The following is a 57671-nucleotide window of genomic DNA, read 5'->3' on the forward strand; positions in this document are numbered from 1 at the left end:
TTTTGGATCAAAGTCATCGCGTTGATTTGTCATTTAAAATCACTAACCTTAAAAGTTACTTAGCTTTTCTATACCACTTTACATTTATTGTATTCGAGGAAGATATAGAGTACTTGCTTGCAGCACTAATCTAATTTTTGCCTTGCCTGGTATAAGACGTCAGGAGGGCGGGGAGTGTTGTCCCCGTCCTCTAAATTTAATGTGATGCTACTTGTTTACAATTTGCATATATTGATCAACGCCTTGCGCTACGGTTTTAAATACCACATCACAGCCAGCTGCTCGAAGTTTCGTAAGATCAGCCTGAGTAAACTCTTGGTAAGCGCCTTTTAAATGCTCAGGGAAAGGAATCGTTTCGATTTCACCTTTACCGTGGTGCTTAATTACCGCTTTGGCAACTTCGTCAAAAGACTCAGCATTGCCGGTACCTAGGTTAAAGATGCCAGAAACACCATTTTCTAAAAACCACAGGTTTACTGCTGCAACATCACCGACATACACAAAATCACGCTGGAATGTTTCGCTACCTGCGAACAGTTTCGGGTTCTCACCGGCGTTCATTTGGTTGTTTAGGTGGAAAGCAACAGAGGCCATGCTGCCTTTGTGATCTTCACGTGGACCGTAAACATTGAAGTAACGGAAACCAGTAATTTGAGGTAACGTCTCGTTATGCGCTACAGCATCCGCGGTTAGGCGACGAACGTAGTTATCAAATTGTTGTTTAGAGTAACCGTAGACATTTAATGCGCCTTCATACTCTTTCTCTTCGATGAAAGTCTCTGTCTCACCGTAAGTGGCAGCTGAAGAGGCATATAGGAAGGGGATCTCACGCTCAACACAGTAGTGCAGTAACTCTTTTGAGTACTCATAGTTGTTAAGCATCATGTATTTACCATCCCATTCAGTCGTTGCTGAACAAGCACCTTCATGGAAAATAGCTTCAATAGGGCCGAAATCATCGCCAGCCATAACTTGAGTTAGGAAGTCGTCGCGATCCATGTAGTCAGTGATGTCTAGGTCTACAAGGTTCTTGAACTTTTTACCGTTCTTGAGGTTGTCGACAACTAGAATATCGTTGTGGCCTGCGTCATTGAGTGCTTTCACAATATTGCTGCCGATCATGCCAGCACCACCAGTTACGATAATCATATTTTTCCTACTCTTTTGAATATAAAACTACCGCGAGTATAGCAAGGAATGACAAAGACGGGCTAGTGGAATAATTCCTTAAGCGGAGTATGATATGAGCAGATTAGTCTTAGGTAAGTGCGCAGTAAGCACTCGAAATTATAGGTATTATCATGAAAATTGCAGTTGCGGGTACCGGTTATGTAGGTTTATCCAATGCGATGTTGTTAGCGCAGAATCATGATGTTGTTGCAGTTGATATCGTCGAAGAAAAAGTATCGATGTTGAACAACAAGCAATCGCCAATCATGGATGTAGAGATTGAAGAGTTTTTGGCTAATCGTGCTTTGAGTTTTCAAGCCACAACCGATAAGCAAGCGTATCAAGATGTAGATTTCGTTATTATCGCTACGCCAACCGACTATGACCCTAAAACGAACTACTTTAATACCAGTTCTGTAGAGTCGGTGATTAGTGACGTAATGATGGTTAACCCGAATGCCGTCATGGTGATCAAATCAACGGTACCTGTTGGTTATACTGAGCGCGTTAAGCAAGATTTGAACTGTGAAAACATTATGTTCTCGCCAGAATTTTTACGTGAAGGCAAAGCCCTGTACGACAACCTGCACCCATCACGAATCATTGTTGGTGAGTGTTCTGAGCGAGCTAAAGTGTTTGCAAACCTTCTTGTTGAAGGCGCAGAAAAAGAGAATATCGACGTACTATTTACTCACTCCACAGAAGCGGAAGCAGTAAAGCTCTTCTCAAATACCTACCTGGCGATGCGAGTTTCTTATTTCAATGAGCTTGATTCTTACGCGGAAGCGCATGGCTTGGATTCTCGTCAGATCATCGAAGGTGTTGGCTTAGACCCTCGTATCGGCAATCATTACAACAACCCTTCATTTGGTTACGGTGGTTACTGCTTACCAAAAGACACCAAGCAACTATTAGCAAACTATCAAGATGTACCAAACAACATTGTGGGTGCGATTGTTGATGCAAACCGTACCCGAAAAGACTTCATTGCGGATTCAATTATTAAGCGCTCGCCTAAAATTGTCGGTATTTATCGTTTGATCATGAAGGCGGGCTCTGACAATTTCCGTGCTTCTTCCATCCAAGGGATCATGAAGCGTTTGAAAGCTAAAGGTATTGAAGTGGTCGTATTCGAACCTGTGTTGGAAGAAGAGCATTTCTTTAACTCGAAGGTGTATTCTGATCTCGAAGAGTTTAAAGCCGTATCAGATGTGATTGTATCCAACAGAATGGTAGAAGAAATCGCAGACGTAGCAGATAAGGTGTACACACGAGACCTGTTTGGCAGTGATTGATTCCAGCAGCGATTAATTACAGCTGTGATTGATCAAAGGTGTGATGGATTGAAGGTGAATTTTAGCGTTTGCTAATTCGACCAGATGTTATCAGCTCGATCTATCCGCTTAGTGGCGATATACTGAACCACTAAACGGATAGGGATACTAGTAACTAATGAAAACACGTGACAAGATTGTTTACGCTGCTCTAGAGCTTTTTAATGAGCACGGCGAGCGTAGTATTACGACCAATCATATTGCTGAGCATATCGAGATTAGCCCTGGTAACCTCTACTACCACTTCCGTAACAAACAAGAAATTGTACGTGATATCTTCACCCTCTATTCAACAGAGTTGCTTGAAAGGTTCACGCCGATTCAAGGCCAGCAAGAAAGCCTGACGCTATTAAAGACCTACTTAGATTCTATCTTCACGCTAATGTGGAAGTACCGATTTTTCTATGCGAATCTGCCTGAAATATTATCACGTGATGAAAAACTCCACCTTGATTACATGGCTGTGCAAGAAAGATTGCAAACCAACCTTGTCGATATTATGAGAGCCTTTGTTGAGTTGAACTTGCTCAAAGCAACGGATGCGGAAATGAAGTCGATGGTCACTTCTCTTCACTTGATCGCATCGGGTTGGTTGGCGTATCAATCTGCGATGTCTCCAAAAGCTCAAATTACTGAGCAAGTTGTACATCAAGGAATGTTGCAGATGATCGCGACCGTTAAACCGATTGCGACAGCTCAAGGCTTTGAGCAGCTGACATTGTTGGAAGATGGTGTAAGGGCGTTGAACTCAAAGTAGAAAGATACGAGTAACGAAGAGCTTAAAAGCAGATGCGAGTAACCGAGATTCGAAGAGCGGTGGTTACTCATTAATACGATTACTGCACTCGCTTTTTAAAGCTCTTGGTTAACATGTTATTCGTATCGATGTCTTCTATCACGCATTGTAAATAGCGACGTCATTCCCTACAGCGAGGTACGAGCGTGATAGGGAATCTTTGTGTTGTGGTGAATTAAACATGACAAATAATATATGAGACTGAGATTCCAGATATTTCGTCCCTCAACTCTGGAATGACGAGGTTTTGTACGTGACTAGTTCAAGGCCTCTTAACTCTTTTGGGTTGCTCAAGATTAATTAGTACCTTTTCCTCGTACCTACTTTAACCCTTCTGTATCTGTATCTGGAGAATTCGCATTCGCATCTGCTTTTAAGCTCTTCGCATCTCGGTTACTCGCATCCTGCATCTGCTCTTTATCGAACTAACCAACTCTTCGGGTTCTGAGCTTGGCTGTTTCTGCGAATCTCAAAGTACAGTGATGGGCGCGTTTGGCCGCCAGTGTCACCTGCAAGCGCAATGGCCTCACCAGCTTTAACTTTATCACCTTCTTTTTTCAGTAGCGCTTGGTTAAAACCATAGAGCGTCATATCGCCTTTACCGTGGTCAAGTAGTACTACTAAACCATAGCCACGAAGATATTCTGCAAATACAACTGTACCTGAGTAAACCGATTTTACCTGCTGACCGTACTTGGCGTTGATCACCATGCCTTTCCAATTTACTTGGCCGGTTTGGCGTGAACCATAGTTATGTAGTACTTTGTCTTTGATTGGCCAAGGTAGTTTGCCTTTACGTTTTGCTAGGCCATCCATAGGGACGGCATTACGTCTCTCTCGAGCCGCTTTTTCTGCTTTTGCTATTTCAGCTTTCAGGCGAGTTTCATTTCGTTGAAGTTCAGCCAAGTAGTTTTTGTCGCCAGAAATATTCTTCTTAATACTGCCAACGGTTTTCTTACGTTGTGTTTGGGTTTTGGCTAAGGTATCGCGCTTGGTGGTTTGTTGTTTTAACAGTGTTGCTATCTGTTCTTGCTCAAGTTGACGCTGTTTATGGCTTTCTTCTAATTCAAGTTGCGTCTGTTCAATCGTTTTGATTGTTGCGGAGCGAGCTTTGGCGAGGTGCTGGTAATAGTGACTGATGCGATCTTCTTCCACACCAGTGTTGAGGATGTGAGAAGACGCTTTAGCTCGACTTGTCATATAGTAAGTCTGAATCAGTTGCTCTAACTTATCGGTATGGATTTTTTTCTGTGCTGTGAGCGCTTTAATCTTGGTGTCTAAGTTAGCAATATTAGCATTAGCGGTATTGAGTTGCTTTTTACTGTCTAGAATCGCCTTTTCAAGCGAAACAATGGATAGCTCTTGTTTCTTGAGGTTTGCCTGTAGGTTGTCGAGTTTTTTCTGCTGTGAGGAAAGGTTTTTTTGTTGGCGAGATATTTCGCTTGAGACGCCTTTCAGTTCCCCCTGAGAGGCGGCAAGTGACGATGTAGATAACAGAGCAGCGCAAAGGCTGGTAGATATCAGAAGAGTCCGGCTAATGGCTCGAATTTGTTTCATCATTATCGTCATTTAGTTGTATTCATCTGCTCTTAATTTTTCGAATTTCGCTAATCGAATCCCGCATCTGCTTTTAAGCTCTTCGTATCTCGGTTACTCGAATCTGCTCTTAAATCCCATCACCATGGATGAAGTTCTGAGAGCGACCATTGAACCCTTGGTCCATATCTAAAGATGGTTTGTCGGTTTTCGGTTTTCCTACAATTTTTGCAGGAACTCCAGCGACGGTCGTATGTGGTGGTACTGCCTGAAGAACCACAGAGCAAGAACCAATCTTCGCGCCTTCACCCACTTCAATGTTGCCGAGTATTTTAGCGCCAGCACCAATCATTACGCCTTCGCGGATTTTAGGGTGACGATCGCCACCTTCTTTACCGGTACCACCTAAAGTAACGTCTTGAAGGATAGATACATCATTTTCAACTACGGCTGTTTCGCCAATCACGATACCGGTGGCGTGGTCGAGCATGATCGCTTTACCGATACGAGCGGCTGGGTGAATATCCACTTGGCAAGCAACTGAAATTTGGTTCTGTAGGTAAGTAGCAAGTGCAATACGCCCTTGCTTCCATAGCCAGTTAGCCACTCGGTAACCTTGCAAAGCATGGTAGCCTTTCAGATAAAGCAGAGGCATCGAGTACATCTCGACCGCAGGATCTCGATTTACCGTCGCGCAGATATCACAAGCAGCCGCATCAATAATCGATTGATCTTGCTTAAATGCTTGTTCAACTACTTCACGCACCGCCATTGCGGGCATTGAAGCCGTCTTTAGCTTGTTAGCTAGGATATAACTTAATGCAGCGCCTAAGCTTTCGTGGTTGATAATGGTGGCATGGTAAAAACTCGCAAGCATAGGTTCTTGCTCTGACTGCTGTCGAGCTTCCTTCACAATGCATTGCCAAACCTTTTGCTGTTCACAGTGTTTCATTTTTCCATCCATTCATTTAAACCAGATACGTGTAGCGAGATAAGAGATTCGAAGAGCTATAAGAGCAGGTGCGAGTAACCGATATTCGAGATACGAAGAGCGAGATGTAAAGAACAGATTAGAGTCGTGAGATACTAGTAATGAAAAGCATTGTCATCGAACGTTTGAAGGCGCTCTTCATCTTTTCGCATCTCGATTACTCGAATCTCTCTACTGCTCTTGAGTTACCCGTATCCGCTCTTATTATCTTTCTGACTTCTTGTCTCGAGCAAGTAAGTCTTGCGCTGCTAAGTGTGCATCTTTTCCTTGATACAACACTTGATAAATTTGTTCAACAATTGGCATCTCAACGCCCATGCGTTCTGATAATAACCAAACTTCTTTGGTGTTGCGATAACCTTCAACGACTTGGCCAATTTCTTCTTGTGCGGTATCTACATCTTTGCCTGCGCCAAGTGCCAAACCAAAGCGACGGTTGCGTGATTGGTTATCAGTACAGGTTAGTACTAGATCGCCCAGCCCAGCCATACCCATAAAGGTTTCGGGTTGTGAACCCAGTGCAGCGCCTAAGCGACTCATTTCAGCTAAACCACGCGTGATCAGTGCAGTTCGAGCATTGGCACCAAAACCAATGCCATCCGACATGCCTGCGCCAATTGCGATAACATTTTTCACCGCGCCGCCAAGTTGCATGCCGATGAAATCTGAGTTTGCGTATACGCGGAATGTTTTACCGCAGTGGATCTTCTCTTGCAGCTCTTCTAAGAATACTTCATCTGGTGAAGCGACAGAGATAGCCGTTGGCATGCCCATCGCTAACTCTTTGGCAAAAGTAGGCCCTGATAGAACCGCTAGCGAGTACCCATCACCCAGCACATCGTGCGCGACATCTTTAAGTAAGCGGCCTGTTTCTGGCTCTAGGCCTTTGGTCGCCCAACAGATGCGAGAATCTGTACCTAAGTAAGGTTTCAGGCTGTTTAAAACAATACCAAACACGTGGCTAGGCACAACAACGAGAAGGTCACGACTTGCTGTTACTGCTTTCTCAAGATCGGATTCGATGATTAGGCTTTCTGGAAAGTCGATATTTGGCAGGAACTCATTATTAGCACGTTCAGATTGAAGACGAGCCATATGAACAGGGTCGTGTCCCCAAAGAACAACATTGGCACCGTTACGCGCTAGAGATATCGCTAAAGAGGTTCCGTAAGAACCGGCGCCTATCACTGTCATCGCAATGTCTTTACCGTAAGCGTCTGCCGTGTTAGTCGGGCGAGTTGTTTCTGTCATGCTTCCACCTAAAAATAATGAGGGAAATCGAAGAGTTCTTGAGATGTTTTCTAAATTAAGAAGAAAAAGCTCTCTATCAAAATACAGTGTAAATAAAAAATGCACATCGCAGAAGCTGCGATGTGCATTTAAAAGCTAAGCTTCTTATAACATAAGCTATTTAAGCGTTCGTTAGAGTTAAGTTCTACTGTGAGACTTAAGCCTGTTCGCCTTCAGCTTGTTGCGCTTGGTTCTGTAGGTAGTTCATGAACAAAGCATCAAAGTTTACTGGCGCTAAGTTCAGTTGTGGGAACGTACCTTTAACCACTAGGCTAGAAATCGTTTCACGAGCGTATGGGAATAAGATGTTAGGGCAGAAAGCACCTAAGCAATGTGCTAGTTGACCAGCTTCCATTTCGCTTGCAGAGAAGATACCACCTTGTTGAACTTCACAAAGGAATGCAGTGTCATCTGCGTTCTTAACCGTAACGGTTAGACGTAGGATTACTTCGAACACGCCTTCGCCAAGTTCACGGCTTTGAGTGTCTAGGTCCAGTTTTACATCTGGGTTCCACTCTTTTTGAAACATGTCTGGAGAGTTTGGCGCTTCAAAAGATACGTCTTTTAGGAAGATACGTTGAATTGAGAAGTTTTGTTGTGCGTCTTGTTGTGCTGCTTCAGCCATTTTCTTGTCCTTAAAAATTTATAATTAGGTTTTGTTCGTCATATCTACCGAACAAAACCTTAAAGTCATATTCGTGTAATTAGGTCAGCTTACTGCTTGTCGTTAACGGCTGTTTGTCTTTAAAAGTATTCACCTTTAACTACTTCTTGCCTTTAACCTATTTCTTACCTTTAACCAAAGGTAGGTTAGCTTCGCTCCAAGCCACTAAGCCGCTTTTCAGTACGCTTACGTTTTCGAAACCTGCTTTAACCAGCAAATTCGCGCTTTCTTGAGCGGTTTGACCTGTCTTGCATACTACGATGATTGGGTCAGCTTTGTGGCTTTCAAGGTTACCAAAGCTATTTGCCTTGATGTCTGACGGCAAAATGTGAACTGCGTCCGTAATATGGCCCTTTTTGAACTCATCTTTAGTGCGAATATCCACCACAACGCCGTTTTCACGGTTAATCAGATGTGTGGTTTGTGCTGCCGTGATCTCTTTGTAGGCAGCGTTTGATGTTTTGATAACGTTCGCAATGATGGCAACAACCAAGCCGATCCATACGATGGCTAAAATCATATTCTCTTGAACAAATGGAACTAACTCTTGCATATCTTGAACTCTTATTCGTTATTGGGCGAAAAACTATAGGTCAGGAGTATAGCGAGTTTTGGGGTTTGGTGTACATAGAGTTAGCTTACCCGCGCACATAACTGCATTTTTTTTTGATTATATCCACTGATACATAGATAATAGAGGAATTTACATTTTAAATGTTTGAATGCGTAGTGTGGTTTTCGCTTTGTGACCAAAGGGCGGTAGCATGCCTGATGGAGATTGCTCGTACGTGTTAGTTTTTTTATTTTAAAGCTATATTTTAGGAGTTTTTGTGAAGATATTAGTCACCGGTGGCGCTGGTTTTATCGGCTCAGCAGTTATACGTCACATTATAAATAATACAACGGACAGTGTGGTAAACGTTGATAAGCTAACTTATGCAGGTAACTTAGAATCTCTTATAGAAGTGGATTCGAATGAACGTTACTCGTTCGAGCAAGTGGATATCTGTAATCGTTCAGAGCTTGATCGAGTGTTCGTTGAGCACAAACCGGATGCTGTCATGCACCTAGCGGCCGAATCACATGTTGACCGTTCTATTACTGGCCCCGCGGCATTTATTGAAACAAATATAGTTGGCACATATACGTTATTAGAAGCGACTCGCGAATACTGGAATTCGCTTGAAGAGTGTGCAAAAGCAGAATTTCGTTTTCACCATATCTCTACTGATGAAGTGTATGGTGATCTTCCACATCCAGACGAAGTGCCTGAAGGCTCTGAGCTGCCGATGTTCTTAGAGACAACTTCGTATGAGCCATCAAGCCCATACTCGGCGTCAAAAGCATCGAGCGATCACCTTGTGCGAGCCTGGTTACGCACTTACGGCCTTCCAACGATGGTAACGAATTGTTCAAATAACTACGGCCCTTATCATTTTCCTGAAAAGTTGATCCCATTGGTCATCTTGAATGCCTTGGAAGGAAAAAACCTCCCTATCTACGGTAAAGGCGACCAAATCCGTGACTGGTTATTTGTCGAAGACCACGCGCGCGCGCTCTACAAAGTCGTGACTGAAGGTAAAGTGGGGGAGACATACAATATTGGCGGCCACAACGAGAAGAAAAACCTCGAAGTGGTGAACACGATTTGTGGCATCTTAGATACGTTGGTACCGAAAGAGTCAGCGTATGCAGAGCAAATCACCTATGTTCAAGACCGTCCTGGTCATGACCGTCGCTACGCCATTGACTCATCTAAAATGCAGCGTGAGCTAGGTTGGACACCTGAGGAGACGTTTGAAACAGGGCTAAAGAAAACGGTGCAATGGTATTTAGATAATTCTACGTGGTGTCAAAATGTACAAGATGGTAGCTATCAACGTGAACGTTTAGGTGTAGAAACAACTGAATCAAAGGGAAGTAAATAATGAAAGGTATTGTTTTAGCTGGTGGTTCTGGGACTCGTCTATACCCGTTGACTCGTGGAGTATCAAAGCAACTCTTGCCGATTTACGATAAACCAATGGTGTTTTACCCAATATCGACATTAATGCTCGCTGGCATTAAAGACATTTTGATTATTACCACACCAGAAGACAATGCAGGTTTTCAGCGTCTACTCGGCGATGGCTCTGATTTTGGTATTAATCTTGAATACGCGATTCAGCCAAGCCCAGATGGCTTAGCACAAGCATTTATTATCGGTGAAGAGTTCATTAGTGATGACAGCGTATGTTTGGTGCTTGGTGATAATATTTTTTATGGGCAGGCGTTTTCACAAACGTTACAGAATGCAGCTTCAAGAGAATCTGGCGCTACTGTTTTCGGTTATCAAGTCAAAGACCCAGAGCGTTTTGGTGTCGTTGAATTTGATGAAAATATGAAAGCAGTATCTATCGAAGAGAAGCCGGAAATACCAAAGTCTAATTATGCAGTTACAGGCTTGTATTTTTACGATAATCGAGTTGTAGAAATGGCAAAACAAGTGAAGCCGTCTCATCGTGGAGAGTTAGAAATTACAACCCTCAATGAAATGTACCTCAATGATGGCTCGCTGAACGTGGAGTTACTGGGCCGTGGTTTTGCATGGCTAGACACAGGCACCCACGAAAGTCTTCATGAAGCTTCATCTTTTGTACAAACCATTGAGCATGTACAAGGTTTAAAAGTGGCTTGCTTAGAGGAAATCTCATGGCGTAATGGTTGGTTGAGTGACGAACAAGTTCTGACTTTAGCTAAACCAATGATGAAAAATGAATACGGCCAGTACTTAACGCGTTTGGTTAATGAAGCAAAGAAAAAGGCTGAGGCTTAATGCGTGTACTAATTACCGGTTGCCATGGTCAAGTTGGTTCTTGCCTCACTGAGCAGTTAGCCAATAATGAGAATATAACAGTGTTAGCGCTTGATAGGGAGCATCTTGACATTACGAGTCAAGCTGCTGTCAATTCCGCCGTTGTCGGGTTTCAACCTACCATCATTATCAATGCCGCAGCGCATACTGCAGTGGATAAAGCTGAAGAGGAAGTTGAACTGTCTTATGCGATAAACCGTGACGGTCCAAAATACTTGGCCCAAGCGGCACAAAGTATTGACGCAGCTATTTTGCATATCTCGACGGATTATGTCTTTGAAGGCAATAAAGCTGGCGAGTATATGGAAACGGATACTACAAAGCCTCAAGGCGTATATGGTGAAAGTAAGCTCGCTGGTGAAATCGCTGTAGTACAAGCATGTAATAAACACGTTATCCTTCGCACTGCATGGGTATTTGGTGAGAATGGTAATAATTTCGTGAAAACCATGCTGCGTTTAGCTGAAAGTAGAGACGCCTTAAGCATTGTCGGTGACCAGTTTGGTGGGCCTACATTTGCAGGTGATATTGCAAATACATTGATTCAAATCGCGAAACGCATTACTCAGGGAAATGAGGTTGAATATGGTGTTTACCACTATTCAGGTCTACCTCATGTCAGTTGGTTTGATTTTGCTGACGCCATTTTTGATGTTGCTGTTCAACAAAAGGTTCTTGAGAGAAAGCCGACCCTAACAAGTATTACTACTGACCAATATCCAACACCGGCAAAGCGCCCAAGTAACTCTCGCTTAAGTAACGAGAAAATTATGGCAAGCTTCTCTATTGAACCGAGTGATTGGAAGGCCGCTTTAAATAATATTCAAGCGTATACCGGATAATAAAATGAAAGTAATCGATACTCGCATTTCAGATGTGAAAATTATAGAGTCAAGTGTGTTTGGTGATGAGCGTGGTTTCTTTATGGAAACCTGGAATCAAAAACAATTTGAAAAGTTAGTGACGGGTAAGTCGACACAATTTGTGCAAGATAACCACTCTAAATCAAAGAAAGGGATTTTACGAGGTTTGCATTATCAAACAGAAAACACTCAAGGCAAGCTAGTTCGAGTGGTGTCTGGTGAAGTGTTTGATGTTGCCGTTGATATTCGTCAAGGTTCGCCGACGTTTGGTCAATGGGTCGGGGAGTATTTATCTGCAGAGAACAAACGGCAGTTATGGATCCCTGAGGGGTTTGCGCATGGATTTTATGTGACTAGCGATGAAGCTGAGTTTGTTTATAAATGCACGGATTATTATAACCCTAACGCTGAGCATTGTTTGATCTGGAACGATCAAACTGTAAATGTTGATTGGCCGATTAGTGATTGCGTTACTCTATCTGAAAAAGATAGACAGGGTCAAACACTCCATGAAATATTGCCTATAGTTGATTTTTCGAAGTGAACTGTATTTATGAACTAAACATACTGTTAGATGAAATTATAAGGTAGCAAAATGTACAAATTACCATTTAAATTTATTCAGGGTATTTATGGTAGTCGAGAGTTATTAATTTCGATGGCTAAACGTGATATCCAGAATCGATACCTTGGTTCTCTATTCGGCGGTATTTGGGCTTTTGTTCAACCACTTGTTACGATTGTGATCATATGGTTTGTTTTTCAAGTTGGTTTTAAAGCACAACCTACATCTAATGGAGTACCATTTACCCTTTGGTTAGTATCTGCAATGATCCCATGGTTTTTTATTGCCGAAATGTTATCAAATGCAACTAATTCAATTGTAGAACAAGCCAGTATTGTAAAGAAGATCGTATTTAAAGTTAGTTTGCTGCCAATAGTGAAAATAATATCGGCTTTGATAATTCATTTGTTCTTTATTCTGATACTTTTTTCAATAGCCATTATATATGGTTATTACCCCAGTATGAATTGGTTGCAAATACCATATTACTTGTTTTGTTCACTATTATTGATGCTAGGTGTTTCATGGATCACTTCTTCTATTGTAATTTTCTTTAGAGATATTGGGCAATTTATCGCAGTACTTATACAGTTAGGTTTTTGGGGAACCCCTATTTTTTGGGATATCGCGATGATACCACAACAATACCAATGGGTGTTTAAGCTAAATCCAGTATTCTATATTACTGAAGGTTATAGAAACACACTAACAACCGAGATTTGGTTTTGGGAATCGATGAGTTGGACCGCTTATTTTTGGTTGATGACTTTGATCACTTTATCTCTCGGGATTGTTTGTTTTAAAAGATTGAAGCCGCACTTTGCGGACGTATTATAGAAGGTTTAAATGATGAGCGAACTTGCCATAAGTTGTAGAAATTTAACTAAAACTTATCCTATGTATCACAATCCAAAGGATCGTTTTAAAGAAGCTCTTCACCCATTCAGAAAAATCTATCACGAGGATTTTTATGCCCTTCGAGATGTAAGCTTTGATATACGAAAAGGTGAAACTGTAGGGATAATTGGTCAAAATGGTGCCGGAAAATCAACACTTCTTAAGATTATTACCGGAGTTTTAACTCCAACTTCAGGGGCTTCTCAAGTCAATGGCGTCGTTTCATCAATACTAGAACTGGGTACCGGGTTTAATAGTGAGTTAACGGGAATAGAAAATATCTACGTTAACAGCTCTTTGATGGGAGTATCTAAAGAAAATGTCGATAAGAAACTAGATCAAATTATTGCATTTGCAGACATAGGTGAACACATCAACCAACCTGTGCGTGGTTATTCTTCCGGGATGTTCGCGCGATTAGCATTTTCTATAGCTATTAGTATTGATCCCGACATACTTATTGTTGATGAAGCATTAGCCGTTGGTGATATGAACTTTCAAGCTAAATGCATGACAGCAATGAAGCGAATCCAAGATAATGGCACTACGATTCTGTTTGTCAGTCATGATATTAGTAGTGTTAAGAGCTTGTGTGAAAAAGCAATCTATATAAAATCCGGAACTGTACAGGCTGTTGGAGATGCTGGCGATATAGCAGATCTTTATATGAAAGAGATGAGAGAAAAATTAAACCAAAATATCTCTAATACTGAAGATACTATATCTACAGAAAATGAGTCAAAACTGGGATCAGCCAAAACTATTGAGTCTTTGATAGACTATGAAGGGAAGTTTGAAGATTCAGTTGGATTCGATGGAAGAGTCGAATTATTTAGGTATGGAACAGGAAAAGCTAAAATAACTAATGTAGAGCTTCTAGACCTCAATGACGTAGAAATTTCAGAAACAAAGTTTAACCAAGATGTAAAAATCAGAATATATCTAAAGAGTTTTATGGAAGGAAAGGTCAGCGTTAACTTCAAACTTTCTGATGATAAAAAAATTAATATTGTGAGTGGATCATTTATGCTTGCAGATAAGGCAATGATAAATTTGTCTCAAGAGAGCAAGCATATTGTTGAGTATCGTTTAAAGCTTCCACTTCAAAAAAATGCATATTCTTTGGAAGCTTCAATAACAGCAACTCAGGTTGAAAACGAACTTTATGAGTATATCGATGTAGTGCCTAACGCTGTTGTTTTTACAATGGGTGTAAGACCAAATGTTACTGTATGGGCAAAGGTGCATTTATTCCCAGAGTTATCTGTAACTAATGTATAAAATATAACATTACAATTATTTGCAACTTTATCGGTGTCAAAAATTAAATTTTCGTGTGAAATGCTTTAATAAAACTAAATTAAGCTAACGAATTTCTTGAGATTACCTCTATTAATAAAGTGATAAAAAGTATGACAATTACTGTAACAGAGCCATCATTACCACCTCTTGATAAATTTATTCCGCTATTAGAAAAAATATGGGATCGTAAGTGGCTAACAAATAATGGCCATTATCATCAAGAGTTAGAAAAAGCTCTTGCAAGGCATCTAGGGGTGAAATATGTTTCATTATTTTGCAATGGAACAGTTGCTCTTCAAGTTGGTCTGAAAGCCCTTGATTTAAAAGGTGAGGTTATTACAACACCATTTACTTTTGTTGCAACGACACATGCAATAAAATGGAACGGATGTACGCCTGTTTTTTGTGATATTGACCCTGATACGTTAAATATAGATCCTAATAAGATCGAAGAATTAATCACCGAAAACACACAAGCAATTATCCCCGTTCATGTATATGGCTCTCCATGTAACGTAGAAGCTTTAAAAAAAATTGCAGATAAGCACAATCTTAAATTATTCTATGATGCAGCTCATTCTTTTGGCGTCAAAAAAGATGAGGAATCTATTCTCAATTGTGGTGATTTATCTATGATGAGTTTTCATGCAACTAAAATCTTCAACACCATTGAGGGAGGGGCATTGATTACAAATGATTACCAAATGAAAGAAAAAATTGATTACCTTAAAAATTTTGGCTTTGAAGGTCCGGAAAAGGTTATCGGGTTGGGAATCAATGGAAAAATGAACGAAATACAAGCAGCATATGGTCTGCTTCAGTTAGAGTACGTCGATGAACAAATAGAGAAGTGTAAAAAAATTTCGCACCTCTATCGTTCCGCTTTATCTCAAATACCGGGAATTCAGCTCATTAAGGAATTTGAAGGTGTTAGTTATAATTATTCATATTTCCCAATTTTGATTGAAGAAGGTCTCTATGGTATGTCTCGTGATGAGCTTTTTCTCTACCTAGCAGAGAATGACATAATGACAAGAAAGTATTTTTACCCACTGGTGTCTAATTTTTTAGAGTATGAGGGTGTTCGTTCTGGTGCAAAGGTATTATTACCTGTAGCAAATTCAGCTAGTTCAAGAGTTATATGTCTTCCAATTTACGCTAACTTGTCTTTTTCAGATGTTGAAAGAATTATCAACTTGATAAAGAAGGCGGCTAAATGAAAATTGCAATAATGCAACCGTATTTTTTTCCTTACCTGGGATATTTTCAACTAATAGTGGAATCTGATATTTTTGTTTTATTCGATGATGTTAAGTATATACACAGAGGTTGGATTAACAGAAACAGAGTATTGAAGCCAAATGAAGGCTGGCAATATATAGGTGTTCCTTTAGAAAAACACTCAAGTTACTCTCTAATAAAAGATATTAAAATACACCCAACTTCTGATTGGAAATCAAAGATAATTTCCCAATTAGAGCACTACAAAAAAAAGGCACCGTATTATAAAGAAACAATAAGGCTGGTTGAAGAAATACTCCAATCTTATAAAGGGAGTAGTATTGTTGATTTAAATAAACATATTATAATTTCAATATTAAGTTATTTGGATATAAAAAAGAAAGTGTTAGTTTCATCTCAATATAGCTTTGACTATAGTGATGTGTCTGGGCCGGGAGACTGGGCTCTATCTATAACAAAGCAACTCAATGGACATGAATATATTAACCCTATTGCAGGGAAAGACTTGTTCGATGTTCTTAAATATACAAATTCAGGTATAAAACTAGATTTCCTTTCTACTGACAGTGTAGATTATAAACAGTTAAAGGCATTCGAACCTTCTCTATCAATTGTTGATGTTTTTATGTTTAATAACAAAGAACAAGTACTAGATCTTTTGACTAAATATAAGATAGAGGGCGAGGCATGAACTACTGGTTAAAACACTTTAATTCGAATGTATCTAAATTACCAGAAAATCTTCTGAAACAAGTAGGAAAAACTGTAAATGGTATAGAAGTAGATCAGAGTCAAATTACTTTGATTGTAGATACTATTTGTAGTGAACTTAATCTGAATGAGCAGTCGAGAGTTGTTGATCTGTGTTGTGGAAATGGATTACTGACTATTGAAGTGGCTAAACACTGTAATTTGGTTATAGGTGTGGATTATTCAAAAAACTTAATCAAAGTTGCAAACCATGTTAACAGCAGCGATAATATTACTTATGTTAATTCTGATGTGACAACTATAAGCCCTAAGTATCTATCCGAGTGTGATAGCGTATATATGTATGAAGGCTTACAGCATATAGATAATGATGGTTTTTTTAAAGTTATGGGCTTACTCTCCGCTAATTCAAATATAATAAAAATTTTTATTGGTGGTATTCCAGATCGTAACTGTATATCAAAGTATTACGATACTGAAGAAAAAATGGATTATTATGAAAAGTGTGAGTCCAAAGGTACACCACATTTAGGGAAATGGTGGGATAAATCTGAAATTGAAACAATAGGCAACTATTTTGGATTTAAAATGAAAGTTATTGCTCAGAACCGTGAGCTTTACTCTACCTATTATCGATTTGATTGTTTGTTGGAGAGGGTATGAAAAAAGTTGCTTTGTTTGGTGTTCCACGGTCGGGTACTTCATGGCTAAGTCAGCTGTTTAATAGCCACCCATCTATTGCTTTAAGGTTCCAACCTTTATTCTCTTTTGAACATAAAGAGAGGCTCAACATAGGCTCTTCTTTTGAGGATATTGACGCATTTTTTAATGAGATTTTAAATTCTTCAGATGAAATGGCATTAATGACATCTAGAGCTCATAAAGGCTATCCTAGATTTGTAAAGTCAGATAGCCTAAGTACTGTAATGTTTAAAGAAACTAGGTATTTAAACTTGGTAGAACACTTATTATCTCTGGATGATAGTCTAAAAATAATAGGTATAATTCGAAATCCATTATCAACAATCGCGTCTTGGTATAAAGCCCCAAAAGAGTTTGATTCGAGCTGGGACATATTTGAAGAATGGAAGTACGCAAATAAAAAAAACCTGGGGAGAGATGAGGAGTTTTATGGCTTTTATAAGTGGTTAGAGGTAACAAAAATGTTTGTTGCTTTAGAAGAGAAATATCCACTTCAATTCAAGATTGTCAAGTACTCAGAGCTAAACGATAACACGGAGTCAACTATTAGACATTTGTTCGAATTTTTGTCATTAAAGATTGAAAGTCAGACAATTGATTTTATTAAGCAAAGTAAGTCTAGACATGATGACGACCCTTATTCAGTTTATCGCTCAAAAGCTAATGACGAAGCTTGGAAAGATATTCTACCAATTGAAATTTCCGATGAGATACTAAAGCTGTTATCCGACGATCAATTGGAAGATTACCTAGTCTAGATGAAGCTTTAAGATTCATCTTTTAAAACGTTTTATCTCTATATTGCTCTAAATTATAAAAATCGTTGAAATTTAGGGTGTAACTAGGAATTTTTAAATGGAACCTGTAAACACTAGCATAATTGGAAAGTATCCAGTAAGTGACTATAAGCATGAAGTCGTAACAAATCCTTTAGTTAGTGTCCTTGTTGTCGCCTATAACCACGAAAAGTATATTGTGGAGTGTCTCGAAAGTATTCTTACTCAAAAAACAAATTTTCCTTTTGAAATCCTTCTTGGTGAAGATGATTCTAATGATCGTACTCGTGAAATATGCATTGAATATGCAAATAAGTATCCGTCGATAATTCGTCTTTTCTTACACGATAGGCGTAACACTATAAAATTTAATGGCAGGGCTACGGGGCGATTTAATTGGGTCTATTCGTTGAACCAAGCTAATGGTACTTTTCTAGCATTGTGTGATGGTGATGATTATTGGACTTCACCTTACAAACTTCAACAACAAGTTGATATTTTACAAGCATCTCCCTCTTTTTCGGGGTGCGCCCATAACACGTTAATATTTAATGAGAGTTCTTCAAGTTTGGCTGATGAGCCGATAGTTGGTACTGTAGACAAAACCATTTTCACTATTAATGATTTTGTTAGGGGAGAGATATACTTCCATACCTCATCTATGCTCTATCGCCTGAGTAATATAAAGAGATGTGCCTTTGATTTCTATAGCGAAAGTTTTGGTGATTGGTTCCTTTGTACTAAAGTTTCGGAGCTTGGCCCAATACAGTATATTAATAGCACTATGTCAATATATCGAATACACAAATCTGGCGTTTGGAGTGAACTAGATGAATTTGAAAGATTGTCAAAAAATTTATCTTCTTTAATGAATTATAATAGAGTGCTTGATTACAAGTATGAAGTTAGTTACTTACCTTTATTCGTAAGAGTATCGTTAGGCAACTTTAAAACATATGAGAAAGAGTTGTTGGAGTTAATCGAAAAATTTGATCTGTCAGACATCATGAGGATTGTCAAATTTTTATATGTTGGGCATAGTCAATGTTCTGAAGAATTAAATGAAATGAATAATAAAGCAAAGTATCTTGATGAATTAGTCTTGGATAAAAATAAATTAATTTTGGAAAAAGATGAATTAATTAGAAGTGCTGACGATTCTTTTCTTGATAAAGAGCATGAAATAGAAGTTTTAAAAAATGAAGTTAAAGCAATTCGTGATTCGCATGAAAGAGAAGCAATGGAACTTAAATCATTTAAAGAAAAAATTGAGTCCAGCCGTGTATGGAAAATTATATATTTTATCGGTAAGATACGATCGCGTATTTCCGGTTTATTCAATTAATAAAAAGTAAAAATATTTGTTGAAATTTAATCATTATAGTTCGATTAGCTTTATTTAAATTTTTAATTTACTGGTACAGAAATGTTCATTTTTATATTAAGATTTGTATATTATATATTCCCTAAGTTTGTACGTCACCAATACATTGATAGTATTGTATTTTACCGTCATGTTTTTATTAAATTAGTAAGTATATTCAAACCTAAAAAAGAGAAACCTGAAGAAAATCGCTTCGATGTAAGACTAGTCGGGGATTTAGAGTTATTGGGAGGGGGATGTGAACTTATCCAGCATGTATCTGAACGCTATGCAAGTGTACAAGGTCCACTCTTGTATGTAGATAATCAGGAATGTAAACGTTCATCGCTTGAAGGTAGACTACCTGATACTAAAGTTGTGCGTTTAAGCGGAGTTCAGGTTATTGGTTCTACAGATGCTGTAATTTCTGGAATAAATATGTACCATCATGAATTAAGCCTAATGGAAAATATTCATGATTTAAAGCGGCCAGATATTTTCTTGAAATATGAAGAACAGGAAGGTTTTGATTTTCAGATTTCGTTTATTCGTGAAAAATTAACTCTAGATGGATTAGTAGTTAGTTTATTAAAAGAACATTCGACTAATTACTATCACTGGATTACAGAAGTTATACCAAAGCTAGTCAATATGATGGAATATATTGAATCTAACGATGAAAAAATAACCATTTTAGTTGAAGAGGGAACCCCTCAACAAAGTCTTTCCCTTATCGAACTTCTCTTGTCTGAGTTAAAAAATACTGAATATCATCTCTGTCACGTAAAAAAGGGTCAGTTAGTTTATTGCGAAAGTTTGATCTATTGTACTCCTTTATGGACTTCTCTTGATAATACTCGGTCTTTACCTAATCCTAAAAAGGAGTTTTTTGTTTCCTCTGATTGTTTGAAAAAAGTTAAAGATAAGTTATCAAAAAACACACTATCGAACAGTTATATGTTGAAAAATAAAAAAATATACTTGCAAAGAGAAAACACCAAGCTAAGGAAGCTCAGTAATGTTCTAGATTTAGAGAGGCTACTGTATAAGAAAGGATTCGATTTCGTTGATCCTGGCTCTCTTGATTTTTTTGAGCAGTATAGTTTATTTTCGCAAGCTGATATTATAGTTGGCGCCTCTGGAGCAGCCTTTACCAATTTATTATTTATGAAACCAGGTAGTACAGCAATATCGCTATATCCATCAGCACAAAGTACGAATTATTATGTTTTCCAGCCATTGGCTGATGTTTCAAACGTAAAATTTATTCACTTCCTCACATCCCCTGACGATAATACTAACTCTGTGCATGGTGATGCGAACGTAGATGTTAAAGAACTAGAAAAACTATTGGAAAAACTTGATGATTAAAACATTTAGATTCAACGTGCTTGGTGACGAAAGAGGATCATTAGTCTCTCTTGAAGAATTTGGTAACATCCCTTTTGAAATTAGGCGTGTTTACTATATTTTTGATACAAAGAGCCAAATATCTAGAGGGTTTCATGCTCACAAAAACTTAGAGCAAGTGGCGATTTGTGTAAAGGGCAGCTGTAGAATTATCCTCGATGATGGTCAGTCGAGAGAGAGCGTTGTACTCGATAGTCCAAGTAAAGGATTGTATATTGATAATAGCAAATGGCGAGAAATGCACGATTTTTCGCAGGATTGTGTTTTGTTAGTACTCGCGAGTAATGCTTATGACGAGTCAGATTATATTCGAGATTACGATGATTTCCTATGTTATGTAAAAGGTGATTAATATGCGTGGTAAAACAATATATATAGAATTAGCTACTTTAGACGATGCCGAGTTCATACTCTCTTTACGAAATAATTCTGAATTGAACAAGCACTTATCTAAAACCAGTGCAGATATCAGTTCTCAAAGGCAATGGCTGTCAGACTATAAAAAACGAGAAGACGAGAAGAAAGAGTACTATTTTATTATAAATCGACTTGATGGTGTTCCTATTGGTACAGTCAGACTATACGATTTTCTCAATGAACGTAATTCATTTTGTTGGGGGAGTTGGATATTAAATATCGATAAAACAAGGACTTCTGCTATAGAAAGTGCGTTACTAGTATATGAATTTGCCTTTAAACATCTAGACTTTGAAAACTGTCATTTTGACGTGCGAAAAGATAACAAATCAGTAATCCGATTCCACGAGAAACTCGGGGCTAAAATAGTGTCAGAAACAGAATTTGATTATTATTTTGAATATTCAAAGCCTTGTTACAATGCCTTTTTCAAAGAAAATAAAAAATTTATTGAGTACCTGTGATGATTCCATTTTTAGACTTAAAGACACTTAACGAAAGATATAAAGACGAGATTAAAGCTTCCTTTGACAGGGTTGTTGATTCTGGTTGGTATATCATGGGAAATGAGCTAGAACAGTTTGAAAAAGAGTTTTCAACGTATTGTCAAACTAAGTATTGTATCGGTGTTGGTAATGGCTTAGACGCTTTAACGCTTACATTAAAATCTTGGAAAATTATGGGTTTGATTAACGAAGGTGATGAAGTCATTGTCCCTTCTAACACTTTTATAGCATCGGTGCTTGCTATTTCCGAGTGTAACTTGACTCCTGTATTAGTTGACGCAGACCCAAATAACTTTAACATCGATGTTTCCAGAATCGCTCAAAAAATCACATCAAAAACCAAAGTCATACTTCCGGTACATCTGTACGGTCAATTAGCTCCAATGAAAGAAATTTGTAAGCTAGCTGAAGACTATGACCTGTTGGTATTAGAGGATTGTGCACAAGCACATGGAGCTATGATTGATGGGAAAAAAGCGGGGTCTTGGGGTCATGCTGGTGCCTTCAGTTTCTATCCAGGGAAAAACTTAGGTGCTCTAGGTGATGCAGGTGCAATTACAACAAGTGACGAGAAGCTAAAGGAAATAGTTTCTGCATTAAGAAGCTATGGCTCTCACATAAAATATGAGCACATTTACAAAGGTGTGAACAGTCGGTTGGATGAAATACAAGCAGCTATTTTAAGAGTTAAGCTTAAGTACATTAATGAAGATATTGAGAATCGTCAAAGGGTTGCACGTTATTATATTGATAATATTAATAATGATTTAGTAACACTCCCAGAATGGGAGTATGAAGACAGCCATGTTTTTCATTTGTTTGTTATTAAGACATCGGAACGAGAAAAGTTGAGTGAATACTTGTTAGAAAATGGTGTTCAAACTCAAAAACACTATCCTAAATTTGTCAATGAACAGGTAGCGTACGCCGAAATAGATCACCAAAATGAAGTTAGAGCTATTTGTGATGATATTTTAAGTCTTCCGATAAGCCCTATTTTGACTGAATCAGAGCAAAAGCATATAGTGAACCTGATCAATAACTGGTCTAATTAATTATGAACGAATCGAGTCTTCCTCTAATTTCAATATGCATGGTTACTTATAATCATGAAAAATACATTTCAGACTCTATTGAAAGTTGTTTATCTCAAACTTATGAAAACTTTGAGATAATTATTGTTGATAACAACTCTACAGATGGTACTGTTGAAATAATAAAAAGTTATGAGTCTGAAAGCAATAAAATAAAATTGATTGCTCTGGATAATAACACATTTCCTTCACATGCATCTAACTTAGCAATTAGATCTGCAAAGGGAGTTTATATTACTTTACTTTCGGGTGATGACCTTTATTACAATAAAAAACTAGCAATGCAATTGAAGTTGATGCGTGAGAGTGGGGCTCGTTTTTCTTTCTCTTGGGTCGACACAATTGATGATGAGAGAAATATATGTGATCATGAATTATCTAAAGTATTTAATAAGTATTTTAGTAGCTTAGAGATCAAAAAGCATTTCATGGATTGTGGAAATATGTTGTGTGCGACTTCAGCTATGTTTCATAGAGACATCTTTGAAGAGTATGGTTATTTTGATGAAAGGTTACTTCAACTTCAAGACTATGACATGTGGTTAAGGTTATCTTCTACTGAAGATATTACATTACTTAGCCATAAATTGTCTGCGTATCGGGTGAGAGGAGACGGTGAGAATTTGAGTTTGGCTATCAACGACTCAAAGTTTTTCCGAAGTGAGTATGAACAGTTTCGCGTTGAACGTCACTTTTTAGACTTTGATCTGGAATTCTTGTCATCTGTTGTGCGTTCTGAATGCTCAGATTCTTCTAAATATCATAAGTTACATGATTATCTAATTAGTGTCGGTAAATTTGCATCGGCTAAGGCAATACTCGATGAGTTCTATAATCGCATTGGCGCTAACATTAATTTCCCTTCCGATAACTACAGTAGCTTTTTTGACTTATACTCAAAATCAGATTTTTTCAGGAGTAAAGATCTAGGTGAAATCAGCAGTTTACGTCAAAAGGTTGAGTCGTTAGAAGATCAAGTCGAAGTTTTTGAGATCGCGGCTAATCGTTTAAACGCCATTGAAAGCTCGACGACTTGGAGAGCTGTACAGCCAATCATAGCCGTACTTTCAAAAATGAAGAGAATGAAGGGCCTCGTGCTCTATCTACCACGAATTATCCGTCAGAAAGGTCTCAGAAATACCCTAAATTATGCTTTTCAAGTCTTTAAGTCAGGCGGGTTACGCACTCTCGTACATACAGCTTTAAATAGTTCAGCGAGAGGACATGTCCATAGTTTTACTGAGAGAGACTTTATCAACAAACCTTCAGTATTAGCTCATGGCGTTTGTCTAAACTCAGTCACAATCATCGCTGAGTTAAGTATACAACAGTGTACTAAATACAGAGTTACACAGAAAAAGGAAATGCTGGAGCTATTAGGTTTTAAGTGTGAAGTGGTTTCTTGGACTGATTACTATAAGTCGAGAACGAGTATATCCCATTCGTCAGTAGTTATTTTTTATCGGGTTCCGAGCACTGATACTGTATTGGCTTTGATAGAAGAGTGTAAACGCCTCAATGTAAAAACTTTTTGGGAAGTCGATGACCTTATCTTTAACGAAGCTATACTAGCAGAAAGTAAAACTGTTAGTGATCTCTCGAGCGAAGTTAGAACTCAAGTTTTGGAAGGCGCTAATTCTTATAAGCAAGCACTTCTTGCGTGTGATATGGCAATTGCTTCGACCTCTGGTTTAGCCGAGTCTATGAAGGCTGAAGGAGTCGGTAGTGTTTTCATACTTGAAAATTGCTTAGATTCAGAAACTCTTCAGCTAGCTAATGAAATATTAAAGAGTTCGGAAAAGAAACAGAAAATAGATAATAAGATTCGGATAGTATATGGCTCAGGAACATCAACTCATAACATTGATTTCGAAGAAGCCGCTTCGTCTATTGCGAAAGTGCTGAGAGAAAACTCTCAGGTAATTTTTAGAATTATAGGTTTACTGGAGCTACCATCCTGCTTTGATGGCCTTGATGCTCAAGTAGAACGCTTTGAACTTTGTAGCTACTCTGAGTATTTACGTTTGCTATCTGAGTGCGATATCAGTATTGCACCCTTAGAGAAGTATATATTTAATGAAGCCAAAAGTAATATTAAATATATTGAAGCATCTATAGTAAAACTTCCTTCAGTATCATCTCCTTTGAGTGCCTTTGTCGATGTCATTAACGATAGGGTAAATGGTTATATAGCTAGTGATCAGGTTGAGTGGTTTGACAAGCTGACAAAGCTTGTTTGTTGTGAGCAAACGCGACAAGACATGGCGATTAATGCAAATACTACAGTCTTGGCCCGCTATAATACAGAATCGATAGCAAACACCCAGTTAATGCCAATTGTAAGAGACTATAATTGTATTAAGACCAAACCAAGAATAGTTGTATTCAACGTTTTTTATTCTCCAAGGTCTTTTGGTGGTGCTACGATTGTCACAGAGCAAATAAATAAGATTCTACAAAAACATAAAGGCTACGAAGTATATGTGGTTACTACGCTTCCTGTTGATGATACTTTACGAGCTTACGAGCCTGTTCGTTATGAGGTAGAAGGTGTAACTGTATTTGGTGTGCCTGTACCAAATGAGGATATGGAACTTTACAATAACAAATCAATTGTAGAGCCAGTAGCCAAAATATTAGAAGTGGTTAAGCCTGATCTGGCCCATGCACATTGCTTACAAGGACTGGGAATCGGTGCTCTTCAAAGTTGTATTGATAAAAATATTAACTATATTGTTACTGTTCATGATGCTTGGTGGCTATGTTATAAGCAGTTTATGATCGATTCAAAAGGCGAGTTCTGTGGTCAAGATAAAATTGATTTAAGCAAGTGTAAGAACTGTACCGATAATCAAAAAACGCCTTCACTTCGAGATACTGAACTCAGGCATTATCTCAACAATGCATGTGAAGTTTTAGCTCCGAGTAGTTATACTGCAGAGCTTCATGATCTAAATAATATGCACCCTAAACCTTTAACCGTTGATAGAAATGGTATTATTATGCCTAAAGCATCAATAGTTAAAAAGTTTAACGGTAGTATAACTTTTGGTTATGTCGGCGGAAATACTCCTATTAAAGGCAGTGACTTGGTATTAAAAGCTTTCTCTAATGTTAATAATTCTAACGCTTTCTTGAGAATAGTCGATAATATGATAAATTTAGGACACAAGTCTTATCCGGATCATATTGTATCTAGCATTAATAACTGTACTATGGTTCCTGGGTATAACCAAAATAATATTGATGATTTTTTTGAATCTATCGATGTGTTGTTATTCCCCTCAAGATGTAAAGAAAGCTTTGGTCTTACCGTCAGAGAGGCTATTGCTAGAAATGTTTGGGTTATTACCACTGATTCAGGTGGTGTTACAGAGTGTATTATTGAAGGTGAAAACGGGAATGTTATTCCATTCTCTTCTGATTCAAAGAAGTTAGAGAGTGCAATAAATAATGTTATCACCCAGTATGAGAAGCTGAAGCTTGGAGATGATATTGACTTGCCTAAAGATTCGATCACATATTTTAATGATCAAGTAGATAATCTTGATAGAATATACAAATCACACCTTTAGGAATAAATAATTTGGTTGGGTTGAATTTTGTACTTTTTCAACCCACTCCTTAATTGGAAAACTGTCGTCATTTTATTTTTCGGTTGTTATTAGTTGTGGTTGTAAGCAGTATTTATAAAAAATTAGATAATGATAAATTTATGCTTGAAAATAAAAAAGAAGTTTCTGCGATAATTATTACGTTCAATCCAGTCCAAGAAGAACTGAAGTTATTAGTTGATAAATTGAAGCTACAAGTTTCAAAAGTTTATATAATTGATAATAATTCCTCTTTGCCAATAGATATAGATGACTCTGAGCAAGTCGATGTGACACTTTTATTGGACAATATGGGGATAGCATATGCTCAAAATATTGGTATTAATAAGGCATTAAATGAGGGCTTTATTGACTTTATTTTGTTTGATCAAGACAGTGTTCCATCGGAATCAATGGTAAATGAGTTGTTTATAGCTCGACAAGTAGCTCAATTTGAAGGTCAAAGAGTTGCAGCAGTTGGTCCTGTTCATATAGATCAAGATACATTTTCTGAATGTTTGTTTATTCGCACATCTATGTGTAATGTCAATAGGTTCTTCCCGAGTGATAGAAGTGAAAACATCTTCTCTCCATGTGACTTTCTGATAGCTTCTGGCTGTCTTATTTCAAAGACCATGCTTGATGATATTGGTTATATGGAAGAGGAGCTATTCATTGATTGTGTTGATATTGAATGGGGATTTAGAGCGAAGAGTAAAGATTATGTTTGTATCGCTGCATTTAATGCGAAAATGTATCATAAGGTTGGCGGTGCTCCATTGAAAGTTTTAGGTCAAAGCCTTACAACTCATTCCCCAGTACGTCATTATTACTATTATCGTAATTTTTACCGTTTGCTACAAAGGACATACATACCATTGAGTTGGAAAGTTTACACTCTTATAAGATCAAGCTTACAAGCACTCATTTTTTGTGTATTTCTTAAACCAAGGCTTCAGCATTTTAAATGTATCGTAAAAGGGATATTTCATGGTCTAATTGGTCGCAGTGGTAGGTATGAGTAAAAAAATAGTTTACGTAATTAATGTTGATTGGTACTTTCGTCTTCACTGGTTAGAGCGAGCAGAGTACTTCCAATCTTTAGGTTTTGATATTAATATTGTTAGTAGCTTTTCAAATGATGCGATTAAAAATGAATTGGAATCTAAAGGTTTTAGTTGTCATCAGTTATCTGTAAAAAGAAAAAGTGTTAACCTTCTTCGAGAGATCGGTAGTATTTTCCGCCTTAAGAGAATATTAGATGAAATTGAACCTGAATTGATACATTGTGTGACAATTAAGCCTAATATATATGCAGGCTTGTTAAATAGATTGTTTTTTAATAAACCGATAATCTATAGTGTAACTGGGTTAGGCGCAGTTTTTAGTTCTAATTCAATAAAATTCAATCTCTTAAGACGTATCATTACTACGCTCTATAAGTCTATCTCTTCTTCTAAGGCTCGTTTTATTTTTGAAAACAACGAAGATTATCAACTATTTGATGAGCTTGATATTTTGAAATATGGAAACGGCCGCGTGATCAAGGGAGCTGGAATTGATTTGACTCGCTTTTCTCCTTCATTATCACCGTTAAATAAAAACGTTTTGTTTGGTGCTAGACTTTTGAACGAAAAAGGGTTGGCCTGCTTAGTCGAAGCAAAGCAGATTTTGGAAAGTCAAGGTGTTGAATTTACGCTTAATGTTGCGGGGATTATTGATAGCGACGTTTCCTCTGCTATCCCTCTTAGTCAAGTAGAGGCTTGGGCAAGCTCTGGTGATATTAATTGGCTAGGTAATGTGCAAAATATGCCTAAGCTAATAAAAGAAAACGATATAGTGTGTTTGCCTACTACATATGGTGAAGGTGTCCCTCGAATCTTAATCGAGGCAGCTTCTTGCCAAAGAGCAATAATCACAACTGATGTCGTTGGTTGTCGTGAAATCGTAACTCATAATGTTAACGGTTTACTGGCGCAACCTGGAGATGCAATTTCACTCGCTAACTGTTTACGCGCGCTGCTTGAGAATGATGAAAAAACTCTTGAATTTGGTGTTAAGGGGCGTCAAAAAGTTGAAACAGAGTTTTCTCAAGAAATGGTATTTGAAAAAACTCTAAAGGTTTACGATGAGCTTGATGCTATTCGTTAGTATTGGGTTTATAGCCAGTTGGAGCATCTAATAGAATCCTCATAATACATTCTTCGTCAAAGTTATGACAACAGCCATCGAGTTGTTCCAAAAGTGGCTGCATTTCACTCCAATTCAACATCTGCTCTCTGGCTGTCATGATCTTTTGATGGCCACTACCTTCCACGTTATCCCCAATCAAAAGCTCTTCATAGAGCTTCTCTCCTGGGCGTAGTCCTGTGAATTTTATAGAGATATCGCCTTCTTGAGGTGAACCTTCTATATTTTCTTGCATACCCATGAGGTGAATCATTCGTTTCGCTAGGTCTAAAATCTTGACTGGTTCACCCATATCGAGGACGAATACTTGACCATTGTTACCCATTGCTCCTGCTTGTATAACAAGTTGAGCAGCTTCGGGGATTAGCATGAAATAACGAATGATATCAGGGTGAGTTACGGTTACAGGGCCGCCACATTTTATTTGCTTTTTGAATAATGGAACCACTGAGCCTGAAGATCCAAGGACATTGCCAAAACGTACCATGGTGAAATTTGTGGTGTCTTGCTTATCAGCCAACGCTTGAAGAACTAACTCAGCCATGCGCTTGGTTGCACCCATTATGTTAGTTGGTCTTACTGCTTTATCTGTTGAAATGAGAGTGAAGTTTTTTACCCCTGTTTGGATCGCAGCTTCAGCGCAAGCAAGTGTGCCAAACACATTATTACGAACGCCTTCAACAATATTATCTTCAACTAATGGAACATGTTTATATGCTGCAGCATGGTAAACAGTTTCAACTCCATGCGCTGTCATCAGTTTTTCTAAGCGGTTTTGTCTCTGAACTGAACCTAGAGCTGCAACGATTCGAGTTTCGCTTTTTAAGTTGATTTTTGTTGAATTCAGTTCTTGGTCGATTTTGTAAAGGTTGTATTCATTTAGCTCCAATAGCACAAGTGTTTTTGGTTTCTGTGACATGATTTGACGACACAGCTCAGAGCCAATAGAGCCTCCAGCGCCAGTGACCATAACATTCTTATTAAAAATGTTTTGTGCTAAAAGTTCCTTGTCTGGGTCAACGGCTGCTCTCCCAAGTAGATCGGCGACATCAAGATCTTTCACGTCAGTAGCTGCTGCTTTACCGGCTGCTATATCTTCCACTGATGGTACAGATTGCACTGCGATTGGCCAGTGTGACAATTTTTCAACCAACCTCAAGCGCTCACCTTTATTAATCCCATTAATGGCTAAAAGCAGCTTTACGGGTTGATAAAGTGATTGGAGGTGTTCAAATTCACTTGGGTGGTGGACCTTAAGTCCAAATAATATTTGACCTGACTTTGTAGGGTCGTCATCAAGTAATACGACTGGATTGTACTCATCACCCTGAATCAGAGCATATGTTAAGTCGCGGCCGGTAGCTCCTGCGCCATAAATAAACACATTGGGCTTTTGGCGCTTAAACCAGTGATAATAAATTGAACGGATAAGTATTCTGGGGCCACCTAACGTCAGGGTAGCCAAGCCAGCATATATAAATGGTACACTTCTCGGGATGAACGATTGGAAAAAAAAGCCACTCATTATTAAAGCTAGGGTCGATATTATAACCCCAAAGAAAATGTTGCCAACGGCTGGCAACATCATATAGCGTAGGACGGCTCGGTACATTCCTAATTTAACGAAGCTATAAATTGTGATTGAAACAGTAATGAAAAGAGTTATTAGTTCCTCTATTTCGACTGCAAAAAATGCATTTCCAAGCCTTAAGGCGATGGCTAAATAGAGTGAAATCACGATAGCGAAAATATCATAGCCAATACTGATGTAACGCTTGTTCTTGCGTTTGGCATTAAGCAATATATGTATTGGTCTGATCATGGTGTTCCTTAGCGAGCCACTGAGCGTCTTAAGTTTGATAGTTATAGTTTTTAGAATGTATTTTAATGTTGTTGAGTGCGGTAAGCTAGTTGTAATTGATTGTTATGTGTCACTCGGTACCTTTACTGTTAATGTTGTTTATTATTTGTTCTACATTTAGGCTTTTTGCATTATGAAAATTTTAGTCACAGGTAGCACTGGTTTTGTAGGCTCTAGAGTTGTTGAGTTGGCCAGAGAGCGTGACTGGGAAGTCATTCCGGTTGTGCGTAAGCAAATAGAGCCACTTACTAATAGCTTGGTTGTTCCTTTCATTGACGCTTCTACCGATTGGTCTGGTGCATTCGAAAGTGTCGATTGTATTGTTCATTGTGCTGCTCGAGTTCATCAAATGAATGAAAGTGAACAAGATGCCTTAACTGCCTATCGAGAGACAAACACCCTCGGCACTTTGAACCTAGCAAGGCAAGCGGTTGAAGCTGGGGTGAAAAGGTTTGTATTCGTCAGCTCTATTAAAGTTAATGGTGAATTCAGTGAGCCGCGATCACCGTTTCAGCCTAACCTAAATAATATCCCACAAGACCCTTACGGTTTGAGCAAGCATGAAGCCGAAGTTGAGTTGGCTAAGCTTTCAAAAGAGACAGGTTTAGAAGTGGTTATCATTAGGCCACCATTAGTTTATGGGCCTGGCGTAAAAGCCAATTTCCTATCTATGATGCGTTTGATTGATAAAGGCATTCCGTTACCCTTTGGTGCTATAAAGAACCAGAGAAGCCTAGTTTATCTGGATAATCTATCCAGTTTGATACTGAGGTGTTGTGAACACCCTTTGGCTCCGGGCTATACCTTCTTAGCTTCTGATGATCATGACGTATCGACAACTCAATTGATGCAAAGCATCGCTCATGCTATGGGGAAATCACCGCGATTAATTCGAATCCCAATGTCTTGGATACAAGCTGGTTCGTCAGTTTTAAATAAACAGCACATAGCGCAAAGAATATGCGGCAACCTCCAGGTTGAGATAGGTTTAACGAAAGAGCTCTTGGGATGGAAACCTCCTGTAAGTTTTGAGCAAGGGATCAAAAGAACAGTAGAAGCTTACTTGAAGTCGCATTGATGCGTTTTAGGTAGCTTATGGCTTTCTTATCCATAAATTCTTCAGGTATCCTTTATTGATTAATGGTGCTTATAGCGCCCCATGTTTTCAATCCGAATTTGATAGGACACATATTTTGATTCGTTTGTTAGATTTTGTTTTTGCTTTCTTTGGCCTGTTGTTCCTATGGCCAGTATTTCTCATTATTTGTATCCTTGGTTACTTTGATACGGGGTCGCCTGTCTTTTTTCAGACCCGTGTAGGTTGTAACAAAAAACCTTTCACCTTGGTGAAATTCCGCACGATGCCTGTCGAAACAAAGTCTGTAGCGACTCATTTAGTTGGAGCGAGTTCAGTGACTAAGCTTGGTAGATTCCTGCGTAAAACCAAGCTTGATGAACTGCCTCAGTTATACAACGTACTTAAAGGTGAAATGAGTTTAGTTGGTCCAAGACCATGTCTGTTTAACCAGCAAGAGCTGATTGATGAGAGGGAGTCGAGAGGAGTGTTGTCGGTTAGACCGGGTGTGACGGGGTTAGCTCAAATCAATGATATCGACATGTCGACACCGAAAAAACTCGCGGAGTGGGATCAACGCATGATTAACACGTTGAATACTAAATTGTATTTCCAATACATCATTCAAACAGTATTGGGCAAAGGCTCAGGCGACCGCGTTTAATTTGCCTCTTGCTTTCTTAGCTATCTTTGACGTTTTTTAGAATCAGTCTTGTATTGTAACTAGGCTTCGTCAAAGGGCTATAACGTGTAGTGAGTATAGCTGATTAGATCGTAGGTGATTGAATTATAAGCACCACTTTACGTAACAAAGTCAGTGTTCGTTAGTTTTAGTGTTGACGAGAGCCATGAACTGACGCCTGTATTTCCCTATTTGATGGTGTCACTATACTTAAGCCTATAACGTCACCTGATAGGCTGTTCTCTTTGGTGTTTATCTTCTCATACCTTAGTTTGTTTATTTGGAGCATTGGTTTTGCTTGATTGGTTAATGAATCCTGCTGTTCAGGTACTTGGCTTGTTCGTTGCAACAATTTGCGGCTTGATACGCTTTCAATCGCAGTCTGATAGAGTGTTTGGTGTATTGTTGTTAGTGCTTTTTACCAGCTCTCTTGTTACGACAGAGCAGGTTATCCAAAGCTTTTCAAATATGGGTTTATTAACTTTGATGCTGTTGATTATTTGCTCTGTAGCATTAGAGAAAACGAAGCTACTAAGAGTAGTTACCAACTATGTTATTGGACCTAATTATAGTCTCACCTTGCTCAGGTTATTCAGCTTAACCACTTTTTCTTCAGCGATATTGAACAATACTGCGGTCGTTTCCACTATGTTGGCACCGATCCGCAACAACCCGCACCACAAAGCCAGTAAACTACTTATCCCTCTTTCTTATGCAGCCATACTGGGTGGAACCTTAACCTTAGTTGGAACGTCCACTAACTTAATCGTCAATAGTTTGGTTATCGACTCAGGTTTGCCTAGTTTGAGGTTTTTCGACTTTACCGTTGTGGGCTTATGTTTGGTAGTGGGTTGTGGGGCGCTTTTGTTTGCATTAAGCCCATTATTGCCAGAGTACGATAAAAGCCAAGTTCAGATTCGTGACTATATTATCGATACTGAAGTCGCTTCAGATTCAGATCTAATCGGAAAGTCTGTAGAACAAAATGGTCTTCGACATTTAGAGTCTTTATTTTTGGTTGAAATATTGAGAGAGGGGCGCTTGATATCGCCTGTTACTCCTCAGGAGATTATTGCACCCAATGATCGCTTGTTGTTTAGTGGTGACGTGAAGAAGGTAACGATATTAAGGGAGTTCAATGGCCTTTCTTTGTTCGCGAGTAATAGCGGCTTACCCCTTGATAACCTTTCTGAAGTGGTCATTAAACCGGAAAGTAATTTGATAGGGAAAACACTTAAATATTCAGGTTTTCGTGCTTTGTTTGATGCTGCTGTCGTTGCGATTAAACGCGATGGGGTGGCGCTATCGGGCAAGCTTGGCGAGGTGACGCTTGAGGCCGGTGATTACTTAGTACTTGCAGTGGGAAACGATCACTATTCTAGAAATAATATCCGTAAGAATTTTTACTTATTGAGCGAAGTCGAAACGGATCAGTGCTTAGGTGGCTGGAGAGAAAAGCTGACTGTTGTTGGTTTTCTCGGTTCTATCTTATTGGCGGCGTTAGGTATTGTGTCTCTTTTTAAAGTGATGCTGATATTATTAGGTGTACTATTGTTGTCAGGGTGTTTAACGGCTAATGAGGTTCTGCAGCGTTTGCCTAAAAATATTTGGTTGATTATATCCTCAGCCCTGCTTTTGTCTCAGGCTTTAACGAATAGTGGTGCTTTGCGTGGGGTAGAAACAATGGTTCATTCATATGACTATTTGTTTACTCCACTGACGGGCTTGATTGTTGTTTATGTATTGGCATGGATGATGACAGAGTTAGTCACTAATAATGCGGCTGCAGCACTCGTACTTCCTATTGGAGTTGAATTGGCTTCGAGTTTATCTGCAAACCCCCAAGCATATATACTTGCAGTAGCGTTTGGCGCCAGTGCCAGTTTTATTAGCCCGTATGGTTACCAAACTAACCTGATGGTGTTTAATGCGGGTCAGTATAATCTGCAAGATTTTGTGAAAGTAGGTGTGCCGATGTGCCTGCTTTATGGCGTGATTGTGTTAACCGCAATTCCTGCCTTTATTGGATTGTAATTTAAGGACTTCTTTGAAATGAATATTTCTCCAGAGCGTATGACTCATCTAAAGCAACTAGAAGCTGAATCTGTTCATATCATGCGTGAGGTTGCCGCTGAGTTTGATAACCCGGTAATGCTATATTCTGTCGGTAAAGATTCTTCGGTGATGCTCCACCTAGCGCAAAAAGCATTTGCGCCAGCGACGCCTCCGTTCCCGTTAATGCACGTAGATACCACGTGGAAGTTCAAAGAAATGATTCAGTTTCGTGACTATATGGCGGAAAAAGTGGGTATGAAGTTGATTGTGCATCAAAACCCTGAAGGGGTAGAGATGGACATTAGCCCATTTGTCCATGGCAGCTCTGTACATACTGACATCATGAAAACCCAAGGCTTGAAGCAAGCTCTAGACAAGCATGGTTTTGACGCAGCATTTGGTGGTGCACGTCGTGATGAAGAAAAGTCTCGAGCCAAAGAGCGTGTATATTCCTTCCGCGATGAACATCACCGCTGGGACCCAAAAAATCAACGCCCTGAGCTATGGAATGTGTATAACGGTAAAGTAAATAAAGGCGAGAGCATTCGAGTGTTCCCTCTATCAAACTGGACTGAGCTGGATATCTGGCAATACATCTACCTAGAGAACATTGAAATTCCAGGACTATACCTAGCGGCAAAACGTCCAGTAATTAAGCGTGACGGCATGCTCATAATGAAAGACGATGAGCGTATGGAGCTCAAAGAAGGCGAAGTTATTGAAGAGAAGATGGTTCGTTTCCGTACGCTTGGCTGCTACCCATTAACCGGGGCGGTAGAGTCTAAAGCCGCGACGCTGCCAGAAATTATCCAAGAGATGCTACTAACCACAACGTCTGAACGCCAAGGCCGTGCCATTGATCATGATTCTTCAGGCTCAATGGAGAAGAAGAAACGCGAAGGGTATTTCTAAACTGTTATGACGACTCCATACCAACGTAAAAACAATGACTCGGTGAGTGACGATGTCGTGTGGCATAACTCAACGGTGACCCATCAAGATCGAGTGGCTCAAAAAGGGCAAAAGCCAGTAATACTTTGGTTCACTGGTTTAAGTGGTTCCGGTAAATCTACCGTCGCCAATGCAGTGGAAAGTAAACTGCTGCAAATGGGCAAGCACAGTTATCTGCTTGATGGCGATAATGTGCGCCATGGCCTTAACAAAGATCTAGGTTTCTCTGATGCTGACCGCATTGAAAACATCCGCCGCATTGGTGAGGTAGCTAAGCTGTTTGTTGATGCGGGCAATATTGTGTTAACTGCGTTTATCTCGCCGTTTGTTTCTGATCGCCAACAAGTGCGTGAATTGGTAACTGAAGGTGAATTTCTTGAAGTGTTTGTCGATACCCCGCTAGAGGTGTGTGAAGCACGCGACCCTAAAGGGCTCTACAAGAAAGCACGTGCCGGTGAGATTAAACACTTCACAGGCATCGACTCAGAATACCAAGCACCGGTGAATCCTGAAATCCATCTGCATACTGCAGAGCTATCTATTGAAGCTTGCGCGGATTTTGTCGTAGCTGAACTTGAGAAGAAAGGCTATCTACAACTAGGAGAGCATGCTTAATGCATTATGACGTATTTAACGGTGATGCTGATGGCATCATTGCCTTGTTGCAACTGAGATTCGCAGAGCCCAAAGAATCTATATTGGTTACCGGCGTGAAGCGTGACATTCAACTGCTGAAGCAAGTGGATATTGACCAAGCTGAATCAGTGACGGCGCTGGATATCTCCATGGAGAAAAACCTACCAGAACTGGAAGTGCTTTTGCAAAACAACGTGAAAGTGTTTTATTGCGATCATCACCGTAGCGGCGATATACCACAGTCAGACAACCTAGATGCACTAATTAATTTGGATGCAGAAGTGTGCACCAGTTTACTGGTTAATAATCGCCTAGGCGGACAGTTCGCTAAATGGGCCGTTGCGGCCGCGTTTGGTGACAACCTGTTTGCTTCAGCCAATAAGCTAGCACAAGAGATTGGCTTAACCGAATCGGAGACCAAGTTCTTAAAAGATCTGGGCACTCTGATTAACTATAACGGTTATGGCGCAGCGCTGAATGATTTGCACATTGCCCCGGCAGACCTGTATCAACAATTGACAGCCTACGTTGACCCGTTATCGCTACTCGATGATGAGAGCTCGCCGTACCACACGCTGAAAAAAGGCTATGAGCTAGACCGTAACCAAGTGCTGAGCATTAAATCGGTTCACTCGGACACACAATGTAAAGTATTTGAATTACCGTGTGAAGCGTGGGCAAGGCGCATTAGTGGTGTGTTTGGCAACGAGCTTGCAAATCAAAGCCCTGATTTAGCGCATGCAGTATTAACTCTAAACGCGAGCGAGCAAGATTACACGGTGAGCGTGCGTGCACCATTGAGCAACCGTGTGGGTGCGGATGACATCTGCTCATCGTTTCCAACTGGTGGCGGTCGTAAAGCAGCTGCAGGCATTAACGCGTTAACGCTAGATGACAAGCAGAAGTTCATCAACACGTTGTCAGCGTATTATGCTCATTAAATGAAATGTAATTGCGGAAGGTACATAGCTACTTTCTGCAATGTGGAGCTAAAGCTCCCATACTCTAGAGTGCAAAGCATTCGAGTAGACAACCCAATTATACAGGGCATTGAAGCCTGAAAAAGAAGATTAGGAGAACGATATGTCTCACAGCTCAGAGCTAATCGCAACGGACATCGAAGCGTATCTTAAAGTCCATGAAAACAAAGATTTATTACGTTTTTTAACTTGTGGTAACGTTGATGATGGTAAATCTACATTGATTGGTCGTTTGCTTTACGATTCAAAATTGATTTACGAAGATCAAATGGCGGCGATTGAGAAAGACTCTCAGAAGTTCAACACCACCGATGGCGATTTCGATTTGGCTCTTTTAGTTGATGGTCTGCAATCAGAGCGAGAGCAGGGCATTACTATCGATGTAGCATACCGTTACTTCTCAACGGACAAACGTAAGTTCATCATCGCTGATACTCCAGGGCACGAGCAGTACACTCGTAACATGGTGACAGGTGCCTCTACCTGTGATTTAGCGATTGTCATGGTGGATGCTCGTTACGGCATTCAAACGCAAACTCGTCGCCATAGTTACATCTGTAGTTTGCTGGGTATTAAACACATCATTGTAGCCATCAACAAGATGGACTTGATGGAATACAGTCAAGATGTGTATAAGAAGATTAAAGCCGATTACCGCGAAATGGCGAAGAACTTCAACATCGATGATATCCGTTTTGTGCCGATTTCAGCCCTTAACGGAGACAACGTGGTGACACCAAGTGAAGCGATGGATTGGTATCCAGGTGCAACGCTGATGAAGCTGCTTGAAACCGTTAAAATTGATCAAGATAAAGACTTAGAGCACATGCGTTTCCCTGTGCAATACGTGAATCGGCCCAACCTTAATTTCCGCGGTTTCTGTGGTACGTTAGCTTCAGGCCTCGTTCAAGTTGGTGATGAAGTGACGGTACTACCGTCAGGCAAGAGCTCACGTGTAAAATCCATTTACACCTTTGATGGTGAGTTGGATACCGCACGCCCCGGCCAAGCTATTACACTTACTCTTGAAGATGAAATTGATGTGTCACGTGGTGATATGCTCGTGCATAACGGTCACGAGCCTAAAGTTACGAATAAAATAAATGCTAACGTAGTGTGGATGGGTGAGAACCCAATGCGTACGCACAAAGAGTACATATTTAAATTTGCGACCAAATCTTGTATAGGTAAAGTGACGGGCATCCCTCATAAAATTGATGTCAATACATTAGAACAGAACGCTGAAGAGAGTGAAACGTTAGACCTTAACGAGATTGCTTTGTCTGAGATTGTATTGACGGACAAGATCGCTGTTGATACTTACCAAACACTACCACAAACAGGTTCATTCATTGTAATTGACCGCCACAACAACGTGACTGTAGGTGCTGGTATGATTTCCTCCATATCCGGTGAGAAAACAGAAAAAGTTCGGGTGTACTCTCAATCTGAGAAAGATCTGAATGCTTATGTGCGTAAACATTTCCCAGAGTGGGGGTGCGCAGAGGTATAACCTCGTCAGACTGCTGTATCGTACTTAACTTGGCCACTACAGTCTTAGGTAAACGTGCGGGGGCTTGAGTTGTTCCAAAAAGGTTCTATTTCTTCCCTGCTAGGTTATGCCTAATTAAAAGCTATTCGTAGAGCTTTTAATTAGGCATACCTTCTTGTCTTATGATGATATCGACATGTCGACACCGAAAAACTCGCGGAGTGGGATCAACGCATGATTAACACGTTGAATACTAAATTGTACTTCCAATACATCATTCAAACAGTATTAAGTAAAGGCTCGGGCGACCGCGTTTAATTTTCATCCATTCATCTTTTTACCCCTTTCTGACGCAATCCTGACGTTTTTTTGAATCGCTGTGGTGCGTTTACTAATTATACATTTACTTGATAGCGGTTATTACCTATCATGTTGTTCAATTAGTTGTTTAATCAGAGTAATTCCTTTTTAGGCTATCTATCATTGATTAGATGGTCTTGGTTGGATATTGAAAGCAAAGCAGCAATCTTCTTGTGTTGGTATCTTCTGAGTACCATTTTTGTAATGTCATACGAAAAGATTATGCTAGCTGCTCGCTTGCAACATAATAAGCAAGCTACTCTTAAGTTCTTTGTACTTGTTAAACAACATTGAGAAATCTGGCGAAATTCAAAAGTACAGTATTGAGCTATTTTTAGCTTCTAGCTTCTAGCACTCAATATTGTGCAATTACGTCAGTGATTTTGGTACGGAATGGCGTGTATGAGTGTCTGCTTTTTGGGCTTTCATACAAAAACTGATTAGACTATCGCTTAGATTTGCTAGGAAAATCAGCCTCAGTTCAGTTTTAAATATGGAAGATATAATTATATGAAAATGCAGTGGTTAGTTAGGGTTTCACCTTTGTTGTTACTATCAACAGCAGCTGTTGGAGCTGATAATTTATACGTAGGCGCTAAAGTTGGTAATGTAACTGCCGATAACTTTGCACCATTAGTAGAGAGCCGCACGGCTATTGATGACTCAGACACATCTTACGGTCTGTTTGTTGGTTATCATATCGTAGATACACTAGCCATCGAAGGTGGTTATAACTACCTTGGTGAGTATGATCTTAAAGACATTGCAGGTGGCAGCTACGAAGCAAGCAGCTTTGATGTGGTGCTTAAAGCCTCTGGAAATGTAACTGATAGCTTAGCGCTATACGCAAAAGGTGGCATCGCCATTTATGACTGGAAAGCAAACGGTGCAGGTGTTGAGTCTGATGATTCTGGTGTGACTCCAACGATTGCTTTTGGTACTGAATACTCGATTACGTCGGCAATGAAAGTCGGTATTGAATACCAGCTATATCAAGATATTGGTGGCGTCGATATCGACTCGTTTAATGTTGCTTTGTCGCACAGCTTTTAATCATTTTTAGGGATAAATTGTGAAATATAAAATTTTAGCGTTATCAGTCGTTGGTGCAATCCTTGGTGGTTGTGGCAGTGACAACAACAACAGCGTGCCACCGGAACAAGCGTACCGTAACATCATGGCTTTCGACCCTGCAGTTATGGGTATGAAAGGCACATTCAGCTGTGATGATGGAACAACGGGCACTTTAAAGGCAACTAACTTTTATGGTGTTTCTGAAGTAACCGAGCTTACCGTTTTTAACAAGCCTGAAACTTGTGCGTTTACATATAACGCAACACCAGGCGCCAAAGATGTTTCTAACGGCAAAGACATGAGCAAGGTGAGCTACAAGTTTCCTAAAGGCCTAGCGAATCTCGATGACCTCATCACCTCTTCTCCAATCTCAACCCTGATTGAGAAGGAACTAGGTGGTGCTGTTTATAACGAAGCAACAGGTATTCAAATCTTGAACGACCTTGGTTTGGGTAATTTGTTGAACAACGCTAGCGTTACTAGTGTTGCTGACTTCTTACGTCGTACTGAAGAGGTGATTAAGACTCTTCCTGCATCTGAAGCTAGCCTAGTTTCAGCAACAGCAGCGGTATTATCAGACGTACTTGTGGTAAGCCCTAACGCAACAGCTAATGAACTGGCTGCAGCGACGGATTCAATTACAAAAGAAGTGATTGCAAGCTACCCTGACTACCCTAAAGCTCCTGGTGGTGATACAGTTTTCTTGGATCTAACTGAAGATCCGACGTTCATTGAAGATGTTGTGGCTGACCCAACAGCTCCTGTCGTTATTCCACCTTCAGCAGAAAAACCAGCAGTTCCTGTTCCAAACCCAGATGATGGCACTAACCCACCAACTGGTGGTACTGGTGGTACTGGCGGTACTGGCGGTGGCGGTAACGGCGGTGGTACTGGCGGCTAATTTAAGCATCAATTATAAAGGCACCACACGGTGCCTTTTTTACATGCTGTTACTATCAAGCTCTGTCACCATTAAACGTAGTCACTAACAAAAATAGTCACTGTCAAATACGGTTAAAACCTATTGTATCCCAATGAAAATACTCAGTTATTCTAAAAATACATCTCTCATAGCATCTCTTGGCGCATTAGCTATCGCTTCTAATGTCTACGCCGTCGATAACTTGATGTCGTCCCAAAGTTATACCGGCGCAATCATTGTGCCTAATGCTCAAGTGATGGACACTGGAGACATCTCTTACCTTTATGGCCAAGGCGTGCCATATAGGGGAAAAACCAGTGAGTTAGATAACATATTATTTAGCGTTGGTTTATTCGATGGGTTTGAGGCTGCGGGTCGAATTGTCACCAAAACTTACGATTGTCACCTTTACCCAAATGTACCGAACTACAACCCGAATTGTGGCAACGGTATTCGTGATTTGTCGGCATCGTTTAAATACCAGCTTCCTTTCGTTAAAGATTGGACTGGGTTTGATTTTGCCATCGGTGTTCAAGATTTAGGTGGCGCGGCCAGCAACTTTGAAACCTACTACGCGGTAGCTGATTTTGAGCCTGACTTTGTCCCAGCAAGGTTTAGTGCCGGTTACGGTAAATCAGAAGTGAGCCATGGCGTTCTGAACGGGCCTTTTGCCAGTTTAGAATATCAGCCACTGGATTTTGTTCAGCTGATTGCAGAGCACGACTCCCACCAATTTAATGCTGGCTTGAAGGTGTTTACACCAGAAAACTATTTGCCACTTGATACTCAGTTATCTTTCCAATACCAGTTTTATACCAGTGGTAATGCCGATATAGACATTTGGTCGGTGGCGGCATCAACCCCCTTAATGGGATTCTCTGAGTCTCGCCGAGTGAATGAGTTAACCCTAGAAGACAAGATCGCAGTAGAACAAGCGCATCATAAATTTGCCGGTATGGTTCAACTTAAAAAAGCACTGGTTGATGAAGGCTTTCTTAACGTTAGAATTTCTGCGGATGATATTGGTTTAAACGTTGCTCTGGAAAACAGACGCTATAATCGTAACCAAGTCGATGGTGTTGGTGTTGCTCTGGGTATCATATCTTCCTACGTGGGTGAAGGGATGCTGCAAGACCTCGGGGTTAAAAATTACCAACAACAAAACATTCGCTTGTTTAACTTGGTGAATGACATTCCGATGATGGAAATGATCACCAGTGCGCCATGTTACCGTGAATTTGTAAAAACGGGTGAACCTTGCAAAACCCTTCTTGTGCGTACTTCTGATGTGAAAAAGAGTTATGCAAAAGCGAACTTTGATAAAGAGGTGGCTCGTTCTGGCTTTGGTCGTACGCAGGTGATTGTTTCTCCAGCCTTGTATCACAATACCGCCACAGAATACGGTGTATTTGACTACTCTTTAGCGCTTGCCACTAACCTGTATACACCTCTTTGGAAGGGCGCTGCGTTGGATGTTCGACACGTCATGCCACTGGCAGAGAGTGACGACTTCGAAGACGGCGAAATTTGGGGTGACAATGCCTTTGAAAATGAAGTCGATAGGATTCTTTTCCACCAAGCATTCCAATTGCCTTACAACCTCACGACTCAATTCTCATTCGGACAAGTTTACGGAAACTTCTTAGGCTTTGTGAACGAAACACAGTATACAAGCAATAGTGGCCGACATATTCTAGGGTCTGAATTCGCTAACTTTTCTGCTCAAGATAAGTACGACTCAAGAGGGAAGGCTATCTTAGATGCGACCCCGATGATTGGTCACTACACCTACTCAAGGCCTGATTGGAATTGGCAAGGTAAAGTGCAAGCTGGTCAGTTTTGGAAAGGCGATGAAGGGGTACGCGTGACCACCAGTCATTGGCTGGGTGATGTGAGAGTTGATGCTTCATACCAAACCACCAAAGCAGTCGGTAGCAGTGAAGCTGAAGATTTTGTGACTCTTTCTATCGCGATTCCGCTGACACTATGGCGTGATATGAGCCCTGACTACGTTCAATTGCGTGGTATCGACCAGTTTGTTTACGCACTTCAAACTCGTGTTGGTGATAGTCACAACAATATAGGCGAAGGCTTGGGCGTCGATACTGGCTTACAGCACAATATTGAAAGGCAGTACTTCAACCGTAACCGCATCGGTGCTAGTTACTACTATGAAAACAGACAGCGCTTACGCAATGCTTACCTAAAATATTTAGAAGCAGTAAAATAATTTAGCGTAACATCTAAAATTAAGAGCCAACATCTCATGTGTTGGCTCTTTTTGGGCTCTTGCTCTTCGTTTACTCGTATCTCGCTACTCTCATCTACTCTCATCTTTTCGCATCTCGTTCACTCGAATCTCTCGTCTGCTCTTGAGCTCTTCGATACTCGCTTACCCGCATCTCGATACTGCTCTTATCTGCTCCTAAACCATTCAACTAGGTTGATAATAAACACAAATTGTGGATAATGTTTACGGATTAAAATGACCGGATGCAAGCATAGTTTTTGCTGCGTTTGGTATTGACTACGCAGTGTGGTGTCGCGGACGATCAAAGGGCGGTAGCGTCTCGATTTTTCGATGCCAAATGAGAGCTGGATCTTGTTATTTCTCCACTTCAGCTCTATTTGAAGCTGTGTAGCTGATAAAATTACTCGCTTAACTTCCTTTGGGTGTCCTTTGGGGTATCACAACACATTCCGTTTCTATGACTTGGTAAACATGAAGATCAATAAAAATCGTCTCCTTTTCGCGCTTATACCTGCATTGCTTGTAGGGTGTACGACTCCAGGTACTCACCTGTCTACCGGTGGTAAGAATGTGATTCAGCCTTCTGAGGAACAACAAGAGTCTGATATTTCTGAAGTGGTGAATGTTTATCCGTTGACTGCACAGTTAGTATCGACTTACCAAACCAGTACATTGTCGGTGTCACAAGCCAACCCTGAACTCGACGTAGACATCGCAAAGTATGAATACCAAGTGGGTGTCGGTGATATCTTAAACATCACGATCTGGGATCATCCAGAGCTGACCATACCGGCGGGTTCTTACCGTAGCAGCACAGAAGCGGGTAACTGGGTTCATGCCGATGGCACCATTTTCTATCCGTACATTGGTACCGTCGAAGTGGCAGGCAAAACGGTACGTGAAGTGCGTACTGATATTGCAAATCGCTTAGCAAAGTACATCGAAAGTCCTCAAGTTGATGTGAACGTAGCGGCTTTCCGCTCTAAGAAAACTTATATTACTGGTGAAGTGTCTAAACCTGGCCAGCAGCCAATCACCAACATCCCTTTAACGTTACTGGATGCCGTGAACCGTTCGGGCGGTTTATCTGAAGATGCGGATTGGCGTAATGTTTCTTTAACCCGCAATGGCGTGGAAGAAAACCTTTCGCTTTATGGTTTAATGCAACGTGGTGACCTAACCCAAAACCGCTTGCTGCAAGCGGGTGATATTGTTCACGTGCCTCGTAACGACAACCAAAAAGTGTTCGTGATGGGTGAGGTGAACGATCCTCAACTACTCAAGATTGATAGAGTGGGGATGAGCCTAACCGAAGCACTCAGCAACGTAGGTGGCATCAACCAACTGACTGCAGATGCGACAGGTGTGTTTGTGATTCGTACTTCGGATGATAAATCAGAACGTATGGCGGATATCTACCAACTGAATATGGAAGACGCCTCAGCCCTAGTCATTGGCACCGAGTTTGATTTAAAACCTTACGATATTGTTTACGTTACCGCCGCGCCAATCAGCCGCTGGAACCGTGTTATTGGTCAGCTTGTACCGACCATTTCTGGCTTCAACGACCTAACCGAAGGCATGTTGCGCGTTCGTAATTGGTAATTAGTCAGATTGATAATCAGGTTGCATGTTGCGTGTGACCTGATTTTTTTATGCTTGTAGGCCCAATACAATTAGAGACAATTATGTTTAATAAAATTTTAGTGGTCTGTGTAGGTAACATTTGTCGTTCCCCGACTGGAGAGCGCGTTCTTCAAAAATTGCTACCGAACAAAGAGGTAGCCTCTGCTGGCATCGCTGCTGAGAAAAGCCGTTTAATTGGTAAGCCAGCAGACGACACTGCGATTTTAATTGCCGCTGAAAATGGTGTCGATGTTGATAATCATCAGTCGCAGCAAGTTACACCACAGCTTTGTGCTCAGTATGATTTGATATTGGTGATGGAGAAGGGTCATATGGAGGCGCTCACTCAAATTTCACCGGAAGCGCGTGGTAAAACCATGCTGTTTGGTCAGTGGATTGGCCAAAAAGACATTCCAGATCCGCACCGTCAAAGCCGTGAAGCGTTTGAATATGCTTATAAGTTGATTGACGAAGCCGCACTGGCTTGGGTAAAAAAACTGTAGGTTTAAATGCAGTAGATTTTAGATGCAGTAGATTTTAAATAGACAGCTTTTTAAATGTCATGCTCTACACGTAGGCGTGGCTAAGCCAGCAACAGAATCATATAAAAGAGAAGTACGCGGAGCGTATATATCGTCTCTTAAATAGCAATAATTTAGGAAGTAGCAATCTGATGACAACACAACCATCTCAGCAATCACACACAGATAACTCTGATGAGATAGATTTAGGAAAACTGCTTGGCATCTTATTAGATGCTAAATGGCTAATCATGCTCACCACATTTGCTTTTGCTGTGTTTGGTATTGCGTTTGCCCTGCTTTCAACACCGATATACAAAGCCGATGCACTGATCCAAATTGAAGAGAAGAGCTCTGGCGGTATTTCATCAATGGTTGGTGACATGGGGGAGTTGTTCTCTCAGGAGTCTTCTGCAACGACAGAAGTGGAGATCATCAAATCGCGTATGATCTTGGGCGAAACCGTTGATAAATTCAATTTAACCACCGTAACCTCTCCAAACTATGCACCCATCGTCGGTAAAGGCTTTGCTCGTTTAACCGGTGACATCAACCACATTGTGGTGAGCCGTTTTACCTTGCCAAGCTATGCGAGCGAATACGCACATACGATTCAGATTGTTGATGCCGAGCAAGGCACTTACCAACTGGTGCGTGACGATGAGCGCGTTATCTTGCAAGGCAAAGTGGGCGAGCTAGCAACTTCTGATGACTACAGCTTGTTTGTGGCAGGTTTTGAATCACACAATGGTTTCGAATTCTCTATTGGTAAACAAAGCCGACTAGAAGCGATCGAATGGCTAAAGGCTTCTTTGTCTTTGTCTGAGCAAGGCAAGCAAACTGGCATTTTGAAGCTGAGCTTTGAAGGCGAAAACAAACAGCAGATTTCTGAGATCCTTAACCACATTAGTCAAATTTACTTCTTACAAAACGTGAAGCGTAACTCAGCAGAAGCAGAGAAGAGCCTAGAGTTTTTAGAGAGTCACCTTCCGGGTATCAAATCTGAGCTAACTGGCTATGAAGACGTACTAAACAATTACCGCCAAAAGAACGAATCGATCGACTTGGGCTTAGAAGCACAATCAACCTTGAAGGTAATGGTAGAGCTTGAAGCGCAATTGAATGAGCTGACGTTTAAAGAGAGCGAAATCAGCCAACGCTTTACTAAAGATCACCCAGCATACAAAGCCCTGCTTGATAAACGTAAAACGCTATTAGGTGAAAAAGAGCGCCTAAACAAGCAAGTACAAAAACTACCGAAAACCCAACGTGAAGTACTGCGTATGACACGTGATGTTGAAGTAAACCAACAAATCTACATCCAGTTATTAAACAAGGTTCAAGAGCTAAGCATTATTAAAGCGGGCACGGTCGGTAACGTTCGTATCTTAGATGACGCTCAATCTTATGCTCGCGCCGTTAAACCTAAGAAGCCACTGATTGTTGTGTTAGCAACGCTATTGGGTGGCATGTTAAGTGTCGCGTTTGTATTGGTTAAAGCGGCGTTCCACCGTGGTGTGGAAAGCCCAGACCAAATTGAACAAATTGGCCTGCCGGTTTACGCCGCGGTACCAAAATCTGATTTACAGATTGAGCTAACCAACCGCTTTAAATCGAAGAAGCAGCAAACCAAGGGGACTCAAGCACTGCTTGCCGAATCGAACCCTGCTGATCTTTCTGTTGAAGCACTGCGTGGCCTTCGTACCAGTTTGCACTTTGCGATGCTAGAAGCGAAAAATAACGTCTTGATGATCTCTGGCCCAGCGCCGGGTATTGGTAAATCATTCATCTCGACCAACTTTGCCGCAGTAGCCGCAAAAACTGGCCAAAAAGTGCTGTTGATTGATGCCGATATGCGTAAAGGTTACTTACAACAAAGCTTTGGTGTGAACTGGGACAACGGACTTTCTGATGTATTGAGTGGCAAACAAGAGTTCGCTCAATCAGTAAAAGCAACACCAGTAGAAAACCTCGACATTATTACTCGCGGCCAAGTGCCACCTAACCCATCTGAGTTGCTGATGCACCCACGCTTTGCAGAGCTAATGGAATGGGCATCAAAAGAGTATGACTTGGTGATTGTCGATACCCCGCCAGTACTCGCTGTAACCGACCCAAGCATTGTGGGTGCCTTTGCGGGTACCACATTAATGGTTGCTCGTTACGGCCAAAACACCATTAAAGAGATCGACGTCGCTCGTAACCGCTTCGAACAATCTGGCATCGAAGTGAAAGGCGTTATCTTCAACGCCATCGAGAAGAAAGCATCAAGTTCGTATGGCTACGGTTACTACAACTACGCATATTCGAGCGACAAGAAGTAAAGCTAAAGAGCAGTAACGAGATGCGAGTAATCGGGTAAACGAAGAGCAGAAAGGCAGATACGAGATTCGAAAAGCGCCACTCGAATCCGCTCTTCATCTGTTCGTTACTCGTTTACCCGCTACCCGTATCTGCTCTTAAGCTCTTCGCATCCTGTTTACTCGCTACCCGTACCTGCTTTTATGCTCTTCGCATCCCGTTTACCCGTTACCCTCATCTGCTCTTTTAGCTCTTCGCATCCCGTTTACTCGTTACTCGTATCTACTCTTTTAGCTCTTCGCATCTCGTTTACCCGTTACTCGCATCTGCTCTCTAGCTTTTCGCATCCCGTTTACCCGATACCCGCATCTGCTCTTTTAGCTCTTCGCATCCCGTTTACTCGTTACTCGTATCTACTTCTTTATAACCCCTCCCGTTAAATACAATCCAATTGCCGCTAACACCGGATAACCAAACGCTTCATTGGTCATTTCCCCCAACGGTTTCCAATCGTAGCCGTGCATACAACCCAGAATCACCATCACATGCAGTGCCACATAAGGAATGGTGAACAACAACACAATGTAGCGTTGTACCAACTTAAAAGGTTCATACGCTTTAAGCAGTGCCAGCTTGTGCTTCGCTTTTTCTTCATTAGTAAAAAACATCGCATCTCCTGTGTTGGTGAGTGCATCTAACCCTTTGCTAATGGAAGACTGGCTCCCGAATATTCTCCCGAACAATGTCATACTGCTCCTTGGTTTATTGATTGGCTTTGACCGCATATATAGCCTTTGGACTGTATAACCCTCTCGCTCTTCATCTCTGCTTTTCCGCTCTCCTGCTTTTCGCATCTCGTTCATTCGCATCCCGTATCTGCTCTTAAGCTCTTAAAGCCACAACCGGACACGCCTTATTTACCCCCCAATCCTTATGCCCCTTAACATTCTCATCTGAAATCAAGAACTGCTCTTGCAAGGCCGCCATCAAACCAAACAGCGCCTTGCGCTGCGCAAGTGTGAAGTTATCTTCCGGTTGCAGCTCGGCATTACAGCCACCTACCATACAAATTCCAATATTGCCCTTGTTGTGTCCTTTCACATGCGCGCCGGTTTGTGACAGTGGCCTACCAAGTTCGACATCGCCATTGCGACGAATGACAAAGTGATACCCCACATCGCGCCAGCCTCTCTTTTTATGCCATCGACGAATCTCGGCTACGTCTACATCTTGCTGTGGTGGCGTGGCGCTGCAATGCACCGTAATAAATGAGAATGCCGGGCAATGAGGTAAACGGAGTAAAACCGAAACGAGACTGAAGGAATAGGGCGCGAGTGAGAAACAAGGCTCTAACGAAGGACTTCGCTCTTCCGCGCTAGCTCGCTCTTGCAAACAGGTCGGCTCTTGTAAAGCAGGCGCTTCTAATGGCTAGTGTGGAACTCGATCAGTTGCTGGTGGAGTGTTTGACAAAATAAATCCTCGTGTTGTTGTAACCAAGTGATTAAAGACGTGGATAACGATTCTTTTAAATTAGGGTGCAGTGCAGTGCAGTGCAGTGCAGTGCGATGTGTTGTCGTAAACTGGCGGCGACCGTTTTTGCATAGCCAGAGTGGTGGCTGACATAACGTAAATACATCACGTAATAACCCAGTGGCTGCCTACGTCGTGCTCGGCTGATCATCCAACAAGTATCCTCATAACTGGGATCTTCAAGGTGCCGGCTTTCGAAACAAGCATCTTCAAAGTGCAGGTCTTCAAAACAATCACCTTCAAAATATAGGCCTCCAAGACTGTCATTTTCGGAGCGGTCTAGTTCTTCATTAGGCCAATCGTCATAAACCTTGTTTTTATAACCCCCAGCTTCACTGTGCTCGTCGCAATATTTGTCATCACACAACAGTGGTTGGCGCGACTGGTTGAGGGAATAAGGTCGGCATTCGATGCTCGTCAGTCCGGGTTGGTACGCTGAAATAAAAAGAGAAACTATCGCCTTCATTAAGCACCTTATTGCTGTATGGGGAGATCAATGTACTTCAAGAATCTTGATTGGGGTTGGCGGCAATAATGTGAAAATGGAGGAACACAAAAAAGTGAGAGGTGCTTCGAAGGTAATCATCCTAAGTAGTGTTCTTGTTGCATAACAGTGAGAGGGCATAGGAAAAACACTTTTTGTTACTTTTTATCTCGCCTCACCTTCGCCCCCAAAGCACCAAAAAGTGTTGTTAATGCCCTTTGTATCAATGGTTATGCATATCTATGAGCCTTTATAGCGAGAACCAGGCAAATAGATAGACCCATTAACAAGGAGCGTTATTCATGTGTGTTTCCCTAATTCTTTCTTTCATCCCATTAAAAACCGGATCGCCAATTAGTAAATTGGTGTTATTAAAATTGGCCGATAACGCAGACGCACGTGGCGTGTGTTTTCCATCCTTAAATTACTTAGCGCAATATTGTGAAGTGTCGGTAAGAACCGTTAAACGGCACGTTAACGAGCTAGAAAGGCAAGGGTTTGTGAAGCGGATAAAGCGGTTTGACGATTTAGGGCGCCAGCGCAGCAATATATATCAGCTACGCCTACCCAGCGACAGCCACATTCAGCAGGCCGATCTAGACCAAGCAACCAGAGATCTAGATCAAAACGACAGAGATCTCTGCCAAGAAGACAAAGACCTAGACCAAAACCAAAACGAACAGACCGACCTAGATCAAGTGGATAGGGAACAAGCGGATAGGGATCAAGCCAGTCTTGATGAAACAGCCTTCGATGAAATAAGCCTCGAGAAAATAGACATTAATAAAACAGATCAACATAAATCGAATTTCAATACCAACTCGCCAAACCTGCCTATAAGTGACCATTCAGACACTCACCAGGGTGACTCAAGATCCAACACGGAGAGTGATCGTCCGGCACACATAATCTTTCATAAAGAACATAAAACAGAGTTGAACTTGAAAAACGGCATCTCAGATGGCGCCGATGCTCTTAATACCCCAAACAGTTCTGAAGAACCTGACACCTCCACCTTCACCTCCAAACCCAAAAGTAAAACCAAGAACGAAGCTGTGATTGACCTGCTCACCAAGGAGGGTTGCGCACCGATTTATAATGAGTTCTACGAAATATTAAAACGCACCTACCCAAAGTTAGATGTGCTGCAAGAGCTGCATGCTATGCAAGCTTGGTTATACATCAACCCCGATAAGCGCAAACCCTTTGAGCACATTGGCCACTTTGTTAATGGTTGGCTGAGAAGAAGTGCTCAAGCCCAAACCAAACGAGGTTTAACGCCTGCTTTTAAGAAAACAAGAGGCCCTAAGCCAACCCAAGCGTCTAAACAAAAAAGAACCGTTAAGCCCGCCAACTCGATCAAAGCCCTTGGTTCAATAGCCGCTGCTGGGCCAACAAACACAGATAAACTGACAGTAGATCTACACCACGCACACTCAATCCCAAATGACCAAGCAGAAAGCAAATCGCTAGAACCAAAACAAACCACACCGGTCACTCAGGCCCTCGCAGATTACAAAGCCAAAAGCACCACTAACCCGTTTGAAGAGCGCATCAAGGCCCTAATTCAATCGAAATCGCCCGGCACGGATTCTAAGCCGTAACCATCACCTGTTTACAGGTTAAGCGCCTACTTAGGTAAACCCACAGCTCAATTGAAGAAACAGACTAACCAAAAGCTTAGGCCGGCCAAAAAAGTAAATCAGTAGCTAAAACACAGACAAAAAACGTCAAGAGAGAAAAGTAGAATTAGGGAGAGGGCAACATGGACGATAACAGCCTAAAAAAACTGACAACGGAAGAAAAGGTAACCATTTTAGCAAAAGAGGTAGCACGGGTTGAAGGGCGCATCGGCGAGTTCTTAGGCTTGCTTGTTAACCACTACCCACAAGGGCTAACACGCACTGAAATTAAAGAACTCTTAGTAGTAAACAACAACCCGAGCTTCGTATCTTTGTACCGCAACTGCAATATTTTCATTGATATAGAAAAGCGCTACTGCGACGCAGCACAAGAAAATCGGTACTACATAGGGACTCAGTACCTGCAAGACGTACAATGCTTTCGCTGGGTAAATGCTTGGTAAGATGTTCGACCAGAAAGAGTGAATTTCAAACTGGTTAATATGCACTTACTTTGCTAGAATGCGCTGCGTATTTAAAAACGTATGACAACCGCATAAAGCGAACAAATTGTCACTATTGCCTTTAGGAGCCAAACCTAAGGGCGGTAGCATATCTAAATTCAGCTCGTTAGCAAGTAATAGCAACTCAAAAAGGGCTACTAGCTGTAAAAAGACTGTTTTTGCGGCTTATTGGGGCGGTTTTTAAAAAGATAGCAAAATCTAGGTTTTATAAGGGATAGCCTGCAACGGGGTGTCTCAAAATGAATAAAACGTATCTCAGAAAATTATAAATGGCTGAGGTGTAAAGTTACTCAAATTAATGGATGATGACATGTTCTTAATTGCAGGTCCTTGTGTTATTGAATCTGAACAATTGGTTCTAGATACATTTGGCAGATTACAAGAAATTACAAACAAACTTGGTATTGAATATATTGCTAAGTCCTCTTTTACCAAAGCTAACCGTTCATCTGCTTCTGCTTTTGCTGGCCCAGGCCTTGAGGAAGGATTAAAAATTCTTGAAAAAGCCAAAGATCAGTTGGGTGTGAGAATTATCACAGATGTCCATGATGATACTCCTTTGGATGAGGTTGCTTCAGTCGTTGATGTTTTACAAACTCCAGCTTTCCTTGTTCGTCAAACTGGCTTTATTCAGCGAGTGGCTTCAATGGGGAAACCTGTAAATATTAAAAAAGGTCAATGGATGCATCCATCAGACATGGCTCCGGTCGTTGAAAAGTGCCGTGCTGTTGGCAATGATGACATATGGCTATGTGATCGTGGTACTAGCTTTGGTTTTGGTCAGCTAATTAACTATATGCCAGGTTTAACGATCATGAAAGAAACAGGGTGTAAGGTTGTAATGGATGCAACCCATAGCGTTCAAATGCCAGGTACACTGAATGGTTCAACTGGCGGTAACCGTTACCACGTCCCGGCTATTGCAAGAGCAGCAGTAGCCGTTGGTATTGATGGCTTGTTCATGGAAACTCACCCGGATCCAGATAAAGCATTGTGTGACGGCCCAAATATGTTACCACTGAAACATATGGAAGAGCTATTAGAGACTTTACTTGAGATTGATGAAGTCGTTCATCATCGTGCTTTTATCGAATCTAAATTGGTCTAATTATGTTGGATAAACAGGTCTGTAATAATATCAAAATGGTTTTGCTTGATGTTGATGGTGTAATGACTGATGGGACCATCTATATGTCAGAGTCCTGCGAATTCATTAAGGCATTTAATGTAAAAGATGGGCTGGCGATTGAACTGCTGCGAGTGAACGGGATTAAATCGGGAGTTATTTCTGGTAAAGCAAGTCCTGCTTTAACAAATCGTTGCCAGCAGCTTGGTTTTGATGTTATCGAGACTGGATGTAAGAATAAGCTGCCTAAACTGAATGAAATTTGTACTCGTTTTAATATTGCGTCAGATGAAATAGCTTTTTGTGGTGATGATGTTCTGGATTTACCTATTATGGAAAGATGTGGTTTATCTGTCGCACCAGAAGATGCTCATAAACTGGTCTTAGATCAAGTTGATTGGGTGTCTGAACACAAAGGTGGCTTTGGAATGGTCAGAGATTTTGTGGATCAGTTACTGCTTAGCCAAAGCGGACTTGAGTTAAAGGAATTATATCAACCGCTACTGGATAAAATTGCTTTAGATGATTTTAAAGGAGTAGAGCAATGAGCAGTGTAGTAAAAGTTGTGATACCCGCTAGGTTTAATTCTTCTCGTCTCCCCGGAAAACCCTTGCTTCAATTATGTGGAAAACCAATCTTTTGGCATGTGTTCCAACGAGTCTTTGAGGCAGGAGTCCCATCCGAAGATATTGTAGTAGCAACAGATGATGAGCGCATATATTCAAAAGCAATTGAGTTGACAATACCTTGCGTGATGACTGCAGTGGGGCACCTCAGTGGTACTGATAGATTAAATGAGGTTGCGAGTAAACTAAACTGGCTTGATGATACACTCATCATTAATGTTCAGGGAGATGAACCGTTAATCCCTAGCCAACTCATACAGCAACTCATTACATTCACTTATGAAAAACCTATGTTTGACATTACGACTGTAGTGTCACCGATCCAATCTATCAAAGATGTAATGAACATCAGTATTGTCAAGGTAGCTATGGGGAGTAATGGGCGGGCGATTTATTTCTCTCGCTCACCAATTCCTTTTAACCGTGATGACCCCTCGTCAATTGAATCAGTTTATCGTCATATTGGAATATATGCTTACTCAGTTAAGATTCTTCGACAATTTTGTCAATATTCAGAGTCTATCCTAGAAAATATGGAAAAGCTTGAGCAGCTACGAGCTTTGAGTCACGGCTTATCAATCGGCGCGACGATTGTTGAACAGGCACCGCCACACGGTATTGATACCGTACAAGATTATGTCAACATTAAACTAATAATGGAAAGCTAATATGTCAGTAATTGATCGCGCTAGAGAAGTTATCAGCACAGAAATTAACGGTTTAGAGTTCATGGCTACAAAGTTAGGAGAATCTTTTGAAGAAGCTGTCGAAGTAATTCTAAGTACGAAAGGGCGTACCATTATTTGTGGCATGGGTAAGTCTGGTATTATTGGAAAGAAAATTGCTGCTTCGTTTGCAAGTACAGGGACCGCTGGCTTTTTTATGCACCCCGGTGAAGCGTTCCACGGTGACCTAGGTATGGTGAAGCCAGAAGATGTCTTTATTGCTATTTCGAATTCTGGCGAAACGGAGGAAGTCTTAAGGCTAATTCCTTTCTTGCGTGATAATGGTAACTTTATCATTTCTATGACTGGTTGTACGGGGTCAACATTGGCGAAGAATTCTCAATGCCACTTAGATATTTCTGTACCTAAAGAAGCATGCTTTCTTCAATTAGCTCCTACATCATCAACAACCGCTGCACTTGTTATGGGGGATGCTTTAACAGTCGCTTTAATGGAAGAACGCCATTTTAAACCTGAAAACTTTGCGAGGTTTCATCCTGGAGGCGCACTTGGGAAAAGGCTTTTAAGTAGAGTTAAAGATGAAATGACCCCCTTTCCTTTACCCATAGTTGAGGAGGATTCAAGTTTTCAAGAAGTTGTCAATATGATTTCTCAAGGTATGCTAGGGATATGTATTGTTCAAAACCAAGATAAGCTAGGTATAATTACAGACGGTGATATCAGAAGAGCTATGGAAAGTTATGGGCGCAATGTCTTTGATTTAACTGCAAATAATATAGTATCAAAGATGCCATATTATGTAGATCAATCCGAAATGATGGGCGTCGCCCTAGAGTTGATGGATGATAGAAGAATAAGTGCCCTGCTGGTAAAACATGATGATAAGTTAGTCGGAATACTGAAGAAATGACCTCCAATAACTTATTTGAGCTTCACAAGTTGAAAAATCTTTTATTTAATGGTTGTTACTACCTACTAAATGTTCTTTTTCCACTATTAACTTATCCGCATGTTGCAAGGGTACTTGGTGTTGATAATATTGGTTTAGGTAATTTAGCCATTAGTTTAGGTACCTACTTTGCGACGATAGCGTCTTTAGGTATTCCAATATATGGTATACGTGAAGTTGCTAAGTGTAGAGAGGACAAAGCTAAGCTCTCATTTTTGGTTAGTGAGCTTATTATAATAAATACAATTGGAGTCTTGATTTCAGTTGTGATATATACAGCATTAATATTGTATGTCGATATATTTAGAGAGAATCTGTATATATATATTTTGGCTGGCTTGAATTTGTTATTTAGTTTTTTTCAAATCGATTGGTTATTTCAAGGAGTTGAAAAGTTCAAAACATTGATGGTTAGGAACTTTATCGTAAAACTAGTATCTTTGATTATGGTATATAATCTAATATCACAACCAAATGATGTAAATGAATATGTTTTCATTAGTGTATTAGGGTTGAGTTTAGCTAATGTTATCAATATTCTAGAGTCTCGGAAATTCGTAAAGTTGACACTTTCTAATGTAGATATCAAACGTCATATTAAGTCAATAATGTTCTTTTCATCCACTCGTCTAGTCTCTACCGTATATACGGTATTAGATAGTGTGATCCTTGGGCTTTTAACTAATAATTATTTCGTTGGTTTATATAGTACTGCCGTTAGGCTTGTTCGAGTTGTTGTTGCGATAATTTCATCAGTGACTATGGTTTTTTTTGCTGACACCGCTAGGCAAGGTTCTGATGATAACGAAAAGGTTAATCTTAATCGACTTACTGACTTATTTGTTTTTATATTTTCAATATGTACGCCCATTGCAGGTTTTTTAGTTATTTTCGCTGATGTAATTGTTCTTTCATTTGCTGGTGCGGATTTTGTAGATGCTGGTGAAACATTAAAAATATTATCTCTTCTAGTTATGATATCAATAGGAACTAACTTCCTTGGTATGCAAGTTCTATATGCTCGTAACTTAGAAAAATATGTACTTCAGTCTTTAATTGTGGGTGCAATTATTTGTATTGTTCTTAATCTAATTCTTACGTCAACATATAAGCACAATGGTGCCGCATATAGTACTGTCTTAGCTGAAACTGGGATTCTCCTTTATCAAATTATTATTATTAAGACTAGAAAATTACCAGTTTTCTCAAACCTGCTAAGTAAGATGAAAAAAGCTATAATAGCTATCATGTTATATTTTTTGAGTATAATCATTATTCATAATAGCTTAATAATAGAAAACGAATTTAAATTTTTGTTTTTTATATCTGGATATTCATTAGTGTCATATCCGTTGATCTTATTTTTAGTTCGTGAACCTATATTTATGAAGATTATAGAGAATATTAAGAAATGAAAATAATCACAGTAACTTACTTCTATGATTTTGCAAGATACTTTGCCTTCTTAGAAGATAATATATCTAAATCCCACAACGAAACGGAATTTTTTAATGTAAGCATGTATCCTTGTGCTCATAGGTATTGGCGGAAGAATAATAGGCACTCAGTTATGGCAGCATTTGTGCCAGAAGTAGAGGGTGGCTATTCTCTTGAAAATGATCTTGGGCTTGTTGAAAAATTAATGTCATTTAATAAAAAATCTTATGAACTTTATGATAGAACTGAAGATACTAAGCTAAAGAAAGTAGCAATAAAATACTTAAATTACTTTGATTATTTATTTAAGCATGAGAACTTTGATTTTTTAATTGTCTCTGGAGAGTCAAGGCTGATTCCATCCATAATAATACATTTAGCGAAATTTTATGGTGTGAAAATTATATATTTTGAACAGGGGCCTTTCGGAAAAACTATTATTGATTACAAAGGTGTAAATGCTAATATTAGTTTTTGTCCTAGTTTTAAACCTCTTAATAAAGATAAGTACAAATCACTTTTTAACTTTATTAATGATTTTGAAAATAAAAACGAAAAATTTTGGTCTGTTGAAAAGCTTGGAATAGTCGATAAGGTCTATAGGTTTTTCACGGTGTTACTTATGTTTCAACCAAGGTTACTAACTTTTATACTCCCAAGTGATTTAGGGTTGGGACAATATTTATTCAAAGGATATATTGAACCGAAATTTAAACGTTTATCTATAAAAAACAAAAAAAAGTCGGAAAGTGAAAAGCATGCAGAGGTAGAGCATAACATTGAACCTTATATTGGACTTTATCTCCAAGTCCCCGTCGATGCACAGTTAATTGAACATTCACCTCATTATAAATGCTTTTACGAAATGGTTAGTGACGTAATTAAAGTTAAACCTAACGGGTATAGTCTTTATATAAGAGAACATCCACAATACCTAGGAAAGTATGATCGAAGAATTTATGATTTAGTTTCCAAGCACGATGATGTTTTACTTCAGAATGACGTAGATCTAAATAGAATGATCAATGGATCCTCTTGTTCTATTCTTAATAACTCGGCTGTTGGTATTGAGTCGCTATTACTTGGTGTAAATGTTGTTTGTTTAGGTGAGGCATATTATTCTCACAGAGGGATAACATACGATTATAATGGCGAATTAGAATCATTAAAGGATAATATTATTTCTGCTGTCGAAAATAAATTAGAAAAAGAAAAAGTGGAATCATTTATGTATGAATTTGTTTTTGATTATCTTCAAAATGGACATTTTCAAGACCTAAAGCTTCAATATCCTAATATCAACTTGATTTAAACGATATGCAGTTAGCTATTTTATTTTTTTCATTTTCGATCCTGATGTCTTCAGGTACGTATATTTCGATAGAGTTCAAAGAGCTTATTAATGCTCTAGTCGTAATATCGTCGATGTTACTTGTCGCATTTACACTGAGAGATAAATTTACCGATAAAAATCAAAATATTGGTAAGGTAACGTCTTTTTTTATTTATATGGCATTTCTGATTTTAACAATGATTGTGGCTTTTGTCAGGTTTGATACCGCGGACTTAGTACCAAGCCAATTAATTTTCATTGCTAAAATGCTAGTATTTTTTTTGGTATTATGGTTGTTAGG

The 57671-nt window shown here is 40.1% G+C and carries 52 protein-coding genes and 2 pseudogenes (2 of these 54 only partly in view); 43 read left to right on the top strand and 11 right to left on the bottom strand.

The features are described 5' to 3' along the window. Both lpxM and rfaD read right to left on the bottom strand, forming a co-directional pair. Positions 1-33, bottom strand: the 5' portion of a protein-coding gene (lpxM, locus tag DUN60_RS15350) for a lauroyl-Kdo(2)-lipid IV(A) myristoyltransferase (RefSeq protein WP_114634217.1). Its footprint begins 981 nt before the window's first position; the window shows 33 of its 1014 coding nt (coding positions 1-33); its start codon is at positions 31-33; its stop codon lies off the left edge, out of view. A 174-nt stretch (positions 34-207) separates the two neighbouring features. Further along, complete coding sequence (gene rfaD, locus DUN60_RS15355) at positions 208-1149, bottom strand: ADP-glyceromanno-heptose 6-epimerase (RefSeq protein WP_114634218.1); 942 nt, start codon at positions 1147-1149, stop codon at positions 208-210. 152 nt (positions 1150-1301) lie between these two features. Here rfaD and DUN60_RS15360 point away from each other — a divergent pair, with 152 nt between their 5' ends. Together DUN60_RS15360 and DUN60_RS15365 are read left to right on the top strand one after the other, a co-directional pair. Next, positions 1302-2465: a nucleotide sugar dehydrogenase gene (locus DUN60_RS15360; RefSeq protein WP_114634219.1), complete on the top strand. Its 1164-nt coding sequence runs from the start codon at positions 1302-1304 to the stop codon at positions 2463-2465. 157 nt (positions 2466-2622) lie between these two features. Further along, positions 2623-3261 carry a TetR/AcrR family transcriptional regulator gene (locus tag DUN60_RS15365; RefSeq protein WP_065106098.1) on the top strand — a complete coding sequence of 213 codons (639 nt, stop codon included), beginning with the start codon at positions 2623-2625 and terminating at the stop codon, positions 3259-3261. Between the two features lie 456 nt (positions 3262-3717). Here DUN60_RS15365 and DUN60_RS15370 read toward each other — a convergent pair whose 3' ends face one another. The 5 genes from DUN60_RS15370 to DUN60_RS15390 all read right to left on the bottom strand — a co-directional run bounded on the left by DUN60_RS15370 (position 3718) and on the right by DUN60_RS15390 (position 8334). Next, a complete protein-coding gene (locus tag DUN60_RS15370; protein ID WP_114634220.1) occupies positions 3718-4869 on the bottom strand; it encodes a murein hydrolase activator EnvC family protein in 1152 nt (383 codons plus the stop codon). A 97-nt stretch (positions 4870-4966) separates the two neighbouring features. After that, on the bottom strand, positions 4967-5788 hold the full coding sequence (gene cysE, locus DUN60_RS15375) for a serine O-acetyltransferase (protein WP_009847961.1): 822 nt from the start codon (positions 5786-5788) through the stop codon (positions 4967-4969). A 243-nt stretch (positions 5789-6031) separates the two neighbouring features. Beyond that, on the bottom strand, positions 6032-7078 hold the full coding sequence (gene gpsA / locus DUN60_RS15380) for an NAD(P)H-dependent glycerol-3-phosphate dehydrogenase (protein WP_114634221.1): 1047 nt from the start codon (positions 7076-7078) through the stop codon (positions 6032-6034). 196 nt (positions 7079-7274) lie between these two features. Next, on the bottom strand, positions 7275-7742 hold the full coding sequence (gene secB / locus DUN60_RS15385) for a protein-export chaperone SecB (RefSeq protein ID WP_114634222.1): 468 nt from the start codon (positions 7740-7742) through the stop codon (positions 7275-7277). Between the two features lie 157 nt (positions 7743-7899). Beyond that, positions 7900-8334 carry a rhodanese-like domain-containing protein gene (locus DUN60_RS15390; protein ID WP_114634223.1) on the bottom strand — a complete coding sequence of 145 codons (435 nt, stop codon included), beginning with the start codon at positions 8332-8334 and terminating at the stop codon, positions 7900-7902. A gap of 277 nt (positions 8335-8611) precedes the next feature. On the opposite strand from DUN60_RS15390, the gene rfbB reads away from it, so the two are divergent. The 18 genes from rfbB (at position 8612) to DUN60_RS15480 (ending at position 28227) form a co-directional block, all read left to right on the top strand. Next, positions 8612-9709: a dTDP-glucose 4,6-dehydratase gene (gene rfbB, locus DUN60_RS15395; protein ID WP_114634224.1), complete on the top strand. Its 1098-nt coding sequence runs from the start codon at positions 8612-8614 to the stop codon at positions 9707-9709. Beyond that, the gene (rfbA, locus tag DUN60_RS15400; RefSeq protein WP_114634225.1) at positions 9709-10596 is read left to right on the top strand and encodes a glucose-1-phosphate thymidylyltransferase RfbA; all 888 of its coding nucleotides are present in this window, start codon (positions 9709-9711) and stop codon (positions 10594-10596) included. Before rfbB ends, rfbA begins: the two co-directional genes overlap by 1 nt. Next, complete coding sequence (rfbD, locus tag DUN60_RS15405) at positions 10596-11477, top strand: dTDP-4-dehydrorhamnose reductase (protein WP_114634226.1); 882 nt, start codon at positions 10596-10598, stop codon at positions 11475-11477. The genes rfbA and rfbD overlap by 1 nt, the downstream gene beginning before the upstream one ends. A gap of 4 nt (positions 11478-11481) precedes the next feature. Continuing rightward, positions 11482-12042, top strand: coding sequence for a dTDP-4-dehydrorhamnose 3,5-epimerase (gene rfbC, locus DUN60_RS15410; protein ID WP_114634227.1), 561 nt, complete (start codon positions 11482-11484; stop codon positions 12040-12042). A gap of 51 nt (positions 12043-12093) precedes the next feature. Beyond that, a complete protein-coding gene (locus DUN60_RS15415; RefSeq protein WP_114634228.1) occupies positions 12094-12900 on the top strand; it encodes an ABC transporter permease in 807 nt (268 codons plus the stop codon). Between the two features lie 9 nt (positions 12901-12909). Continuing rightward, on the top strand, positions 12910-14241 hold the full coding sequence (locus tag DUN60_RS15420; RefSeq protein ID WP_114634229.1) for an ABC transporter ATP-binding protein: 1332 nt from the start codon (positions 12910-12912) through the stop codon (positions 14239-14241). Positions 14242-14372: 131 nt separating this feature from the next. Then, on the top strand, positions 14373-15482 hold the full coding sequence (locus DUN60_RS15425) for a DegT/DnrJ/EryC1/StrS family aminotransferase (protein ID WP_114634230.1): 1110 nt from the start codon (positions 14373-14375) through the stop codon (positions 15480-15482). After that, positions 15479-16195 carry a WbqC family protein gene (locus DUN60_RS15430; RefSeq protein ID WP_114634231.1) on the top strand — a complete coding sequence of 239 codons (717 nt, stop codon included), beginning with the start codon at positions 15479-15481 and terminating at the stop codon, positions 16193-16195. Before DUN60_RS15425 ends, DUN60_RS15430 begins: the two co-directional genes overlap by 4 nt. Beyond that, positions 16192-16878 carry a class I SAM-dependent methyltransferase gene (locus DUN60_RS15435; RefSeq protein ID WP_114634232.1) on the top strand — a complete coding sequence of 229 codons (687 nt, stop codon included), beginning with the start codon at positions 16192-16194 and terminating at the stop codon, positions 16876-16878. Before DUN60_RS15430 ends, DUN60_RS15435 begins: the two co-directional genes overlap by 4 nt. Next, complete coding sequence (locus DUN60_RS15440; RefSeq protein WP_114634233.1) at positions 16875-17675, top strand: sulfotransferase family protein; 801 nt, start codon at positions 16875-16877, stop codon at positions 17673-17675. The genes DUN60_RS15435 and DUN60_RS15440 overlap by 4 nt, the downstream gene beginning before the upstream one ends. A gap of 97 nt (positions 17676-17772) precedes the next feature. Beyond that, complete coding sequence (locus tag DUN60_RS15445) at positions 17773-19038, top strand: glycosyltransferase family 2 protein (protein ID WP_114634234.1); 1266 nt, start codon at positions 17773-17775, stop codon at positions 19036-19038. 81 nt (positions 19039-19119) lie between these two features. After that, a complete protein-coding gene (locus DUN60_RS15450; RefSeq protein WP_114634235.1) occupies positions 19120-20427 on the top strand; it encodes a glycosyltransferase family 61 protein in 1308 nt (435 codons plus the stop codon). Continuing rightward, the gene (locus DUN60_RS15455; protein WP_114634236.1) at positions 20420-20818 is read left to right on the top strand and encodes a sugar 3,4-ketoisomerase; all 399 of its coding nucleotides are present in this window, start codon (positions 20420-20422) and stop codon (positions 20816-20818) included. The genes DUN60_RS15450 and DUN60_RS15455 overlap by 8 nt, the downstream gene beginning before the upstream one ends. A gap of 1 nt (position 20819) precedes the next feature. Beyond that, entirely contained in the window at positions 20820-21347 is a 528-nt protein-coding gene (locus DUN60_RS15460; protein ID WP_114634237.1) for a GNAT family N-acetyltransferase, read from the top strand. Further along, complete coding sequence (locus DUN60_RS15465; protein WP_114634238.1) at positions 21347-22444, top strand: DegT/DnrJ/EryC1/StrS family aminotransferase; 1098 nt, start codon at positions 21347-21349, stop codon at positions 22442-22444. The genes DUN60_RS15460 and DUN60_RS15465 overlap by 1 nt, the downstream gene beginning before the upstream one ends. A gap of 2 nt (positions 22445-22446) precedes the next feature. After that, positions 22447-26058, top strand: a complete 3612-nt coding sequence (locus DUN60_RS15470; RefSeq protein WP_114634239.1) for a glycosyltransferase — start codon at positions 22447-22449, stop codon at positions 26056-26058. A gap of 140 nt (positions 26059-26198) precedes the next feature. Next, complete coding sequence (locus DUN60_RS15475; RefSeq protein WP_114634240.1) at positions 26199-27101, top strand: glycosyltransferase family 2 protein; 903 nt, start codon at positions 26199-26201, stop codon at positions 27099-27101. Continuing rightward, the gene (locus tag DUN60_RS15480) at positions 27094-28227 is read left to right on the top strand and encodes a glycosyltransferase family 4 protein (protein ID WP_114634241.1); all 1134 of its coding nucleotides are present in this window, start codon (positions 27094-27096) and stop codon (positions 28225-28227) included. The genes DUN60_RS15475 and DUN60_RS15480 overlap by 8 nt, the downstream gene beginning before the upstream one ends. On the opposite strand, the gene DUN60_RS15485 is transcribed toward DUN60_RS15480, so the two are convergent. After that, entirely contained in the window at positions 28217-30088 is a 1872-nt protein-coding gene (locus tag DUN60_RS15485; RefSeq protein WP_114634242.1) for a polysaccharide biosynthesis protein, read from the bottom strand. The genes DUN60_RS15480 and DUN60_RS15485 overlap by 11 nt on opposite strands. A 172-nt stretch (positions 30089-30260) precedes the next feature. On the opposite strand from DUN60_RS15485, the gene DUN60_RS15490 reads away from it, so the two are divergent. The 14 genes and pseudogenes from DUN60_RS15490 to DUN60_RS15555 all read left to right on the top strand — a co-directional run bounded on the left by DUN60_RS15490 (position 30261) and on the right by DUN60_RS15555 (position 47076). Next, positions 30261-31205, top strand: coding sequence for a UDP-glucose 4-epimerase family protein (locus tag DUN60_RS15490; protein WP_114634243.1), 945 nt, complete (start codon positions 30261-30263; stop codon positions 31203-31205). A 112-nt stretch (positions 31206-31317) separates the two neighbouring features. Further along, positions 31318-31866: a sugar transferase gene (locus DUN60_RS15495; protein WP_114634327.1), complete on the top strand. Its 549-nt coding sequence runs from the start codon at positions 31318-31320 to the stop codon at positions 31864-31866. A gap of 312 nt (positions 31867-32178) precedes the next feature. Continuing rightward, complete coding sequence (locus DUN60_RS15500; RefSeq protein WP_171309012.1) at positions 32179-33918, top strand: SLC13 family permease; 1740 nt, start codon at positions 32179-32181, stop codon at positions 33916-33918. Between the two features lie 18 nt (positions 33919-33936). Then, positions 33937-34851, top strand: coding sequence for a sulfate adenylyltransferase subunit CysD (gene cysD / locus DUN60_RS15505; protein WP_114634245.1), 915 nt, complete (start codon positions 33937-33939; stop codon positions 34849-34851). Positions 34852-34857: 6 nt separating this feature from the next. After that, a complete protein-coding gene (gene cysC / locus DUN60_RS15510; RefSeq protein WP_114634246.1) occupies positions 34858-35505 on the top strand; it encodes an adenylyl-sulfate kinase in 648 nt (215 codons plus the stop codon). Further along, positions 35505-36467 (top strand): DHH family phosphoesterase, encoded by a 963-nt coding sequence (locus DUN60_RS15515; RefSeq protein ID WP_114634247.1) that lies wholly within the window; start codon positions 35505-35507, stop codon positions 36465-36467. Before cysC ends, DUN60_RS15515 begins: the two co-directional genes overlap by 1 nt. Before the next feature lie 142 nt (positions 36468-36609). Further along, positions 36610-38019, top strand: a complete 1410-nt coding sequence (gene cysN / locus DUN60_RS15520) for a sulfate adenylyltransferase subunit CysN (RefSeq protein ID WP_114634248.1) — start codon at positions 36610-36612, stop codon at positions 38017-38019. Positions 38020-38182: 163 nt separating this feature from the next. Continuing rightward, positions 38183-38316 (top strand): annotated as a pseudogene (locus DUN60_RS15525) (sugar transferase); the annotation flags it as partial. 585 nt (positions 38317-38901) lie between these two features. After that, positions 38902-39411 (top strand): outer membrane beta-barrel protein, encoded by a 510-nt coding sequence (locus DUN60_RS15530; RefSeq protein ID WP_235451173.1) that lies wholly within the window; start codon positions 38902-38904, stop codon positions 39409-39411. A gap of 19 nt (positions 39412-39430) precedes the next feature. Continuing rightward, entirely contained in the window at positions 39431-40333 is a 903-nt protein-coding gene (locus DUN60_RS15535; RefSeq protein ID WP_114634250.1) for a serine/threonine protein kinase, read from the top strand. 133 nt (positions 40334-40466) lie between these two features. Further along, positions 40467-42584 carry a YjbH domain-containing protein gene (locus DUN60_RS15540; RefSeq protein WP_114634251.1) on the top strand — a complete coding sequence of 706 codons (2118 nt, stop codon included), beginning with the start codon at positions 40467-40469 and terminating at the stop codon, positions 42582-42584. Between the two features lie 492 nt (positions 42585-43076). Further along, complete coding sequence (locus tag DUN60_RS15545; RefSeq protein ID WP_114634252.1) at positions 43077-44210, top strand: polysaccharide export protein; 1134 nt, start codon at positions 43077-43079, stop codon at positions 44208-44210. Between the two features lie 83 nt (positions 44211-44293). Further along, a complete protein-coding gene (locus DUN60_RS15550; RefSeq protein WP_114634253.1) occupies positions 44294-44734 on the top strand; it encodes a low molecular weight protein-tyrosine-phosphatase in 441 nt (146 codons plus the stop codon). Positions 44735-44904: 170 nt separating this feature from the next. After that, on the top strand, positions 44905-47076 hold the full coding sequence (locus DUN60_RS15555; RefSeq protein ID WP_114634254.1) for a polysaccharide biosynthesis tyrosine autokinase: 2172 nt from the start codon (positions 44905-44907) through the stop codon (positions 47074-47076). Between the two features lie 390 nt (positions 47077-47466). Here DUN60_RS15555 and DUN60_RS15560 read toward each other — a convergent pair whose 3' ends face one another. The 3 genes and pseudogenes from DUN60_RS15560 to DUN60_RS15570 all read right to left on the bottom strand — a co-directional run bounded on the left by DUN60_RS15560 (position 47467) and on the right by DUN60_RS15570 (position 49049). Beyond that, positions 47467-47802, bottom strand: a complete 336-nt coding sequence (locus tag DUN60_RS15560; protein ID WP_114634328.1) for a hypothetical protein — start codon at positions 47800-47802, stop codon at positions 47467-47469. A 133-nt stretch (positions 47803-47935) separates the two neighbouring features. After that, positions 47936-48445, bottom strand: coding sequence for an N-acetylmuramoyl-L-alanine amidase (locus DUN60_RS15565; RefSeq protein ID WP_114634255.1), 510 nt, complete (start codon positions 48443-48445; stop codon positions 47936-47938). 29 nt (positions 48446-48474) lie between these two features. Further along, positions 48475-49049, bottom strand: a pseudogene (locus DUN60_RS15570) (hypothetical protein). Between the two features lie 320 nt (positions 49050-49369). Between DUN60_RS15570 and DUN60_RS15575 the strand changes: the two are divergent. The 9 genes from DUN60_RS15575 to DUN60_RS15615 form a co-directional block, all read left to right on the top strand. Next, positions 49370-50671 (top strand): helix-turn-helix domain-containing protein, encoded by a 1302-nt coding sequence (locus DUN60_RS15575; RefSeq protein ID WP_114634256.1) that lies wholly within the window; start codon positions 49370-49372, stop codon positions 50669-50671. A 161-nt stretch (positions 50672-50832) separates the two neighbouring features. Next, positions 50833-51153: a hypothetical protein gene (locus DUN60_RS15580; RefSeq protein WP_114634257.1), complete on the top strand. Its 321-nt coding sequence runs from the start codon at positions 50833-50835 to the stop codon at positions 51151-51153. 370 nt (positions 51154-51523) lie between these two features. Further along, the gene (gene kdsA / locus DUN60_RS15585; protein WP_114634258.1) at positions 51524-52321 is read left to right on the top strand and encodes a 3-deoxy-8-phosphooctulonate synthase; all 798 of its coding nucleotides are present in this window, start codon (positions 51524-51526) and stop codon (positions 52319-52321) included. 2 nt (positions 52322-52323) lie between these two features. After that, positions 52324-52887: a KdsC family phosphatase gene (locus DUN60_RS15590; RefSeq protein ID WP_114634259.1), complete on the top strand. Its 564-nt coding sequence runs from the start codon at positions 52324-52326 to the stop codon at positions 52885-52887. After that, positions 52884-53633: a 3-deoxy-manno-octulosonate cytidylyltransferase gene (gene kdsB, locus DUN60_RS15595; RefSeq protein WP_114634260.1), complete on the top strand. Its 750-nt coding sequence runs from the start codon at positions 52884-52886 to the stop codon at positions 53631-53633. The genes DUN60_RS15590 and kdsB overlap by 4 nt, the downstream gene beginning before the upstream one ends. A 1-nt stretch (position 53634) precedes the next feature. Then, positions 53635-54561: a KpsF/GutQ family sugar-phosphate isomerase gene (locus tag DUN60_RS15600; protein WP_114634261.1), complete on the top strand. Its 927-nt coding sequence runs from the start codon at positions 53635-53637 to the stop codon at positions 54559-54561. Then, on the top strand, positions 54558-56015 hold the full coding sequence (locus DUN60_RS15605; RefSeq protein WP_114634262.1) for a flippase: 1458 nt from the start codon (positions 54558-54560) through the stop codon (positions 56013-56015). Before DUN60_RS15600 ends, DUN60_RS15605 begins: the two co-directional genes overlap by 4 nt. A 155-nt stretch (positions 56016-56170) precedes the next feature. Further along, a complete protein-coding gene (locus DUN60_RS15610; protein WP_162808225.1) occupies positions 56171-57349 on the top strand; it encodes a capsular polysaccharide export protein, LipB/KpsS family in 1179 nt (392 codons plus the stop codon). A 44-nt stretch (positions 57350-57393) separates the two neighbouring features. After that, positions 57394-57671 carry the beginning of an O-antigen ligase family protein gene (locus tag DUN60_RS15615; RefSeq protein ID WP_162808226.1) on the top strand. It continues 844 nt past the right edge of the window, so only the first 278 of its 1122 coding nucleotides appear in the window; its start codon is at positions 57394-57396; the stop codon falls past the right edge of the window.

The sequence above is a fragment of the Vibrio splendidus genome (assembly GCF_003345295.1).
GTDB lineage: Bacteria > Pseudomonadota > Gammaproteobacteria > Enterobacterales > Vibrionaceae > Vibrio > Vibrio splendidus_K.

Coding starts and splice junctions, on each gene's coding strand:
- DUN60_RS15555 (WP_114634254.1), top strand. CDS start 44,905: ATGACAACACAACCATCTCAGCAATCACACACAGATAACTCTGATGAG.
- DUN60_RS15360 (WP_114634219.1), top strand. CDS start 1,302: ATGAAAATTGCAGTTGCGGGTACCGGTTATGTAGGTTTATCCAATGCG.
- cysE (WP_009847961.1), bottom strand. CDS start 5,788: ATGAAACACTGTGAACAGCAAAAGGTTTGGCAATGCATTGTGAAGGAA.
- rfaD (WP_114634218.1), bottom strand. CDS start 1,149: ATGATTATCGTAACTGGTGGTGCTGGCATGATCGGCAGCAATATTGTG.
- cysC (WP_114634246.1), top strand. CDS start 34,858: ATGACGACTCCATACCAACGTAAAAACAATGACTCGGTGAGTGACGAT.
- DUN60_RS15490 (WP_114634243.1), top strand. CDS start 30,261: ATGAAAATTTTAGTCACAGGTAGCACTGGTTTTGTAGGCTCTAGAGTT.
- DUN60_RS15475 (WP_114634240.1), top strand. CDS start 26,199: ATGCTTGAAAATAAAAAAGAAGTTTCTGCGATAATTATTACGTTCAAT.
- DUN60_RS15590 (WP_114634259.1), top strand. CDS start 52,324: ATGTTGGATAAACAGGTCTGTAATAATATCAAAATGGTTTTGCTTGAT.
- rfbC (WP_114634227.1), top strand. CDS start 11,482: ATGAAAGTAATCGATACTCGCATTTCAGATGTGAAAATTATAGAGTCA.
- gpsA (WP_114634221.1), bottom strand. CDS start 7,078: ATGACAGAAACAACTCGCCCGACTAACACGGCAGACGCTTACGGTAAA.
- kdsB (WP_114634260.1), top strand. CDS start 52,884: ATGAGCAGTGTAGTAAAAGTTGTGATACCCGCTAGGTTTAATTCTTCT.
- cysD (WP_114634245.1), top strand. CDS start 33,937: ATGAATATTTCTCCAGAGCGTATGACTCATCTAAAGCAACTAGAAGCT.
- DUN60_RS15440 (WP_114634233.1), top strand. CDS start 16,875: ATGAAAAAAGTTGCTTTGTTTGGTGTTCCACGGTCGGGTACTTCATGG.
- DUN60_RS15425 (WP_114634230.1), top strand. CDS start 14,373: ATGACAATTACTGTAACAGAGCCATCATTACCACCTCTTGATAAATTT.
- DUN60_RS15540 (WP_114634251.1), top strand. CDS start 40,467: ATGAAAATACTCAGTTATTCTAAAAATACATCTCTCATAGCATCTCTT.
- secB (WP_114634222.1), bottom strand. CDS start 7,742: ATGGCTGAAGCAGCACAACAAGACGCACAACAAAACTTCTCAATTCAA.
- rfbD (WP_114634226.1), top strand. CDS start 10,596: ATGCGTGTACTAATTACCGGTTGCCATGGTCAAGTTGGTTCTTGCCTC.
- DUN60_RS15365 (WP_065106098.1), top strand. CDS start 2,623: ATGAAAACACGTGACAAGATTGTTTACGCTGCTCTAGAGCTTTTTAAT.
- kdsA (WP_114634258.1), top strand. CDS start 51,524: ATGTTCTTAATTGCAGGTCCTTGTGTTATTGAATCTGAACAATTGGTT.
- DUN60_RS15460 (WP_114634237.1), top strand. CDS start 20,820: ATGCGTGGTAAAACAATATATATAGAATTAGCTACTTTAGACGATGCC.
- DUN60_RS15450 (WP_114634235.1), top strand. CDS start 19,120: ATGTTCATTTTTATATTAAGATTTGTATATTATATATTCCCTAAGTTT.
- DUN60_RS15550 (WP_114634253.1), top strand. CDS start 44,294: ATGTTTAATAAAATTTTAGTGGTCTGTGTAGGTAACATTTGTCGTTCC.
- DUN60_RS15560 (WP_114634328.1), bottom strand. CDS start 47,802: ATGACATTGTTCGGGAGAATATTCGGGAGCCAGTCTTCCATTAGCAAA.
- DUN60_RS15575 (WP_114634256.1), top strand. CDS start 49,370: ATGTGTGTTTCCCTAATTCTTTCTTTCATCCCATTAAAAACCGGATCG.
- DUN60_RS15455 (WP_114634236.1), top strand. CDS start 20,420: ATGATTAAAACATTTAGATTCAACGTGCTTGGTGACGAAAGAGGATCA.
- DUN60_RS15605 (WP_114634262.1), top strand. CDS start 54,558: ATGACCTCCAATAACTTATTTGAGCTTCACAAGTTGAAAAATCTTTTA.
- DUN60_RS15515 (WP_114634247.1), top strand. CDS start 35,505: ATGCATTATGACGTATTTAACGGTGATGCTGATGGCATCATTGCCTTG.
- DUN60_RS15415 (WP_114634228.1), top strand. CDS start 12,094: ATGTACAAATTACCATTTAAATTTATTCAGGGTATTTATGGTAGTCGA.
- DUN60_RS15420 (WP_114634229.1), top strand. CDS start 12,910: ATGATGAGCGAACTTGCCATAAGTTGTAGAAATTTAACTAAAACTTAT.
- DUN60_RS15430 (WP_114634231.1), top strand. CDS start 15,479: ATGAAAATTGCAATAATGCAACCGTATTTTTTTCCTTACCTGGGATAT.
- DUN60_RS15600 (WP_114634261.1), top strand. CDS start 53,635: ATGTCAGTAATTGATCGCGCTAGAGAAGTTATCAGCACAGAAATTAAC.
- DUN60_RS15610 (WP_162808225.1), top strand. CDS start 56,171: ATGGCAGCATTTGTGCCAGAAGTAGAGGGTGGCTATTCTCTTGAAAAT.
- DUN60_RS15470 (WP_114634239.1), top strand. CDS start 22,447: ATGAACGAATCGAGTCTTCCTCTAATTTCAATATGCATGGTTACTTAT.
- DUN60_RS15465 (WP_114634238.1), top strand. CDS start 21,347: ATGATTCCATTTTTAGACTTAAAGACACTTAACGAAAGATATAAAGAC.
- rfbA (WP_114634225.1), top strand. CDS start 9,709: ATGAAAGGTATTGTTTTAGCTGGTGGTTCTGGGACTCGTCTATACCCG.
- DUN60_RS15390 (WP_114634223.1), bottom strand. CDS start 8,334: ATGCAAGAGTTAGTTCCATTTGTTCAAGAGAATATGATTTTAGCCATC.
- cysN (WP_114634248.1), top strand. CDS start 36,610: ATGTCTCACAGCTCAGAGCTAATCGCAACGGACATCGAAGCGTATCTT.
- DUN60_RS15435 (WP_114634232.1), top strand. CDS start 16,192: ATGAACTACTGGTTAAAACACTTTAATTCGAATGTATCTAAATTACCA.
- DUN60_RS15580 (WP_114634257.1), top strand. CDS start 50,833: ATGGACGATAACAGCCTAAAAAAACTGACAACGGAAGAAAAGGTAACC.
- DUN60_RS15485 (WP_114634242.1), bottom strand. CDS start 30,088: ATGATCAGACCAATACATATATTGCTTAATGCCAAACGCAAGAACAAG.
- DUN60_RS15445 (WP_114634234.1), top strand. CDS start 17,773: ATGGAACCTGTAAACACTAGCATAATTGGAAAGTATCCAGTAAGTGAC.
- DUN60_RS15480 (WP_114634241.1), top strand. CDS start 27,094: ATGAGTAAAAAAATAGTTTACGTAATTAATGTTGATTGGTACTTTCGT.
- DUN60_RS15370 (WP_114634220.1), bottom strand. CDS start 4,869: ATGACGATAATGATGAAACAAATTCGAGCCATTAGCCGGACTCTTCTG.
- DUN60_RS15545 (WP_114634252.1), top strand. CDS start 43,077: ATGAAGATCAATAAAAATCGTCTCCTTTTCGCGCTTATACCTGCATTG.